Genomic DNA, 51,315 nt, shown 5'->3' with positions numbered 1-51,315 from the left:
CGACGCGGTGAAGCCGCTGGGCCCCGATTATGCAGCGCAATTCAGCAAGGCCAGCGGCGCCCGCTGGATGGATCCGTTCCCGCGCCAGGGCAAAGCCTCGGGCGCTTACATGCAGCCGGGCGCCTTTGACGTGCATCCCTATCTGCTGCTAAACCTCAGCGACAAATATGACGGCCTCACCACTTATGCGCATGAGTGGGGCCATGCGATGCATACGCTGCTGGCCAACGCCGCCCAACCGTTCGACCTGGCCTTCTATCCGACCTTCACCGCCGAAGTGGCGTCGACGGCGCATGAGCTGTTGCTGGCCAACATGATGGTCGAGCGGGCGAAGACAAAGGAGGAAAAGCTCTTCTACCTCGGCCAGATCATGGAGAATTATCGCGGCACCTTCTTCCGCCAGGCGATGTTCGGCGAATTCCAGGTCGCGATCCACGATATCGCCGATCGCGGCGAGGGGCTGTCAGGCGAGAAGATGAGCGCTCTCTATCTCGACCTGTTGAAGCGCTACCATGGTCCGAAATTGATGATCGAGACCAATTATGGCGCCGAATGGGCCTACATCCAGCACTTCTTCTTCGGCTTCTACGTCTACCAATATGCGACCTCGATCACCGCGGCCAATTACTTCGCCCAGAAGGTGATGCACGGCACTCCGGCGGATCGGGACCGCTATCTAGCCGTGCTGCGCGCCGGCGGGTCGGATTACGGCTATGAGCTGCTCAAGCAGGGCGGGCTCGATATGGCGACGCCCGAGCCTTACCGCCTGATCGTCGACAGCTTTACCAAGGTCCTCGACCAGGCGGAGAAGCTGCTGGCCTAGGCCCGGAAGCAAAAAGGGCGGCCCAAACGGGCCGCCCTTCCTACAGGCTAAAACTCGCGAATTAGCGCTTCGAGAACTGGAACGACCTACGCGCCTTGGCCCGGCCGTACTTCTTGCGCTCGACCACGCGGCTGTCGCGGGTCAGGAAGCCTTCGCGCTTGACCGCGGTGCGGAGCGCCGGCTCGTAGCGCGACAGCGCCTGGGCAATGCCGTGCTTGACCGCGCCGGCCTGGCCCGACAGGCCGCCGCCCTTGACGGTGGCTACCACGTCATACTGGCCGACCCGATCGGTCACGCCGAACGGCTGGTTGATGACCAGGCGCAGGGTCGGACGAGCGAAATAGATCGACTGATCGCGGCCATTGATTTCGATCTTGCCCGAGCCCGGCTTCAGCCAGACGCGTGCAACGGCGTCCTTGCGGCGGCCGGTCGCATAAGCGCGGCCGTATTTGTCGAGCTGCTGCTCGCGCAGCGGCGTCTCGACCTGGGTCACGACCGGAGCCGGAGCCTCGACGACTTCGACATCAGCGGTTTCGACAGCAGCGGTTTCGGCCGCCGGGGTTTCGGCGACTGCCGGAGCCTCGGGCTCCTGACCGGTCAGCGCGCCGAGGTCGGAAAGGGACTTCTTGCCAGCCATGTTATGCGCCCACCTTGTTCTTGCGGTTCATCGACGCGACGTCGAGCAGTTCGGGGTTCTGGCCGCCGTGCGGATGCTCGGTGCCGTTGTAGAGGTGCAGGGCGCGCATCTGGTCGCGGCCGAGCGGACCACGCGGGATCATGCGCTCCACGGCCTTTTCCAGCACGCGCTCGGGGAAGCGGCCTTCGAGCAGCTTGCCCGCGGTCACTTCCTTGATGCCGCCGGCATAGCCGGTGTGCTTGTAGTAGATCTTGTTCTGCAGCTTGCGGCCGGTGAAGCGCACCTTGTCGGCATTGATGACGACGACATGGTCGCCGCAATCGACATGCGGAGTGAAGCTCGCCTTGTGCTTGCCGCGCAGGATGTTGGCGATGATCGTCGCGACGCGGCCGACCACCAGATTTTCGGCATCGATCAGATGCCACTTCTTCTCCACCTCATGCGGCTTGGCCGACTTGGTGGTCTTCATCAGCGCCTTCATGGGCTGGACCTCTTCTTTGAAACAGGAAAACGCCACCCAAGGGCAGCGCTTGTGAGCGCGCTAATCGCGATGGCGGGGCAAAAAGTCAAGCAAAAGCGGGCGCTTCTCGACGGGTAAAATATTACCGGGCAGCTCCTGGTTGGTTAATTGATCGCTCTTGGACGTCATAAATGTGCATCGCGATAAATGTGTACTTGCTGCCGTTCCGAACAATGAATCCGCTGCTCACAGCTTTGAAGCCTACCGGTTCCATGACGTCGGCCGACCTCTTGGCTAGATTCGCTAAATCCTCCGGCAGCTCGCTTAACGAGGCCAGGCCCATGTCTATCCCCGGGCACGTTTTAGTCCGGATTTTGGTGCCAATTTCTCCAAAAATGATGCCTTCAAGCGGCTGGTCATTGAGTTGCTGCCCGAGCATCTCACACTCGACTTGAGTGCGTTGCGGATCGCTATTCCGGTCGCAACCTAGCAGTGCGGCCAAGGTGACCAAAACAGTTATCGCTAAAGCCCGTGGCTTCATCCCACATTCCCTTCTACCCAGTCTCCAAAGTCGGCCGGCAGGCGCTCGATCGGCCAGACGACGATCGACGGGACCGAGTAGCTGTGCAGTTCGGTCACCCGGGCGATCAGCGCATCGGCCTGGTCGAGGGTGGTCTTGAACAGGGCCGGGGTCTCGCTCGCGGTCTCGATCGCGCCTTCCCAGCGGTAGATCGAGCGGCAAAGGCCGAGGATATTGACGCAGGCGGCAAGCCGCTCTTCGACGATGGTCATGCCGATGCGCTGGGCCTCGGCCGGGTCGGCGAAGACGGCGTAGACGGTGACGACGCTCATGCGCGGCGTCCGAATGAATTGGCGCCCCAGGTGACCGAGGCGACGACCAGCGCTCCGACCGCCTGGTGGCATACGGCGAGGACGATGGTCATGCCGCTCATCACGGTGGCGATGCCAAGCAGGATCTGGGTGCCGAAAGCGATGTGGATTGCCCTGGCGGCTGGCCGGTCGAGCGCTTTGACCTTGCGAGCGAAGACCACCAGCGCGGCGACCACCACCCAGGCCCACCAGCGGTGAAGGAAGTGAAGCAGATAGGGGTCGTGGGTGAAGGCCCAGCCGGCGCCCAACGCCCAGTCGATGCCGTCGGGGACCAGCTTGCCCTGCATCAGCGGCCAGTCGCTGGCGACATAGCCGGCGTTGAGCCCCGCGACCCAGGCACCAAGCAGCAGCTGAACGAACAGGATTGCGCCGGTGACCAGCGCAGGCCGGGTGAGGCGGGCAGGGCGGTTCTCACCGGTTTTGGCCAGGTGGCGCAGGTCGAGCGCGGTCCATATCAGCGCGGCCATGATGAACAGCGCCAGCAGCAAGTGCGCCGACAGGCGGAAATGGCTGACGTCGGTCCGGTCGACGAGCCCCGACATGACCATGTACCAGCCAAGCAGGCCCTGGCTGCCGCCAAGCAGCAGCAGCGCCACCAGCTTCCAGCCGTAACCCTTGGGGATCGCCCGCCTCACCGCGAACCACAGCAGCGGCAGGGCGAACACCAGGCCGATCAGCCGGCCGATCAGCCGGTGCACCCATTCCCAGAAGAAGATGAACTTGTACTGGGCGAGGTCCATGCCCGCCGGGCCGTTGATCTCGCGATACTCCGGTGTCTGCTTGTACAGGTCGAAGGCATGCTGCCATTGCTCATGGGACAGCGGGGGAATGGCGCCGCTGACCGGGTTCCATTCGGTAATTGAAAGGCCGCTCTCGGTCAGCCGGGTGATGCCGCCGACCACCACCATCAGGAACACCATGCCGGCGACTGCCAGTAGCCAATAGGCAATGGCGAGCGGCCTGTAGGTGGGGGTGAAAACCGAAGCGGGTTGAGCGAGGGCCGAGTCCATATGGCGGCGCGATATGGCCGGATCACAACAGCTTGCCAATAATTTCGAAGAATCGGAGATGTGATATTGTCACGTCGAGAAGGCGACGTTATATCACGCGCCATGTCGCTGCTCGCGATTCCCTCGAACCGACTAGACCGCTACGCCATCGGCCTCAGCGGGCTGTGCCTTGTGCACTGCCTGGCGACGTCGGTCATGCTGGCGTTGGTGTCGGCGGCAGGCGGCATTCTCGGCGCGCCGATCATTCACGAGGTCGGCCTCGGCCTGGCGATGATCATGGGAGCGATCGCGCTCGGCCGGGGCATCCTCGAGCATGGCTATTCGATGCCCAGCGCGGTTGGCGGCCTTGGCCTCGGCGTGATGGCCGGCGCATTGACGATGCCGCACGACGGGACTGAGGCGATCTACACGGTGCTCGGCGTCGGCATTTTGGCCCTTGGCCACCGGCTCAATTTCATCGCTGCGGAATAGGTCAACTTTGCTTGCGGCAAGTGGCCGCGAGTCCTATCTTCCCGCCATGACCGGACATACCCACCAGCTTCACGAAGGGCCTTCGCTGCACGATGCCGCCGCGCGGCGGATGGTCGAGCGCGGCGAGCAGTGGACCGACATGCGCGCGTCGGTGTTCGACGCCCTTGCCGGTTTCGAGCGGCCGGCATCGGCCTATGACATCGCCGAAGCGGTCTCGCAGTCGCGCGGCAAGCGGGTCGCGGCCAACAGTGTTTACCGCATCCTCGACCTGTTCGTCGGCACCAACCTCGCCCGCCGGGTGGAGAGCGCCAACGCCTATGTCGCCAACCAGCACCCCGGGTGCCTGCACGACTGCATCTTCCTGATCTGCGACAGCTGCGGGCAGGCGACCCATATCGACGACGACAGGCTGTCCGAGGGTGTCCGGCAAGCCGCCGAGCATGCCGGTTTCGCCGAAGTCCGGCCGGTGATCGAAGTCCGCGGTCGCTGCGAAGACTGCAGCTAGACGCTCAAACTTCGGATGGGGGGCATCGAAGTCGCAGCGGCGCTGCTAGGCGTCATCAACGTCCTGCTGGTCGTGCGCCGGTCGGTGTGGAACTACCCGTTCGGCATCGTCATGGTGGCGCTCTATTTCTTCGTGTTCTGGCATTCGAAGCTCTATTCCGACTCGCTCCTCCAAATCTTCTTCCTGCTGATCCAGCTTTACGGCTGGTGGGCCTGGCTGCGCGCCGCCCAGGTCGACCATGGCGTGGCCGTGGAGTGGCTCGATCGCGGGGCGAGGATCAAATGGGCCGCCGGCACGATCGCCGCCATCCTCATCTGGGGATCGGGCATGGCCCGCCTTACCGACGCGGCGGCGCCGATGGCCGACGCCACCATCGCCGGACTTAGCGTGTCGGCGCAAATATTGCAGTCGCTGCGCAAGGTCGAAAGCTGGGTGCTGTGGGTCACCGTCGACGCGCTCGCCATCGGGCTGTTCGCCTGGCGCGGCCTGACGGTGACGTCGGGACTCTATGCTTTGTTCTTCGTGCTGGCGGTGATCGGGCTCAACGAATGGCGCAAGAAGGCGGTGACGGCGTGAAGCGCGGATTCATCCTCGGCAAATTCCTGCCGCCGCATGCCGGACACATCTCGCTGATCGAGGCCGGCCGGCGGCTGGTCGACGAGCTGACGATCCTGGTCTGCTCGCTACCCGACGATCCGATCCAAGGCGAGCAGCGCGTCAAATGGATGGAATCGCTGTTCCCCGACTGCCGGGTTCGCTGGCACGGGGCGCCGGCGCCGCAGACTCCAGAGGAAAATCCGCATTTCTGGCCGATCTGGCGGCGGATCGTGCGGCGCGCCCATCCGGAGCCGATCGATTTTCTGTTCGCCGGCGAAAGCTATGGCAACGAGCTGGCGCGCCAGGTCGGCGGCCTGTTCGTCCCGCTTGGCGCCCGCATTCTCCAGGCCGACCAGGCTGCCATCGGCGGTTTGACCGCCACCGCCATTCGCGAACAGCCATGGCGCTATTGGGACTTCCTGCCGGCGCCGGTTCGCGACCATTATGCCTTCACCATCTGCCTCCACGGGGTCGAAAGCGTCGGCAAATCGATGCTCGCCGAGCGGCTGGCGGCGCATTATTCGACCGTGCTGGTGCCTGAATATGGCCGGATCCATTGCGAGACCTATGGCACCGATTGCCGCGAGCAGGATTTGCTGCTGATCGGCCAGTCCCAGCAAGCGATGATCGAAGCAGCCAGGCCATGGTGCAACCGGCTGCTGATCGCCGATACCGATGCATTGATGACCGCCGCATGGTCGCAGATGATGATCGGCTATGCGCCCGACCAGCTGATCTGCCACCGGCAGGCGGACCTCTACCTAATCCTCGGCACCGACGCGCCGTTCGTCGATGACGGCACCCGGGTCTATGGCGAGCCGGGCGAACGGGCCCGGTTCGACCGCGTTGCGCGCGAAGTGCTGACTGTCGCCCGTGCCAAGAGGGTTGAAATCTGGGGCGACTGGGACGAACGGTTCGACGCCGCATGCCGCGCGATCGATGATCTGTGCGGCGCGCGACTTACTTGATCAATTGCCGAAATCGAAGGCAGATTGGTGACAGGCCGCGTTCAACGGGATAGATGCGCCCCAATGTCCGATCGCCCCGAAACCCCGCTGCTCGACCAGGTCCAGTATCCGGCCGACATCCGCAAGCTGGACAAGAGCCAGCTACCGCAGCTGGCCGACGAGTTGCGCGCCGAGATGATCTCGGCGGTGTCGCAGTCGGGCGGGCATCTGGGCTCCGGGCTCGGCGTGGTCGAGCTGACCGTCGCGGTCCATTATGTGTTCGATACGCCTGACGACAAGCTGATTTGGGACGTCGGCCACCAATGCTATCCGCACAAGATCGTAACCGGCCGCCGCGATCGCATCCGCACCATCCGCCAGGGCGGGGGCCTTAGCGGCTTCACCAAGCGGTCCGAGAGCGAATATGACCCGTTCGGCGCCGCACACAGCTCGACCAGCATCTCCGCCGCGCTGGGCTTCGCAATTTCCAACAAGCTGGCCGACAAGCCAGGCCGCGCCATCGCGGTGATCGGCGACGGGGCGATGAGCGCCGGCATGGCCTATGAGGCAATGAACAACGCCCATGAAGCAGGCAACCGGCTGATCGTCATCCTCAACGACAATGACATGTCGATCGCGCCGCCAGTCGGGTCCTTGCGCAACAGCCTGGCCCGGCTGGTCTCGTCGGGCAAATATCTCGGGCCGCGGCGGTTGGCGCAGAAGCTGGCCCGGGCGATGCCGGATCCGCTTCATCGCGCCGCCCGCAAGTTCGAGGAATATACCCGCGGCTGGATCACCGGCGGCACTTTGTTCGAGGAACTGGGCTTCTATTACGTCGGCCCGGTCGACGGCCATGATGTCGAGGCACTGGTCGAGGTGCTGGAGAACGTCCGCGACGCCGAGGAAGGCCCGATCCTGGTCCATGCCGTGACCAAGAAGGGCAAAGGCTATGGCCCGGCCGAGAACGCCGCCGACAAGTATCATGGCGTGGTCAAGTTCGACATCGTCTCGGGCAAGCAGGACAAGGGCCCGGGCGGCGGTCCGCCGGCCTATACGGCGGTGTTTGCCGAGGCATTGAAGGCGGAAATGGCCCGCGACGAGAAGATCGTCGCCATCACCGCGGCAATGCCGTCGGGCACCGGCCTCGACAAGGTCGAGGCGGCATTTCCCGACCGGACGTTCGACGTCGGCATCGCCGAACAGCATGCGGTAACCTTCGCCGGCGGTCTGGCCGCGCAGGGGCACCGGCCGTTCTGCGCCATTTACTCGACCTTCCTGCAGCGCGCTTACGACCAGGTGGTCCACGACATTGCCATCCAGAATTTGCCGGTGCGCTTCGCCATGGACCGCGCCGGCCTCGTCGGTGCGGACGGCTGCACCCATGCGGGGGCGTTCGACCTCGCCTATCTCTGCACCTTGCCCAATTTCGTCGTGATGGCCGCCGCCGACGAGGTCGAGCTTACCCACATGGTCCACACCATGGCGCTGCACGACAGCGGGCCGATCGCGGTCCGCTATCCGCGCGGCAACGGCCGGGGCCTCGTCATGCCGGAGACGCCGCAGACCCTGGAGATCGGCAAGGGCCGCATCATCCGCGAGGGCAAGACGGTGGCGATCCTCTCGCTCGGCACCAGGTTGGAGGAGGCCGAGAAGGCCGCCGACCTGCTTGAAGCCAAGGGCCTGTCGACTACCGTCGCCGACCTGCGCTTCGCCAAGCCGCTCGACGAGGATTTGATCCGCAAGCTGCTCACCACCCATGAGGTGGCGGTGACGGTCGAAGAGGCCTCGATCGGCGGGCTCGGCGCCCGTGTCCTGACGATGGCCAGCGACGAGGGGCTGATCGACGCGGGATTGAAGCTGCGCACGATGCGCCTGCCCGACATGTTCCAGGACCAGGATTCGCCGGCCAGGCAATATGACGAGGCGGGCCTCAACGCGCCGCACATCGTCGAGACGGTGCTGAAGGCGCTCCGCCGCAACGACATCAATGCCGATGCGGGAGCGATCGCCTGACCCTCGATTGGTGGATCGTCGTCGGTTTCACTGGCCTGCTGGTCCTGTTTTTCGTCACCATGCCGATGTCGCGCCGGCGGCACGCCCAGCTGGCGCGGAAGCGCGGCCGGATCGAGGTCGAGCGGTTCGAGCGGGCAATGGCCCGCGCATTCGTTTCGCCGACCACCACCCGCTTCCTGTGGCGCGAGCTCGGGGCTTATTATCACGCCCCTTTGAAGCCGCTGCCCGACGACCGGCTGGAAAGCCAGATCATGATCGACCGGCCGGAAATCGAGGGGCTGATCATCCATTTCTGGCGCTCGATGCGCGGGCAGGACCCGCTGCCCAATTTCTCGCCGATCAACAACGACCCGACCGTTGCCCAATTGGGCCGCCACCTCGATCTGATGGCCGGCTGGACGGTCCAGAACGCGGCATGAGCAGGAGGTTCAACCTGACCGATCGGCTCAACAGCTTCCGCTTCGCCTTGCTTGGGTTGCGTTACCTCGTTGCGTCCGAGCACAACGCGAGGCTGCACCTACTCGCAACAATTGCGGTTATTGCATTAGGACTTCTGTTCGGTGTTTCCGCAGACGAATGGCGATGGCTGATCCTCTCGATCGCACTGGTGTGGCTGGCAGAAGCCTTCAACACCGCCCTAGAACGTCTAGGAAACGCGGTTAGCCTCGACCACGATCCAAATATCGGTCGGGCCAAGGATGTGTCGGCCACCGCGGTTTTGATCGCGTCGATAGCGGCCGCGGCAATCGGTCTGTTGGTCTTTGGGCCGCATTTTGTCGGTTGGCTGACCAAGTGAGCAAGGTCCGGGCCGACCAGTTGCTGGTCGCGCGCGGGCTGGCCGAGAGCCGCACCCGGGCGCAGGCGCCGATCCTGGCCGGCAATGTGTTTGTCGGTGACAAAAGGGTTGCCAAGGCGGGCGATCTGCTGGCCGAGGATGCGGAACTCATGGTCAAGGGCCGCGACCATCCCTGGGTATCGCGCGGCGGGATTAAGCTCGACCATGGCCTCAATCATTTCGGGTTCGACGTGGCTGGAGCGGTTGCGCTCGACATCGGCAGCTCGACCGGCGGCTTCACTGATGTGCTGCTGAGCCGCGGTGCGGCCAAAGTCTATGCGGTCGATGTCGGCACCAATCAATTGGCCTGGAAACTGCGCAGTGACCCGCGCGTCATTGTCCACGAGCGAACCAATGCGCGCGACCTGACGAGCGAGATCATCCCCGAGCCGGTCGACATCGTCGTCTGCGATGCGAGCTTCATCGGCCTCGCCAAGGTGCTCGATCGCGCGCTCGATTTTGCCAGGCCAGGCGCCAGGCTAGTGGCGCTGGTCAAGCCGCAGTTCGAGGCTGGCCGGGAGGAAGTCGGGAAGGGCGGGGTGGTTCGCGACGCGGCGGTTCACCGGCGTGTCTGCGATGAAGCCGCCGAATGGGTCCGCTCGAAGGGCTGGAGCGTAATGGGCGTCGAGCAGAGCCCGATCACTGGGCCCGAAGGCAATGTCGAATTCCTGCTCGGCGCGACAAAGGATGCATGAGTGAGACAAATCCTGAGAACCAGCCTGCTGACCATTCCGGCGACTGTGATTGTCGGGACCCTGATCGGCTATTGGTCAAACAGCGGCTTTTCCAACGCCTGGTACATTCCGTTGCAAAAGCCGTCGTTCCAGCCGCCCGCTTGGTTGTTCGGTGTTGTCTGGACGCTGCTCTACACGTTGCTTGGGATCGCGCTGGTGATCGTCATCAACGCGTCGCCGTCGAAGGAGCGGCGCGATGCCCTATGGCTGTTCGGCGGCCAGCTGGCGCTCAATTTTGCCTGGTCGCCGGTATTCTTCGGGATGCACCTGATCGATGTCGCACTGGTCGTCATCGTCGTCATGCTCGTGCTGGCGCTAACGGCGGCGCGTTACTTTCGCCGCCTCAACAAGGTGGCAGGCTGGCTAATGCTGCCCTATCTTCTGTGGTTGTGTCTGGCGACCGCCCTCAACTATGAGACCGGCAGACTGAACCCTGGCGCCGATGCGGCACTCCTGGGGATCACGGGAGCAAGAAACTAATGCAGTCGCAAAACCGGATTTTCGACGATTTCGTCAAGATGATGAACGGCGTCGCTGGCACCATGGCCGGGGTCGGCCGCGAAGCCGAATCGTCGATGCGCGAAAAAATGCGCGAATGGGTCGGCGGAATGGATTTCGTCGCCCGTGACGAGTTCGACGCGGTGAAGGCCATGGCGGTCGCCGCCCGCGATGAGAATGACGCGCTCAGGAAGCGCATCGAAGCGCTTGAGTTGGCGGCCAAACCGGCGCCCGCTAAAAAACCATCCAAGGCAGCCAAGCCGGGAGCCAAGCCCTGACCGACGAGACCGAAACCGAAGAGCGCGACGACGGCGCGCCGATCGAGATTCTCGAGCAATACTTCGAAGCGCGCGGCTGGGCTTGCGAGCGCGCCGGCGACGGCGAGATCATTGCCTCGGCGACCGGCAGCTGGGCGCAATATGAGCTGCGCGGCGTGTGGCGCCATGAAGACCAGGTGCTGCAGTTCCTGGCCTTTCCCGACATCAAGGTCGGGCCGGAAAAGCGCGCCGCCATCTATGAATCGATCGGCCTCATCAACGAGCAGCTATGGCTCGGCCACTTCGAGCTATGGTCGGGCTCCGGCTTGATCGTGTTCCGCCACGCCGCGCTGGTTGGCGAGGGGGAATCGATGAGCTTCGAGCAGGCCGAGGCGATCAGTGAGGCCGCGATCGAGGAATGCGAGCGCTTCTATCCCGTGTTCCAGTTCGTGCTGTGGGGCGGAAAATCGCCATCCGAGGCCATCTCCGCCGCGTTGATCGATACCGCCGGCGAGGCGTGACGTCATGACGGCAGCCTTCCCGGCGCCGGCCTGGCTGGTCGGTTGCGGCAACATGGCCGGGGCGATGGTCGAGGGCTGGCGGGCCGGAGGCGTCGACTTCGCGGGCGTCACCGTGATTCGGCCGAGCGGAACGCCGGTCGACGGCATCCGCACAGTCACGGAATATCCCGAGGAACAGCCACGCTTTGTGATGCTCGGCTTCAAGCCGCAGAAGCTTGGCGAAATCGCGCCGGGTCTGGCCCCGCATGTCGGTTCCGAGACGATCATCGTTTCGATGTTGGCCGGAGTGACCGCCGCGACTTTGCGCAAACGCTTTCCCGAGGCGCGGGCGATTGTGCGGATCCTGCCCAATTTGCCGGTGGCGCAGGTTCAGGGCGTGACACCAATCTACTCCGCCGATGGCGGAATCGACGATCTGGTCGAGGTGCAGCAATTGATAGCGTCGCTGGGCATGATCGCCTGGTGCGAGACGGAAACGGAATTGGGAGTCATCGGAGCTGTGGCTTCGGCAGGCGTTGCTTATGTCGCGCGCTTTGCTGAAGCGCTTGGTCGTGCCGCGGAGGCGCTAGGGGTTAATCCAACTCGGGCAAGGTCGATCGCCATTCAAACCCTGGTCGGGACCGGTGATCTGGCCAAGGCGACCGGAGAGTCGATGGAAGAGATTGCCCGCCGGGTGGCGAGTCCCAAGGGTACGACCGAGCAGGGCCTGGCTGTGCTCGACGCTCCGGACGGGCTCCAGCAGTTGGTCGATCGCACCATCGCCGCTGCTGTCAGGCGGGGTCAGCAGTTGGCAGAAGAGGCGGCCCGCCGCGATTGACGCCCTAGTGACGCTGGCCTAGGCGCGGCGCCAATTCATCGAGAGGACAATATGGCCGATACGCGCAGCTTCGACGACCGCGACGGGTGGATCTGGTTCGACGGTAAGCTCGTCCCGTGGCGCGAAGCCGAAGTCCATGTCCTGACCCATGCGCTGCATTATGCGTCGTCGGTGTTCGAGGGCGAACGTGCCTATGGCGGTGTCATCTTCAAATTGAGCGAGCATAGCGCCCGGCTTCGCAAGTCGGCCGAACTGCTTGGCTTCGAACTTCCTTATACGGTCGAGGAAATCGACGCTGCCTGCAACGAGGTGGTCAAGGCCAACGGCTTTACCGATGCCTATGTCCGCCCGGTCGCCTGGCGCGGGTCGGAGCAGATGGGGGTCAACCCCCAGGGCACCAAGCCCCATGTCGCGATTGCCGCCTGGGAATGGGGCAAATATTTCGCGCCGGAGATTGCCGCCAAGGGACTTCGCCTCGACATTGCACCGTGGCGGCGCCCGGCGCCTTACACCGCGCCGGTGCATAGCAAGGCGGCGGGGCTCTACATGATCGCCTCGCTGTCGAAGAAGCACGCCGACGACCGTGGCTTTGACGATGCGTTGATGTTCGACTGGCGCGGGCAAGTCGCCGAGGCAACCGGCGCCAACGCATTCTTCGTCAAGAATGGCGCGCTCTACACGCCGACCCCGGATTGCTTCCTCAATGGCATTACCCGCCAGACGGTGATGGACCTTGCCCGGCGCCGCGGCATCGAGGTCCAGGAGCGGGCGATCTGGCCCGACGAGTTGGAGAGCTTCGAGCAGATGTTCATCACCGGTTCGGCCGCCGAAGTGACGTTTATCCAGTCGGCGGGCCCGTGGAATTTCGAAATTGGCGAGCTGTCGAAGCAGCTGGCCCAGGATTATGACGACCTCGTCAATCGCCGCCTCAACTATTGAGTTTCGGGTGATTCACTCTTTCTTCGCAATGTCCCGTTTAAGCCCTGCTTGCCGGATCTTAAGAGGAATGGCGGGCTAGGCACGAGTGGCGGGGGCGTTGGACAGCAAGGTAGACAAATCCCGCGCGCCCTCGCGCGGGCTGAGTTGCCGCGAGCTACTGTCGCTCGACACACCGCGTGACCGCATCGGCCGTGCAGTCCGCCAGGCCCAGATCAATGCCTTGGTGCGGCTAGTGCCGGCGACCGTCGCCGTCCAGGTTCTGACCGCAAGCGTGATGGTCGTCGGGCTGCGCGACACGACCGACAATTTCCAGCTCGGCCTGTGGTTCAGCGGGGCGCTGCTGATCTGCTTCATGCGCGGCGTACGCGCGGTGCGCCTGCGCCACGACCCCGAATATGCCGAGCAGTATCCCGCCCGCACTGGAACCATTTGCCTGCTCGTTGCGACGTTGGCGGCGATGTGGGTCATTCCGCCGATCTTCTGGTTCGATACCGCCGGGCCAGCGCAGAAAATCTTCATGTGCGTGGTCATGGCGGCGCTGGTCAGCGCCGGCAGCATCACGCTGGTCTCGCTGCCCCAGGCGGCGATCCTCTATGTCGGGTTCCTGACGATTGGCTGCGTCACGCTGACCCTGAAGCTTGGCAGCCCGTCGATGTTCGGGCTGGTCATTGTCTATGCGGCTGTGCTGATCGGCAACATTCTCAGTACCGCCCGCCAGTTCATTGCCCATGCCCGGGACCAGTTCGAGCTTCGCGAGCAAGGTGAAATCATCAAGCTGCTGCGCGAGCTGGAAGCAACCGGCTCGGCCGGCCTGTGGGAACTCGATGGAGATCTGCGCGTCGCCAACATGTCGGGCGAACTGCTCTCGGCGATGCGCCTGCGCGAATCCCAGGTCATCGGCCTGCACTACAAGAAGTTCCTCGACCCGCTCGGCCAGATCGCCACCTTGTCGAGCGGCATGCGCAGCCTGTTCGAGGATCTCGACAATGGCACCCCCTTCCGTGATCGCGCTATCCTGGCGGCCGACCGCAACAGCTGGTGGTCGATTTCGGCCAAGCCGATCCATGACGAAAAGGGTCATCTGGTCGGATGGCGCGGTGTCGCATCCGACATCACCGAAGCCCGGCTGTGCGGCGATGACGCGGTGCGCGCGGCGCGCACCGACCCGCTGACCGGCCTCGCCAACCGCCTGCTGGTTCGCGAGCTGCTCGAGGAAGCGGTGCTCCGCCAATGGGCTGACAACAGCGGCTGTTCGCTGATGCTGGTCGACCTCGACCGGTTCAAGCTGGTCAACGACACGCTGGGCCATGCAATCGGCGACCAGTTGCTGGTCGAAGTCGGACGCCGGCTGCGCGAGGCGGTCGGCGAGGAAGGCCAGGTGGGCCGCATCGGCGGTGACGAATTCGCCGTCATCTGGACCGGTTTTGGCGGCCGCGAGAAGCTTGCCACCGCGGCCGAGCGGATCATCATCGAATTGTCGAAGAGCTTCACCATCGGCGCGGCGACGCTGCATGTCGGCGCGACCATCGGCATTGCGGTCTGCCCGCACGACGGCGTGCTGGAAGAGCAGCTGATGCGCGCCGCCGACCTCGCGCTCTACCGGGCCAAGGAGCAGGGCCGCGGCGGCCATGCCTTCTTCGAGCGATTCATGTTCGAAGAAGCCGAGGATAATCGCCTGCTCGAGCAGGATGTGCGGGAGGCGCTGAGCAGCGACGGGCTGACCCTGGCCTATCAGCCGATCGTCGATGCCAATAGCGGCGAAACGGTCGGGCGCGAGGCGCTGCTGCGCTGGCGCCATCCCAAGCGCGGAGACATTCCGCCCGACCAGTTCATCCCGATCATCGAGGACGCCGGCCTGATCCACCAGATCGGCGACTGGGTAATCCGCGAGGCCTGCGCCGAGGCGGCCCGCTGGCCAGGCCAGATGCGCGTCGCGGTCAATATCTCGGCGGCGCAGCTGACCGGCGCGGGTCTTGCCCGCACCGTGCTCGGTGCGCTGGCCGCCAGCCGGCTTGAGCCCAACCGGCTCGAACTGGAAGTGACCGAAAGCGTATTCCTCGGCGACGACGCCGCCACCCTCGCGTCGCTCGAGCGGCTGCGCTCATTGGGTGTCCGCCTGGTGCTCGACGACTTCGGCAAGGGCTACAGCTCGTTCGGCTATCTGAGCCGCGCCCATTTCTCCAAAATCAAGATCGACCAGACCTTCGTCCGCGGCGCGGCGGACGGCGCCCAGGACTGCGTCGCCATCGTACATGCGATCCTCGCCCTGGCCGGCGGCCTTGGCGTTGGGACCACCGCCGAGGGAGTCGAGACCGAGGCCCAGGCGGAGGTCATGCGCCGGCTCGGCTGCACCCAGCTGCAGGGCTTCCACTTCGGCCGGCCGGTGCCCGCCAGCGAACTTGCCGACGATTCCGCACGCGAAGCACGCCGGTCGGCCTAGGCACCTTTGAAAGCCATCCCGGCAAAAGCCGGGATGGAGGGCTTTTCAAGCCGGTCATTGCCACTATAAGCCGCCCCGCGAGCCAGCGCCCCTCTCTCATCCGGGCGCCCATGCTGGGGCGTCGCCAAGTGGTAAGGCACCGGTTTTTGGTACCGGCATTCGCAGGTTCGAATCCTGCCGCCCCAGCCAGTACTTAGCTCAGTTATCCACACCCCGTTCCGCACTCCGTTCCGCACTTTTTCCGTTTTAAAGTGCCTTCCGCTCCAATTTGGCGACCGCTGAATCGCTCAGTGAAGCCGTCATCGACTGATAAATGTCCAGCATCTGGTTCACGTTCGTAAGCTTCCATCCCAACATCGCTGCGATCTCAGAAGGCGTACAACCGGCCTCAGCCAGGAGGGTGCATGTCGTGCCCCTTAGGTCGTGAAAATGAAGGCCATCCAGACCGGCGGCCAACGTGGCAGCCCTCCAGTGATGCTGAAAGTAGGTGGCTTTCGGGGTAGCGCGCCACGGCTTGCCGTTGGGCGCCGTTAGGATCGTCAGTGCGGTACGCCTTGCGTGTCCGTCGTCAGAACATTTGGCGCAATGTGCGACGCTATCAGCGCTAATGCTCGCTTTCCACCCATTCCGGCAATTAGCACCATCCGCCGACGTCGGCGGGCGGCATAAATTGTCGGGCTCTGTTGGCTTAGGACCGACGCCCAACCGGGCTTAGCATGAATCGTAACATCGCTCGGGCTCGAGGAAGTTTTTGATGGAGCAACTTGGCGGCAAGAGTCATTGTAAGCGTGATGAATCGGCTTGAACTGTTCGGCAAGCTATCCCTCACCTTCGTTGTTGTGAGCGCCTTGGCGATGGCTCTCTTCAAGGTGCTAATTGAGATGCACTCACGCTGAATTGGCTGCGACGGCGAAATACCGGCGATCGCGCGCCGAGCAATATCGCTAATACTAGATCAGGGGGATAAGATAGAGGGACTGAGTAGGTTCACGCGCTTGAGGAAGCACCAGGCAATTTGGTCATGGCAGCGGATACATGACCGCATCCTCGGCAAAAAAGGCCACGCATAATGACAGGAGAAGGGGCGACGATTCGGGTCGGGCCTCTTCAAAGCGCGACCGCCTTCACGAGGTTGGTCTGGACTAGGGTCACACTGTTCGCCGAGGATGGACGACAGAGCGAAGTGAAAGTGGAGAGACCCGCTGTGACCAGCGCAGTGGGCCTCTCCGGTTCGGCACGCCTGTGTGGGGACCGGCGTGTTCAGGCTTCTATATGATCCGAACGCTACCGGACCGTTGTAACTTGGTCCGTTATGGTGGCGAGTGCGCGCATTGGCTGACGCTGCGGAATTGCGAACGATATGCGACGGCATGTCTGGTCGTGGCTAAATGCTGTAATTGCAGTCGCCATTTGAGGCGCGGTTCCCGCTACGTCGCGCATTACTTCCAGCGGCAAGTAGCTACGGCCAAAATGGCGCAAATTGCAGGGATAAAATCGCGCTGCAAATCGTTCTCGTAACTGGAGAGAAGCCATGGGAAAGCATACGGGCGACCCATTTCTACTTCGGGTACAGAAGAAAGATTCAAGAGTCCTGGAGCGGATGAGCGACAGAACCATGGTTCGTCAGGTCCGGCACAGAGGTTCATTTCGCGATCCGGAGCTCAATGAAATGATCCAGCACCAGCCCAGTAAGGGGACACCAGCGGAAAATTAGCTGATTGATCCGTAGCGCCGGTCCAATTGTTGAGCAAATCCATTTTGGACCATTTTGTGGACTGACATTGGTCCAGAACTGAGCGATAACCACCGGTGCTCGGATCCTTCATCACGAAAGTGAGGAGTGTCATGAGCGTACATGCCCTTCCATCCGATCGCCAAATCGATGCGTCCGAGCGCCTGCAGCTTCTTTCAGATGAGGTGGGCCGAATTGCTGCCAAACTCGCCCATATGTCGTCCGACTCAGAGCTTGCGCCTGAGCAAGTGGCTCTTCCTGCTGGTCACGCGCCATCTGCAAGCCTGATTAGGGGAGTGATAAAGGCCCGGCGGCTTCGGGACCGCTTCCTAGACGGTGAGTTCTTTGCGGATCCAGCATGGGATATTCTACTCGAACTGCTCCTGGCCGAAGCTTGCCAGTACCGCGTGTCGGTGACATCCCTAACCACCGCGGCTCATGTTCCGGCGACAACGGCGCTGCGCTACATATCGTCGATGACCGATTCAGGCTTGCTACGCCGGCGACCGGATCCAACCGACGGACGGCGAATGTTTGTGGAGCTGACACCTCAGGCGAGCGATGCGCTTCAACGCTATTTCGCTGCGGTGAAGGGCATGCAAGTCATCTAACCAACAGCCAGCCCGCTTGGTTGGCAAGCATAGACTCGTCATGAGATTCTTGCGGGCCTTGCTCCGCGTTCTATAAAAAAAGCTGGGGCTTAGCCCCAGCCTTCGCGATCTCATTGGTTTCGGCACGCGACCCTTGCACGTTAGCGTCTTTGGCATATTCGTCAAGCGAAGCAAGCCAGGACCATCCGAGAACCAGTTTGCAGGTCGGCTAGATGTCGGTATGGAGCCATAACGATTCTCGATGGGGTGGGATAGCTCTGTGTCGACGCGCGATACCAACACAGCGCCGCTGGTTACCGATGCAGCAGCCAACACAAGGGCGACGGCTACGTCACTGATGTCCGAAGCATTGGCTCTGATTGACGCCGACCCAACAATCTCTGGAATTGTCGGAGCGCAGCTTCAGATGGCAATAGACAGCCTCTGGAAGGGATCGCTGCCACCCTCGCGGGACCTAAATTAGAAGCCTTTTTTTGTCCAGGCGGTTCATTCGGAATCCAGCGGACGTGCTAGGTGCTGCCGCCAGGTCGCTTGGCGGCCCAAGTTCTTGCTTGAACTCAATCTCTAGCCGCGGACCGGGCCAGCTTGATGATAATGCGATCAATCCGCTGAATCGAAATATCAAGTATTTGTATCTCTGGGTGCATTGCAACCATAATCAGATCGTCAACTAGACTGGTCCCAAGCTCGGATAGTTCGGCACGAAGTGCGAACAACTCTTCTACAGTCGATCGTGATCCTGAGGCCAATTGGTCATCGTCAGCACTGTCGGCGCCAGCACCGCTGCATGACCTAAAATCATTTACCGCCCGATCGATGCGCTGCTGATGTGCTGCTGGTGGACGGGACATCCAGTCCGTCACAAAAGTCTCGTTCTCGAATGCAATGCCGCCTTTGCCGTCCAGGCTCCAGGCAATCTGACCGGACGCCTGGAGGCTTCCTCGTTTGAGGACCGCCCTGGCCCCGGGTTCGGGTATTTCGGCACATTCGATGAGCGCGCCAGAAGGCGACATGTTTCGCACCCGCACGGGCACGGACCCCGCCTCTGAATACAGGGTTGCCGTCACGAACAGGTGGGTTCGCTGCTGTTTGCGACCATCGTTATGCGACGGGATTACGGGTGCGACGTTAATCACCAGCTGAATATGGTGGTCAAAAGTGAATAACTGTCGGCTTTACAATCCAAAATGGACGAGGTTGTCGTCGGGCGAGAGCGGCGGGCGTCATGCCATGCCACCTGCGACAAGGCTCCGTCCCGGATATCCCCATGTTAAAGCGGAGAGATATTTTCATTAATAATTGCAATAGGATATGGAACTCAATTATTTTTTCTCCGCAGGATACGCCCGTTTTGGATGTTATGTTGAGCGGGTCATAACGAGTGATGGTGCAATTGGGCGCGATGAATCCTCGCCTTTTGCTCGTGGCTTTCCTCACCGCAGTCGCTTATTTTGCCAGCGCGGCCGCTGCGATTGCCTATACTCGGTTCCAGGGCGGCTTCGCTCATTTGTGGCTGGCCACCGGAGTGCTGACTGCCGCCCTTGCGGCGACCCCAAGGCGCCATTGGTGGGTGGTGTTGCTCCCGAGCATGGCGGCGAGCGTTGCCGCGACCAGCCTGTTTGGCATGGGACCCAAATTGGCCGCGCCATTGGCCGCGATCAACTTGGTCGAGGCTGGAATTGGCGCGCGGCTGCTCCGCCGCAGGCATACCACTCCCAATACGTTGGACAGTCTTGCTTCCATTGGCCACTTCATGTTGTCCGTTGGGTTTATCGCTCCCGCAATTGGCGGCGCACTCGCTGCCATTATGATGCTTGAATTCGACCACACGCGCATCGACCGTAATTGGCTGGTCTGGTTTTCGGGCCATTCGCTGGGAAGCATCACCTGCACTCCGCTGATCTTGCTGCTGTTAAAGGGTGAGTGGGGCAAATGGGCGAAGCGCGTTACGCCTGACCGTCGCCGTGAGGCAGTCATTCTCTATGCGCTGTTTACTGCGACCACCATGTACAGCTTCTACCAGCAGCTGCTTCCGCTGCTATTCTTGCCGCTTGGCCCGCTGACCCTCATCTGCTTTCGTCATGACAGGGTGTTGCCCGCCCTGTCGGTGCTCACGCTCGCCATGATCAGCGCCGCGTTCACCGCCGTAGACCGTGGCCCACTGACACTGATCGCCGGTAGCACTTTGGCCCGGCTCCAGTTCCTGCAATTCTACCTGGCGTCTGTCATCGTCACGATCCTACCGGTCACTGCGGACCTAAACGAGCGACGGCGGTTATTCAGGGCGCTGCGCAGCAACAAGGCGCGCTACAGAATGCTGCTTGAAAACACGACCGACATTTTGATCCATTTGAAGCCGGACGGAACGATTTTGTACGCCTCGCCTTCTGTCACTCGATTGGGCGGACACCAGGCCAACAAGCTCATCAACACCAATGCTTTGGAGTTGGTGGCGGACGAATGGCGAAGCCATGTCGCCCAATGCCATGCCAGCGTACTGGATAGTCAGCGGTCTATTATCCGATTTGATTATCAAGCTCCGTGCCATGATGGCAGTTTGCGCTGGTTCGAAACGCAGTCGAAGGCGGTGCGCAATGAACGAGGTGAAATTGAAAGCGTGGTCAGCGTTATCTGTGACATTGACGACCGGAAGCGACAGGAGCTGGATCTGGCGGTAGCTGCAGGAGTGGATCCCTTGACCGGTCTGCCAAACAGGCGCGCGTTCGCGTTTGAGTTCGGCCAGCGAGGCATTGGACCATGCAGCATGGCGCTCATCGATATCGACCTCTTCAAGCTCATCAATGATCATTATGGCCATGCGGCCGGCGACGCAGCATTAAGGCGGTTTGCCATTGTGGCCCGCAACGCACTTCGCAAGGATGACTTTCTCGCCCGGATCGGCGGCGAAGAGTTCGCTGTCCTTTTTCGAGGTCTCACAGCCTATGACGCGCAGGACATCTGCGAGCGGGTAAGGGCAGAAGTCGCTCGAGCAGTCACATTTCATGATGGCCAAGCCATCCGATTCACTATTAGTGCGGGTGTTACAGACGTTGGGCGCGATCTGGACTCCAGGCTGGCTGTCGCCGACGGCGCCCTTTATCAGGCCAAGCGCGCCGGTCGCGATCGGCTGAAGCTGGCAGCTTAGCTCCGAGCATAGGTCTTGTTTATTGGCCGCAAGCCTCTGTTTGGCCCGACCACATTCCTAAAATTTCAGTGTCGACCAGCCGTCAGCTGACCTGACCCGATATGCGCCGCTCGTGGGCAATGGCAGTCGCTGCGTCCAAGACGCACCGGCATAAAGGCGCTTGGCCGGTAAGGCTTGGCAATTTTTGCCGGCTGCATCGCACTGATTCCCTTCAGCGAGTTCGACACTGGCATTGCCATTGTTGGTGATGGTCAGATTGGGCCCGCTACGGTCGGACCGAACCGAATTCCGGATAACCGGAGGGCGAACCATCACCAATAGATCATATCCGATCAAAAGCTTGAGCCCGCTCTCGCTTCCCGCCACATCTCCGGTCACCGGCTCGACGGTCACCCGATAGACGCGTTCCTCTCCGGCCGGCGTACCGAGCGCAGCGATGCGCAGCGTCCGGTGTTGCCCCGGTTCCAGGATGAAGCGCGACGGCGATGCCAAAAGCCCGAGCTTGGTCGGATCGGGTGTCGCCACGCGCTCCTCATTTGGCATTCCCGGATGGAGGAGTTCGCGCGGCTCAACCACCACATAGCTCCGCTCCTCGCCATTGTTCGTGACCTCAATGTCCGCTGCTCTCGGTGCTTCGGCTTTGAATTCGACGATCAGCTGGCTCACCACCAATTCCGCTGCCGCTGGCTCGGAAGCGATGAGGCCCAGCGTGCAAATTCCCAGGGCAAATACGCTTCGGCGGACGGCCCGGCGCGTCACCAGCATAGCTCCAAATCCTATCGGCACTTTATATCCCCCGCAGAAACCAGTTCCCCGGCCGTTCGCTCCGGCGCAATAGTCAATGCGCAAACCGCGCCGCTTGCTTGGGTCAAGCGCAGCTGATCGTCCCGGTTCGCCTCAATCTGGAAAAAGCCATCGCCATCGGTCCGGCCAATGCCATGCGGGCCGGTAATATCGGCGTTCCCGATCGGTTTTCCATTTTCCGTCACTGCACGGCCGAACAGGATGAAGAGCGGTGTCACGTTCCAGTCGACCTCGGACACATTGCCGGGGTAAAGCGTCACCGACTTGGAATTCGCATCAAAGCTCGAGATCCCATCGCCGCGCGGCCGCAGGCGCACCTCGTATGTCTTGTAAGGCTCAAGGAAAAGCGTCAGCTTGTTTCCGCCCGAAATGGTTCCGCGCGGCACCTCGTCGACAAGCACGTCGAACGCGCGGCGGTCGTCACTATTGCGGACTTTCACAACTAGCGCCGTGTCGTTCATTTCCTTGCCGGCGATATTGATTCCGGCCTTGCTTAGCGCGAGTCCGCTATCAAGAGTGGCGGCATATTGGGTTGTGCGATGGACCCCAAATTGCTGCAACAGATCAGCGCGGGCGTTCAGAAGAGGCGTTCGCGCATAGGCTGACGCCCGGGCATAGGCGCCATCCACATCGCGTCCCGCTGCGACCTCACCCGCGAGCTGGCTATGATCGGCGAGATCCCGGTACCAGGCAGCCTGGACCTCGCCGACCGGCTGGTCGTTAGCCCCGGGCGCGCCTGATTGATGCCTGAGCCCGCCGGACCCCGAGATTGCGACGTTTCCCTTATTGAAGAGGAAGCGGGCGCCGACGAATGCTGCGAAATCCCTCTCAGTGCGGCGAGCATCAGCCTGCAGAACGACGTCGAAGCGGCCGGTGCGAACCACCGGCGCGTCCATTGCGGCTCCAACACTATAATTTGCCTTATCCGAGCCGTTCCGTCGGTAAATCCCCGTCAGGCGAAAGTTCGCCTGGCCGAAGCGATAACCCAATATGGAGAGTGCCTGGGTGTAACTTCCTCGATCGGCAAATCCGCTTTCCGGATCCTCGCTAAATGTGCCCTTTGAAGCGGTAACTGGCAGCAAGGGGCCACCCCTGCCACTGACAACCTTGCGCAGGTCGAAGCTGAACCAAAATGGGCTCTTGCCGACCGAGTTTATCCGTAGGACCGCGCCATAGTCGGCCGTAGTTGAAACCAACGCCCCAAGTCGAACTTGCGCTCGAGCAAAATGATAGTTGGCGCCGCCTTCGAGGATCGCCTTGTCCTGCGTGCCGAGTATGGCGGCATCCACGCCAAATGCCGGCGACAGCCGGTAAGCGGCAGTCGCCTCGTAGAAGAACGTGTCGCCATCAAGCGACAATCCTCGGCTGGTTGAAGGGAGGATGCCGGCAAAGGCGGAAAACAGCGGCCGGCCGATCGGCGCCATTGCTGCGCCCTTGCTAAAGAAGCGTTGTTCCTGCCTGGGAGGCCGGCCGTCTTCTTGGATTCGGACGACAAGGTCATAGGAACCGTTGGGGAGAGCCGTGGTATTGATGAGGCAGTTACCGGCTGGATAGATGCGCGACGAGACGATCCTTCCGTCGACGAGGAGATCGACCTTCGCCGGTTGCTGGAGGAAAATGGAAATGGGCGTTCCCAACAGCGCCTCCTTGTTCTGGAGCGTATCGAGCTGGGTCATGAGCCCAAGCCCAAACATCTTGCGCCGTCCGATGAGTTCGCTGCCTGGCGCCCAGAAAAGTCCCCCGGAATATCGCCAGCCCCCGTGGTCGGCCTCGAGCGTCAGATTGTCAAAGGTCAGGCCTGTATCAGTTGAAACCGAGCTGTCGCTGCGAATCCGCACAGCTCCGAGCGAGGCGATCGATCGGTTTTGCACATGGAGCGTTTCGCCACCCCTGTCCGAACCCGACGCGGTAACGCCGAACAGGCTGACGAGCGATGGCTCGCCTTGCGGAGCAGGAAGAAACAACACGGCATTGGGGTCGGGTTTGGTGAGAAGGTCCGGGCTAACGAAGATGTCGAGGCGAAAGCGGTCTTCATCGAGGACAACGCCATATTGACCGGCAGGAAGGAGTCCGCAGCCTTCCAAGCCGGACCTGCCGCACGCTAGCGCGGAATTGGAGGAAAGGGGGCCGCTTAGGAAAGTTGCGAGCTCGGTTGTGCTGGCCGCGTCCGGAATGAGCCTGGCAACCGCTTGCGGATCCTCGATGCGAACCAGGCCGGGGCTGATCCTTGCCCGAACTTCGCCCCGCTTACGCCCACCATAATAGGCATCGAGCACCACTTCCCGCTCGGCGCTCAATGCCTCAAAGCCGCCGGGCGCTGATGATTCAAAGCCGCTCTTGACGGCAGCATTCGCCACCCCCGAATTTATGAACGCCGCGCTAACCGTAATTGCGAGGAGGGCGCACAAAGTGGAGCGGGCAGGGAAGCGCATGTCTTCCTCTCACTCCGCCGCGACAACGAGTGTTAGCGATCCGCTGTAATTTCCCGCACGCGCCTGGGTCAGCGACGAGGAACGCAGGATGACGATCAGGCTCGCGGAGGTTGCCGGGCCGTTGCTGCAGGTCTGCTGCGTGGCGGCACTGACACGGCCGGTTGCGGCAACGGCGGGAACGAGGCTGGTTCCACTTGTCTGACCCGACTGGTCGCTCCACTCGACCTCATAAGCGAGCGAGTTGGTGCCATCGGTCAGTGCGAATGATGATCCTGATCCCGAACCTGTGGCGGTAATGCTATAAAGGCTGCCTGTGCTTTGACTAAATACGCAGACGTTCTGCGATCGGCGGGCATCGGTTTGCAGATTGGCGATCAGGCCAAAATTGACGTCGGATAGGTTGGTGATGCGGGCTTTCTGCGCCGCCGCAGGCTGCGGCGAGGACAGCGCGGCAAGGCAAAAGGCGGTGGTGAGCGCAAGGCGCGGGGCGCCCTCGAGCATTCCCCGCGCCTTGCCGCCCTTATGCCGAGCCTCAGGCGATGGTGGCACTGGCTCCACCGATCATCGCCTGTTATTCGGGAGCGACGACGAGCGTCAGCGTACCATTATAGGTAGCGCCAGCGGTCATGCTCTGCAGGGTTGCCGAGCTGATACCCACAACCAGGCTGGCGGAAGATGCAGGCCCAGCCGAACAATCCTGATTGGTCGCGCTCGAAGTCTGCCCGACAAACGCGGTCCCGGTAGTGAGGCTGGTGCCACTGGTTTGGCCCGAGGTTGACGCCCATTGGACCGTGTATGGCACGACCGGCAGCGCTCCACTCGCCAGCGTGAAGGCATTGGCCGTGCCGCTACCCGTCGCGGTGATGTTGTACCCCCGCGTGCTGGTGTTGCTCCACACGCAGACATTCTGCGCGTTGCTGGCCGCGACAGATGGATCAACGTTGGAGAAGGTAACGTCGCTAAGGCCGCTGATGCGGACCCGGCCTGGTACCGAAGCATTGATTGTCACAGAGCCAGTCGAGGTTGAGCCGAATGAGCCCTGGGTCGATGCCAGTGCTGGGTCGGCAATGAGCACCGAGGCTGCGAGGGCGGCCAGTGATGCCGAGTAAAAGCGGTTATTCATGTCCAGATTCCCCACGAAAATTCACGCCAAAATGGATTTATTGTGAGTGGCTTAAACAGCATAACCCTTTAATTTTGAGTTAAATTGGGTATTCGTTGCGAGGGGATATCGGCGAATTTCCTGACTCAATGGGGCAGGCAGTAAAGCATCCGGATCGGAGGATCGTGTAACTAGAGCTTTGGAGGCGAAGGATAATTACGACGCTGATGGCGCAGATCAGCTTCACCCAAGGGGAATTCGCTCTTACACGCGAATTTACCATTCCCAGCAAATGTCGGGCGCTTCCAACGCCGGCATGGCTGAGCAACGCGGCGGCAATCCTCATACTCTTGGCACTGAGCGCGCCAGCCGCGGGCCAACCGCAAATGGGCCCGACTTCATCGGTAAGTGTCAGCATTTCTCTTTCGGTTTCTGCCAGATATGAACTTAGAGCCAGTGATGCGGCGATCCAAAACTTCGAGCATGGAGCTATCGGCTTCTGCATGAAGACAAACGGCCAGCCAATGGACCTGCCGGTCAGACTAGTCCGCCGCGCTGCAGATGGGGCGATGGCCGGGCAATTGCTTAACGAAGAGGCCGTCCAGCTTCACTGGTGCGCTGGCGAAAGCTGGGCGATCGATCCGCTCCGTCGAGGAGGTCCAGGCGAGGCGGCCCCGCTTATGATTGTACACCCCGAATAGCGCTTATTCGAATTCGGTCAGCCTTAAACGTAGCTCAAGGCCATCATGATCCTTCCGGATGACTTCCCGCTGACCTCGTCGCAATTTCGGATTCCAGCTTTGAGATGATGCGCGATAGCCGGTCAATATGATGATACTCGCGCGGGCGCGCTGTCGCACTTCCACAAGGGGCGTGCCGGCGGCGGCGGCGAGAGCCAATAGGACGACCATGCTGGCATCTTCACAGAGCGACCCTTCAAGTAGCTTATACTTTAGTTCATTTTGAATGGTTTAGCGCAAAGAGTTCCGTATTTATAGCAATTCGGATGCAACCTTGTGTAAAGGGTTTATCGGGTCGTCTGGTGTGCGGCGATCCCAATCGTCGGGCATCTTGTCGCGGCAAGCCCCGGCCGGCCGCAGTTGGCCGTGGGCGGGGACTTTGTATTGAACAGGAGGTTTCGATGACCCGCCGGGTCGATTGTTGCTGTCCTAGGGTCCACCCACGCTGACAGGCTCGCCCGCCGGAAACACAAGGTAGTCTAACAGCGGCAAATCGAGCTCGGCAGACAAGCTTCGTAGCTTCCTTACCGACGAAATTGTCAGAGGGTCAGGTCGGTGGGTCTCGCCCGCGTCGCTGCGGGCCAGGATAAAGCCAGCCGCGCCAATGGCCTCACCGTGCCGCAGAATATATCCGGTTTCATGGGCCAGCTTTGGTGCGCTTTCTTCACACCACCGCATTGCACCAATTAGATCCAGCGCGCCGTTCAGATAGAGGACACACTGTTGGCCCAGGCAGTTGCCGTCAATTCTCTCAATATATCGGCGGATAGCGGTGCGATTTCTCAATTTCTCGCGAGAGGCAGGCAGTTGAGACCAGCTAGAGTCGATTTTCGAATGCGAATCGTTTCTCGAGATCATTTGAGTGGCTTATGCGCCATTTCGGCAGCCTGTCCACGATGCCGCCGGCATGCGGGCGGGCAAGAGTTCCGAGGGCCTGACCCCGTTAAATCCTTCCGTGGATGCATATGGAGCCATTGTGCCGTAGGTTGGGTTAGGACCATTGCTTTGATCTCAGCGAAGCTGGCGCATATTGCTCTTAGCCCATTTAAAGAATGGAGACGGGATGACTAAAGGCGGACGCGTAGTCACAGCCAACCTGCCGCTCGACCTTGTGTCGCGGATGGACGAGATTGCGGCTCGTATCGATCGAAGCAAAAGCTGGATCGTGCATCAGGCAGTAGGCGAATGGGTGGCGGAGGAGCAACGGCGCTACGAGCTGACCCTCGAGGCGCTCAAATCCGTCGATGAAGGACGAACGATCCCTCATGAAGAAATAGTTGCCATGATGCAGCAACGGAGGCGGGATCGCCGCAAGAAGGGCGCCCAATCAGCGGAATGAGATAAGCATTTGCTTCTTCTTCGGACTCGTGGCGTCCTCACCAAGCAACCACCATTCATGAGCAATGCCAAGCGTTCCGCGATAATGCTCTAAGTCATTGATTTTGTGTTGTGGATAAATGGTACGTTCCGCAATTTTCTTGGCTGATAAGCGGGGTTCCGGTCGGCTTTTGGTACCGGCATTCGCAGGTTCGAATCCTGCCGCCCCAGCCAATTTCGAAACAATGACCCGATCGAACCTGCCGATTTTCGGCATGCGGCCGTCCGGCCGCGGGGGGTTCGAATCCTGCCGCCCCAGCCAGTCTCTATCCGTTATTACACCTACTTGATTCCGGCGCGCGATTGCGCCTAGGCCGAGTCAATCTCAGCGACGACAGGCAACAGGGGTCGTCAATGGCAAGACGGTCGAGGGCCAAGCTTCGAAATCGGGTCAGCAAGACTGGCTTGCTTGCGCTGTCAGCTCTCGTGCTCGCCGGGTGCGACCGCGGCATCCTCGATCCGGTCGGTCCGGTCGGCGCGGCCGAAAAGACCATCCTCATCAATTCCACCGCGATCATGCTGGCGATCATCATTCCGACGATCGTCGCGACGGTCGGGTTCGCGTGGTGGTTCCGGCGCGGCAATACCAAGGCTGAATATCGGCCCGACTGGGAATATTCGGGCGCGATCGAGATGGTCGTCTGGTCGATCCCGGCGCTGACCATCTTGCTGCTGGGTGGCATCACCTGGATCAGCAGCCACGATCTGGAGCCCAGCGCCCCCCTCAAATCGTCGGTCAAGCCGGTCACGGTCGAGGTCGTCTCGCTCGACTGGAAATGGCTGTTCATCTATCCCGAACAAGGCATCGCCACCGTCAACCAGCTGGTCGTTCCGGCGGGTACTCCGGTAAACTACCAGCTGACCTCCGCCACGGTCTGGAACGTGTTCTTCGTCCCGCAATTCGGGACCATGATCTACACCATGCCGCGGATGACCACCCGGCTGAACCTGCAGGCGGACCGGCTAGGCGCCTATGATGGCCTGTCGGCCCATTTCAGCGGCGATGGCTTCCCCGGAATGGAGTTCAAGGCGCACGTCGTTCCGCCGGAGCAATTCGCCAGCTGGGCCAGCGAAGCGCGCGGCAAGGGGCAGGCGCTGGATAGCCGGACCTATACCGACCTCGCCAAGCCGAGCAGCTATGTGAAGCCGATCACCTATGGGGCGGTCGATCCGGGCCTGTTCAACGCAATCGTCACAAAGGGCGGCCCGCCGCCAGCGCCGGCGACGCCGCCGGCAACCGGGCAGGGGGGTTAGGCATGTTCGGCAAACTGACCTGGGACGCCATTCCCCTGCACGAACCGATTCCGCTGATCACCTCGGCCGTCGTCCTCGTCGGCGTGCTCGCGGTTGCCTTGGTGGTGTGGCGCAAGGGCTGGTTCCCGGCCCTCTGGCACGGCTACATCACCTCCACCGATCACAAGAAGATCGGCATCATGTACATCGTGCTGGCGCTGATCATGCTGGTCCGCGGCTTTGCCGACGCGATCATGATGCGGGCTCAGCAGTCGCTGGCGATCGGTGCGAGCCAAGGCTACCTCCCGCCCGAGCACTACAACCAGATTTTCTCCGCCCACGGCACGATCATGATCTTCTTCGTGGCGATGCCGTTCGTCATCGGCTTTATGAATTTCGTCGTGCCGCTGCAGCTTGGGGTGCGCGACGTCGCCTTTCCGACAATGAACAATGTCAGCTTCTGGCTGACCGCGTCCGGCGCGCTGCTGATCAACCTCAGCCTGTTTGTCGGCGAGTTCGCGCGCACCGGCTGGCTCGCCTTCCCGCCCCTCAGCGAGCTGGAGTTCTCGCCCGGCGTCGGGGTCGATTATTACCTGGTGGCGCTGCAGATATCCGGCGTCGGAACCTTGCTCACCGGCGTCAATTTCGTGACCACGATCCTCAAGACGCGCGCGCCGGGCATGAGCTATCTCAGGATGCCGGTGTTCTGCTGGACGTCGCTGGCCTCAAATCTGCTGATCATCGCCGCCTTCCCGGTCCTAACCGTGACCTTGGCGCTGCTGATGCTCGACCGCTACCTCGGCTTCCATTTCTTCACCAGCGATGGTGGCGGAAATTCGATGCTCTACATGAACCTGATTTGGATCTGGGGGCATCCCGAAGTCTACATCCTGGTCCTTCCCGCATTCGGCATCTTCTCAGAGGTCGCGGCGACCTTCTCCGGCAAACCCCTGTTCGGTTACCGCTCGATGGTCTTCGCCACGATGACGATCTGCATCATCTCTTTCTGCGTCTGGCTCCACCATTTCTTCACCATGGGCGCGGGCGCCAACATCAACGCCATCTTCGGCATCGCCAGCATGATTATCGGCGTCCCGACCGGCGTGAAGATCTACAATTGGCTGTTCACCATGTACGGCGGCCGCGTCCGCTTCACCGTGCCGATGTATTATCTGATCGGCTTCATGCTGACCTTCGTGTTCGGCGGCCTGACGGGCGTGCTGCTGGCCATCCCGGCGGTCGATTTCGTGGTCCACAACAGCCTGTTCCTGGTCGCCCACTTCCATCACGTGATCATTGGCGGCGTCGTCTTCGGCTTGATGGCCGGCTACACCTACTGGTTCCCCAAGGCGTTCGGCTTCATGCTGGACGAGCGCCTCGGCAAGGCGATCTTCTGGTGCTGGTTCATCGGCTTCCATCTGGCCTTCATGCCGCTCTACGTGCTTGGCTTCTGGGGCGCGACGCGGCGGATGCAGCACATCAGCGATCCCAGCTGGGCACCGATGTTGAACATCGCCTTTGTCGGCGCGGCGATCATTGGCCTCGGGATCCTGCTGACCGTCGTCCAGCTATTCTATTCGATCAAAACCCGCGACCAGCGGCGCGACGTCACCGGCGACCCATGGGACGGCCGGACCCTGGAATGGCTGACGCTGTCGCCGCCGCCGCATTATAATTTCGCGGTGCTGCCCGACGTCCATGGCGAGGAAGCCTATTGGATCCGCAAGCAGACCGCGATCAAGGAAGACCGGCTGATCGACGAGCCGGATTACAAGCCGATCGAGATGCCGATCGACACGCCGACCGGCGTGATCTGCGCCTTCTTCGCCTCGGTCTGCGGCTTTGCCGTCATCTGGCACATCTGGTGGTTGGCGATCCTCGGCCTGGTCGGCGCCTGCGCCGTCTTCGTCTGGTACGCTTGGCAGGACGAGCATGAACATATCATCCCGGTCGACGAGGTCCGGGAAAATGCCCGCGAGCGCCGCCGGATCCGCATGGAACACCTTCACGAATTGAGCCAATCGACATGAGCACGTCGGAAGCACCAGCGGTCGGCCTGACCCACGTCGGCTCGGAAGACACCGGCCTCGGCCATCGCGGGCCGGAGTCGAAGAGCATCGTCGTTCCTTACGGCTTCTGGCTGTTCGTCTTGTCCGACATGGTGCTGTTTTCGGCGCTGTTCGCGACCTACGCGTCGCTGGCCCATGCCACCGACGGCGGGCCGACGTCGGGCCAGCTGTTCGACCGCAATCTGGTTGCGATCGAGACAATGGCGCTGCTGCTGTCGAGCTTCACCTGCGGCCTGGCGATGATCGTCGCCAAGCGCGGCAACATGTTCTGGACGCAGCTGTGGCTGGTCGTGACCGGCCTGCTCGGTGCGGTGTTCCTGTCGATCGAGCTCTACGAGTTCGCGCATATGATCGGCGAAGGGGCCGGGCCGCAGCGCAGCGCCTTCCTGTCGTCCTTCTTCACCTTGGTCGGCTGCCACGGCGCCCACGTCACCGCCGGCTTGCTGTGGCTCGGGACGATGATGGCGCAAATCGGGACCAAGGGGTTCAAGGAGCACATCATGCGCCGGCTGTTGTGCTACAGCGTCTTCTGGCACGCGCTCGACATCATCTGGGTGGCCATCTTCACCATCGTCTACCTGATCGGGACGCTGCCATGACCGAACATGATCCCGAAAAGCTGAACGTCGCGCCCGGAACCCCGCACAGCAATATCGTCAGCGAGACGGTCGCCTATGTGATTGGCCTGGCGCTGGCGCTGGTGTTGACCGGCGTGTCCTTCTGGGTTGCGTCGACCGGCGTGCTATGGGGCCCGGGGGTCGCGGTCGGGCTGGTGGTGCTGGCGATTGCCCAGATGGGCGTGCACCTGGTCTTCTTCCTCCACATCACCAGCGGCCCGGACAATACCAACAATGTGCTGGCGCTGGCCTTCGGCGTGCTGATCGTCTTCCTGGTGATGATCGGGACGATCTGGATCATGGGCCATATGGACACCAACATGATGCCGGACCCGGCACTCATGAACCTGCAGATGCAGCGCTAGCCGCGGCTTTAGTCGACCAGCGACGGCTCGCTGAACTGGCCGTGACGGGCGTAGCGCGTCAATTGCGCGAATGCTCCCTGGTCCATGTGGACCAGCGACCGATGGTCTCCGGCCTCGAAGTAGACGTCGGGCTGCTTGCCGAGCGAGTCATCGATGATCGTGGTGACGCCATATCCGACCGGTGGCACCGCGCCGAAGTCGCAATCGGTGAAGACTTGCCTGAGCTGGCTTTCGCCGACCAGGCGCGGCTTGTGGCCCAATTCGCTGCGAAGCTCGCTGAGCTCGACCTTGCGGTCGGACGGCAGCACCGCCAGCAACGGGCCATCGTCGGTGTCGAGCAGGATCGACTTGGCCAGCCGGTCGGCCGGCACATGGCAGCTCTTGGCCGTTTCCAGCGATGATTTGGTCGGCTTGTGCTCGACCACATCATAGTCGGCCTTGGCCTCGTCGAGGAATAACTGGAGCTTGGGGGCAATTGACATGGGGTCCTCCTTTGCTGCGCATGGGCAGCGGGAAAATCCCGTCGTCGTCAAAGGCGCGGAGAATCCCGCCGCTTGGTTGCCTGAACGCCCTTAAACCTTTGCCGTTCCGCACTCCAGCGCCTCTTGCGGCTTGGCGACAGGCCGCTAAGCGGGACGCATGGCAGGCCCTCTAACCGGACTGAAAATCGTCGAGATGGCGGGTCTTGGGCCGGGTCCGTTCGCGGCGATGATGCTGGCCGACCATGGCGCGGAAGTAATCCGCGTCGAGCGAGCCGGGATGATTGGCGTGCCCAACGACCCGCTGCTCCGCAATCGCCGATCGATTTCGCTCGATCTGAAACGCGAGCAATGCCGCGACGTCGTTCGGCGACTGGCAGCCAAGGCCGATGGGCTGATCGAGGGCTATCGGCCTGGCGTGATGGAGCGGCTGGGGTTGGGGCCGGAGGATCTACTCAGGGACAATCCGAAGCTGGTTTACGGCCGGGTGACCGGCTGGGGGCAGGAGGGGCCGCTCGCCCAGGAGGCCGGGCATGACATCAATTACATCGCCATCACCGGCCTGCTGCATGGCATCGGGCCGAAGGACCGGCCGGCCGTGCCGATCAACTATCTCGGCGATTATGCCGGCGGCGGGCTGATGCTGGCGTTCGCCATGGTCTCGGCACTGCTGGCGGTCCAGCGAGGCTGCGAGGGCCAGGTGATCGACGCGGCGATGAGCGACGGCGCGGCGCTGGTCGGCGCGCTGACCTATGGCCTGCGGGCGGCCGGCCATTGGCGCGACGAACGCGAAGCCAATCTGCTCGACGGCGGCGAACCGACCTACGGCATCTATCGCTGCCACGACGGCAAATTCCTCAGCGTCGGGGCGATCGAACCGCAGTTCCGCGAGGCGCTGTTCAAGGGATTGGCGCTGGCGCCCGGCGCGAGCCATGACGACATCGCGGCGGTGATCGCCTCCCGCTCACGCGACCAATGGGTGGCGCATTTCGCCGGCACCGACGCCTGTATCGCGCCGGTGCTCGACCTCGACGAAGCGCCGGCCCATCCGCATAATATCGCGCGAAGGACGTTCATTGACCTCAAGGGCGTCTACCAGCCGGCGCCGGCGCCGCATTATTCCGGGACGATCCTCGAACGCCCCGAACCGCCGCGGAGGGAAGGGCAGGATGGGGAGGCGATTCTTGCCGAACTTGGCTATGGCGCCGCCGAGATAGAAGCGATTCTGACCCGCGAAGAGGCTTGATGAACCCGCTGTACGAACAAATGAAGACCAGCGTGTTCGAGCGCATGTCGCTCGCTGCCGCCGGGCATGGCGCGATCAATCTGGGCCAGGGCTTCCCGGATTTCGGCTGGCCGCCCGAGATTTTGGAGGCGGCGGCCAGGGCGGTGGTCGATGGGTCCAATCAATATGCCCCGTCGCGTGGCTTGCCAGCGCTACGTGAAGCAGTTGCATCCCATTACAATCGACATCAGGGCCTGAACCTAAGCGCCGAAAATATCTGCATTACTTCCGGTGCGACCGAGGCGCTGGCGGCGGCAATCCTGGCCACTGTTGAACCTGGCGACGAGGCCATCATCTTCACGCCGGCCTATGACGCCTATGTGCCGCTGATCCGCCGCGGAGGCGGCATCCCGGTCGAGGTCGCGCTGGCGCCGCCCGGCTGGCGTATTGAACGGGCGGCGCTGGAGGCAGCGATCTCGCCAAGGACCCGCGCGATCATCTTCAACAATCCGCACAATCCAACGGGCCGGCTCTACGACCAGGACGAGCTGGCCACGCTCGCCGAGATTGCCGTTGCCCACGACCTTATCGTGATCTCAGATGAAGTCTGGGAACATATCCTGCTCGACGGGCAGCAATTTACGCCGATCGCCTCGCTGGCGGGAATGGCCGGGCGTACACTGAAATGCGGTTCTGCCGGCAAGACCTTCTCGCTGACCGGGTGGAAAATCGGCTGGCTGGCAGCCTCGGCTGAACTGGCGACGCTGGCAGCGCGCGCCCATCAGTTCCTGACTTTCGCCTCCGCGCCCAACCTCCAGGCGGCGGTGGCTTTTGGCATGAATGACGGCGACGCATGGCTGCAGCCGATGCGCGACCGCTTCTCCCGCGCCCGCGATCGCATGACGCAGGGCCTGGAAGCCGCCGCCTTTGCCGTGCTGCCGAGCGCATCGACCTATTTCCTGTGCGTCGACCTCGCCGCGTCGGGAATTGCCCTGGATGACGAGAGTTTCGCCCAGCGCGCCGTCGCCGAGGCAGGGGTGGCGGTGGTGCCGCTGTCCGCCTTCGCCGAGCAGGACGCACCCCATCACATGATCCGCCTATGCTTCGCCAAGCGCGATGAGACCATCGACGCGGGGGTCGAAGCCATGGCCAAAGCCAGGAAGTTGATGACATGAGCCCCGCCGACGAAGCCCGCGAACTGCTTGCCCGGCTGGGCGTGACGAGTAGCGGAACATTGGCCAGCCATTCCCCGATCGACGGTCAGCCCATCGGTACTGTGCCCGAGGCCACGGCAGCCGATGTCACGGCCGCCTGTGAGCGGGCGCAGCGGGCGTTTCTTGCCTGGCGCACCGTTCCCGCGCCCCGGCGCGGCGAGCTGGTCCGGCTGATCGGCGAGGAATTGCGCGCCGCCAAGGAACCGCTAGCCCGGCTGGTGACGCTCGAAGCCGGCAAGATCGTCCAGGAGGGCCTCGGCGAGGTCCAGGAGATGATCGACATCTGCGATTATGCCGTCGGCCTGTCGCGTCAACTCTATGGCCTGACCATCGCCAGCGAGCGGCCCAGCCACAAGATGATCGAGCAATGGCATCCGCTCGGGCCGGTCGGCGTCATTACCGCCTTCAACTTCCCGGTGGCGGTGTGGGCGTGGAACGCCGCCCTGGCACTGGTCTGCGGCGATCCGGTGATCTGGAAGCCGAGCGAGAAGACGCCGCTGTGCGCCGCGGCGGTGATGGCGCTCGCCAAGCGGGCGCTGGCTCGCTTCGGGGATGCGCCTGAGGGCCTCCTCCAATGCGTCCAGGGCGGCCGCGAGGTCGGCGAGGCTTTGGTCGACAATCCGCGTATCGCGCTGCTCTCGGCGACCGGCTCGACCGCAATGGGCAGGGCAGTGGGCCCGCGCGTTGCCCAGCGGTTCGGTCGCTCGCTGCTCGAACTTGGCGGCAACAATGCGATGATCGTCGCTCCCACGGCCGACCTGAAGCTGGCCGAGCGGGCGATCCTGTTCGCCGCGGCCGGCACCGCGGGCCAGCGCTGCACCACGCTTCGCCGCCTGATCATCCATGAATCGATCGCCGACGGGCTGGTCGCAAGGCTCCGCGAACTATTTGGCCGGGTGAAAATCGGCGATCCGCGCGACGCTGGCACTTTGGTTGGCCCGCTAATCGACGAAGCCGCGTTCGAGGGCATGCGCCGCGCCTTCTCTGACGTGGAGCGCGTCGACGCGGTTCCGGGCGGTTATTATGTCCGTCCGGCAATCGTCGAGGTCGACCGGCAGGAGGGGATGGTCCTCCAGGAGACGTTCGCGCCGATCCTCTATGTCCTGCGCTACCGCGACATCGTCGAAGCGATCGCCTTGAATAACGATGTTGTGCAGGGACTTAGCTCGGCGATCTTTACGAATGACCTTAAGGAGGCGGAGCTGTTCCAATCGGCTGCCGGGTCCGACTGCGGCATCGCCAATGTCAACATCGGCACCTCGGGCGCGGAAATCGGCGGCGCGTTCGGCGGCGAGAAGGAGACCGGCGGCGGCCGCGAGAGCGGCTCGGACAGCTGGCGCGCCTATATGCGCCGCTCGACCAACACCATCAATTACGGCAACGACCTGCCCCTGGCACAGGGGATCGAGTTTACCGCCTAGCCCATATAGCGCCGAGGCACTTTGAAAGGCAGCTGCGGTTCGGAGCGGATCAGCTGGTGCCAGCGCTCCTCGAACTGGTCGAGCCACGGCATCAGCTGGTCGGGCGACAGCGGCTCGGCGATGAAAAAGCCCTGGGCTACGTCGCAGCCGAGGTCGCGGAGCAGCAACAGCTGCGGCTCGGTCTCGACACCTTCCGCGGTCACCGTCAGCCCAAGGCCGTGGGCCAGGTCGATGATGCTCTTGACGATCAACGCGCTGTCTTTCGAGCTCGGCGCATCGTCGACGAAGAAACGGTCGATCTTGAGCTCGGTGAACGGCAGCTGCCTGAGCTGCATCAGCGTCGAATAGCCGACGCCAAAGTCGTCGATGGCGAGGCCGATGCCCTTGATCCGGAAGCGGGTCAGCGTGTCCATCAGCTTGACCAGCGGCTGCGTCGCGCCTTCGGTGAGCTCGAGCACCAGCCGGTCGGTCGGCACTTCCAGCGCCCGGCACATGCGCTCGACCAGGTCGGGAAAATCGAGCTGATCGAGGCTCAATGCGCTAATGTTGAAGGCGAGGCAGGTGTCGAGGCCCTGCTCGCGCCAGCTAAGCCATTGGCGGAGCGTGGTCCTGAGGCCCCATTGGGTCAGCTCGTCGATCAGCCCGTGCCGTTCGGCCAGCGGCACGAAGCGGGCAGGGGAAATGGCGCCCAGTTCCGGGTCGTCCCAGCGAACCAGCGCCTCGACCCGCCGCAGCCTGCCATCTGAAAGCGAAATCTTGGGCTGATAGGCCATGCGCAGCCGGCCATTGATCAGCGCCCGCTCCAGCCCGTCGAGCATGCCGAGGTCGGCTTGCGAAATCATGGCACCAGCGAGGGCCGCACCTGGTTGAGGATATCCTCAAGCTCTTCGAGCCGGGCCGGCTTTTCCAGCGGCCCGACCATTTGCAGCCCAAGGGCGGAGCCGAGGCGGAATGCGCTGTCGAGCACCCGCCGGTCGAAGCCCGAAATGATCAGCACCGGCTCCTCGAACCCCTCCGCAGCCAGGAACCGCAGCAATTCGACCCCGTCCATGCCGGGCATGCCGAGGTCGAGCACGACCATTTGCGGCCGCTGCTGGTGGAAATTCTCGCGAAATTGGCTGTCATGGTCGGCAATGGCGGGTTCGAAGCCGCACAGGTCAGCCGCCTTGGCCACGAACGCGGCCAGCGCCGGCTCGTCATCAATCAGCAGCAACCTCGGCAAAGCCATGCCAGACGATCTCCCAACTCTTTCGCCCCCGAGGAGGAAGAACCACATCAGCTTTCTCGACAGGCGTCAAACGCGTGAAACGGGATTTTAACCTCAATACACCTAATGTCCCGGTTTGACGCGATTTTCCTTCGCTTTGGGAGACGCCACCACATGTTTGGTTCACTCATCCGGCGCAAGCAGACCCAGCGGCCGCTGGGCGAAGACGATGCCGCCTTCGAGTCGACCACTTTCTCGCTGAGCACGACCGTTCCGAGGCCGTCGGAACGCCGTACGGACGAGCGGTTGATCGCCATGCTGCGGGTGGCCAAGCTGACCGATGGTGCGGAGCGCGAGCAGCTGATCCGCGTCCGCAATGTTTCGGCAGGCGGGCTGATGGCCGAAGTCGGTCACATGGTGACGGTCGGCGAAGCGGTTTCGATTGAGCTTTCATCGCAAAAGATCATGTCGACCGTGGTCTGGATCCGCGACGGAACCGCCGGCTTCAAGTTCGACCAGAATATCGATCTCGGCGAGCTGCTGGCCGGCCGCAAGCCGCGCCACGGCTTTCGGCCGCGCCCGCCACGGCTCGAGGTCAATTGCAAGGCCAACGTCAAGCTCGAGAACAGCTATTACACGGTCGACGTCCATGACATTTCGCTCGGCGGAATGAAGGTCGAGCCGATTGAGGAATATTGCCTCGGCAAGAAGGTGGTCGTGGTGGTGGAAAGCCTGCGCCCGGTGCGCGGCGAGATCCGCTGGTTCTCCGACCGCAAGGCCGGCATCGTGTTCGACCAGCCGCTCAAGTTCGAGGAGCTGGCGGAATGGATCGGCAAGCGCCTCGAAATGGCGACGCTCAAGGCTTCAGTCAGAGACAGCTGACCCGTCGTTGCCGATCCGGCATCGGTCCAATTCGTGATCGGCATTGGTTGAAGCAGCCGCGTCCGCTGCATATCTCCTGCTCTCATCCTCAAATGGAGCGCGGGCAATGGCCGAGCAAATTGCAATACTGGCGGGCGGATGTTTCTGGTGCACCGAAGCGGTGTTCCTTGACGTCGTCGGCGTGAACAAGGTCGAAAGCGGCTATACCGGCGGCCACACTAGCAATCCGACCTACAAGCAGGTGTGCGGCGGCGACACCGGCCATGCCGAGGCGATCCGCATCACCTTCGATGCCGACCAGCTAAACTATGGCGATTTGCTCGACATCTTTTTCGCGATTCACGACCCGACCCAGCTCAACCGCCAGGGCAACGACGTCGGCACCCAATATCGTTCGGCGATTTTCCCGCAGAGCAACGATCAGGATCGCCAGGCGCGGGAAGCGGTCGCGCGAGCGAATGAAAGCTACGGCGGCAAGGTGGTGACAACCATCGAGCCAATGGGCGATTGGTATCCGGCCGAGGAATACCACCAGGACTATTGGGCCGGCGAGGGGCAGAGCAACGCTTATTGCATCGCCGTCATCCCGCCCAAGCTCGCCAAGCTCAGGAAGAGCTTTCAGGCGCGCGTTAAGTCGGAGCAAACGGCAGCCGGCTAAGTCTACAACGGCTTGTAGAGTAGATTGCCTATCCCCTACTAGATCCTGCCGAATCGTTCGGGATTAGAGGGGGATCAAGTGAAAAACTTTATTGTTGGCGCGGCTATCGCCGCGTCGCTGACGAGTAGTGCTTTCGCACAAGCAACCGCGACGTTTACGGCACCAGTGCCGGCCGCGTCGCCGGTACCTGCTCCAGCAACGACCAACGCCATGTTGCGCGTCGGCACGGAAGTGCCTTTGCGGCTGCTTGAAGAGCTGACTACCCAAGGCAAGAAGCTGCGCGTTGGGCAACGATTCAGAATGGAAACTTCCGAAGCTGTGATTGTGCAAGGTGTGACCGTCATTCCCGTCGGCAGCCCCGAAGTTGGCGAAATCACCGATGTCCGTAACAAGGGGATGTGGGGCAAGTCGGGCCATCTCGGAGCACGGATTCTGTATGTCACGGTCAACGGACGTCAGATTCGACTTACTGGCGCATTCGATGACAAGGGTGTTGCCGGAGGGGTCGGCGCTGTCGCCGTCTCCGCAATTGTGTTTCTGCCAGCCGGCTTCTTCATGACCGGCACGAGCGCCAAAATACCGGTTGGCTCGGCTGTTAAGGGGTTTGTTGATGAGGACGTTCAGCTAGCGCTGCAGTCAGCTACCCCGCCGCCAATGGTCGTAGCTTCGCCAGTCCCGGTTCCTCAACCAGCTCCAGTTGCACCTGCCAAGTAGGTCTCAGTTTGGTGGCGTCAATTCCAGGTTGGAGGTGAGCTAGACTCGCGGCGCCGCGGCCCTTTTGAGCCGGTCGCGGATGGCGGCGGCAATGCCGTCGCCGGGGATCGGGGCGATGGCGATGCGCGCCGCGGGCGCGCCATCGGCCTGATGCAGCAAATCGAACAGGCGCGCGGCGGCCTCGACCGGGTCGCCGCGCTCGCTGAGCGAGACGTCGCCCCGCACCGGGCCAAATCCGATCAGATATTCCCCGGGCTCGGCCGCGGTCGCGTCGAGCCGTAGCGGCTTCATCGGTGCGTAGTGGCTGGCCAACTGACCTGGGGCCTCGATGGCCTTCGAGGCCAGCTGCTTCGCCGCTTCAATCTCGATCGGACCGCGCCGCAGCAGGCGCAGCGAACCGTCGGTCGCGGCGACGATGGTCGATTCAATCCCGCGCTGGGTGGCGCCGCCATCGATGATCAATGGAATGCGCCCGCCGAGCGAGGCCAGCACATGGCTGGCGCGGGTCGGGCTGATCTGGCCGCTGGCATTGGCCGACGGCGCCGCAAGCGGACGTCCGCATGCTTTGAGCAGCGCCTGCATCGCCGCGTGGGCCGGGACGCGCAGGGCAATGGTCTCAAGTCCTGCGGTGACAATCGAAGCAATGCCATGGCGCTGCTCGCCTGTCCCCCGGACAGGCTTCGCCCCGCCATCCTCGCGCAGCGGCACGACCAATGTGAGCGGGCCAGGCCAATATTGCAGCGCCAGGTCACGGGCCTGGGCGTCAAAGCGGCCGATCCTCTCCGCGGCCTCGAGATTGGGCACATGGACAATCAACGGGTTGAAGCTGGGGCGGCCCTTGGCGGCATAGATCCGCGCCACTGCCTCGGCATTGGTGGCGTCGGCGGCGAGGCCGTAGACCGTCTCGGTCGGTACCGCGACCGGCTCGCCGGCAAGCACCAGCAGGGTGGCCTCGGCGATGGCCTCGTCATCGAGCGGCATTATGCGGGTGGTCTGGACCATTGCGCTGCCGCTATAGCGCCAGGGCGTCATCATCAAGGGAGCCGCCATGTCCTACCGAGCACCGGTATCCAATCAGCGCCTCATCCTGAGCGCGGTTGTCGCCATTGACGAGCTCGACGGCGGGCCGGATGCCGAGATTGTCGACGCGGTGCTGGAAGGCGCCGCGGCGCTGGCCGAAGGCGAGTTCGCGCCGCTATTGACGGTCGGCGACACGGTCGGGGCGCGCTGGGACAATGGCTGTGTGTCCATGCCGGCGGGATTCCGGCAGGCCTGGACCAGTTTCGTCGAAGGCGGTTGGATGAGCCTCGCGGCGCCCGAGGAACATGGCGGGCAGGGTCTGCCGTTCGTGCTGTCGGCGGCGCTGATGGACGATTTGCAGGCCGCCAACACCGGCTTCGCAATGCTACCGGTGCTATCGATGGGCGCAATTGAAGCGCTCGACCGCCATGGCTCTGACGAGCTCAAGCGCGACTATCTGCCGAAGATCGTGTCAGGCGAGTGGCCGGGGACGATGAACCTGACCGAGCCGCAGGCCGGCAGCGACGTCGGCGCGCTCAAGACCCGCGCCGAGCCTAATGATGATGGCAGCTGGCGGATCAAGGGCACCAAAATCTTCATCACTTATGGCGAGCATGACCTAGCCGACAACATCGTCCACCTCGTCCTCGCGCGCACACCCGGCGCGCCGGAGGGCACGCGGGGCATATCGCTGTTCCTGGTGCCCAAGCTGCTGCCCGACGGCAGCGCCAACGACCTGCGCTGCGTGTCGATCGAGCACAAGATGGGCATCCACGCCTCGCCGACCTGCGTGATGAGCTATGGCGACCATGACGGCGCGATCGGCTGGCTGGTTGGGCCGGAGAATGGCGGAATGGCGGCGATGTTCACGATGATGAACAATGCGCGCTTGAATGTCGGCCTGCAGGGTGTCGGCATTGCCGAGCGAGCCACCCAGCGCGCGGTGGCCTATGCGATCGAGCGCAAGCAGGGACAGCGCAACCGCCTGCCGGTGCCGATCGCCGATCACCCCGACGTCCGGCGGATGCTGATGCGGATGCGGGCGCTGACCATGGGCGCGCGGGCGCTAGCCTACTATGCCTTCGGCCAGGTCGACCGGGCGGCGCGCGGCGATGCCGGTGCCGGGCTTCGAGCCGAGGTGCTGACGCCGCTGGTCAAGGCATGGTGCACCGATATCGGGATCGAAGTCGCCAGCCTCGGCATCCAGGTCCATGGCGGCATGGGCTATATCGAGGAGACCGGCGCCGCCCAGCATCTCAGGGATGCGCGGATTGCCTCGATCTATGAGGGGACCAATGGCATCCAGGCCGCGGACCTGGTTGGCCGCAAGCTGGGACTCGACGGCGGCCTGGCGCTCGACGGGTTGATTGCCGACATCGAAGCGGAAACTCAGGATTTGCGCCTGGTCGCGCTGACTGACGCGGTCGAGGTGGCGGCGGCGACGCTGCGGGCTTCGCCGCCCGTTGACCGGCTGGCGGGAAGCTATCCGTTCCTGACCATGGTTTCGGTGATGACGGTCGGTTGGCTGCTCGAGCGCCTGGCGCGCAGTGAAGGCGCCGACGACCAGGTGACAGCCGCAGCCAGCTACTTTCTGGCGAGCGTGGTGCCCGAAGCGATGGGATTGGCCGCCGCCGCCGAATCCGGTGCGGCACTGCTTTATTCGGTCGAGGCGGAGGCGCTCGCTTAGGCTTGAGCGACCAAATCGCTCATGTCGATGCCGAGCCGCGCCATGCGGTCGCGGATCACCGGCCACTCATGCTTGACGAAATCGTCGCGCTGGGCGCTGCGCAGCCGGGCGGCCGCGCCGGGTGCCACGAACATGCCGACTCCGCGCTTCACGACAATGAAGCCTTCGTCCTGGAAACCCTGGTAGGCCTTGGCGACCGTCAGCGGGTTGGCGCCCTGTTCGGCGGCCAGCGCGCGGACCGAGGGGAGGGGGTCGCCGTCGCTGTACCGGCCGGCAAGGATCGCATCGGCGATCACTTCCCGGAGGCGAACGTAAACCGGCTTTTCATGTGTGGATCGAAGCGTCATGCTGTTACAATACAGCAAAGCGGATTTAGTTCAACCCTTTGGCGGCGTCCACTCGCGGACCAAGGTAGCAAGGTCGGGCCTTGGGCGTTCCTCCAGCGGGTTGGCCGGCGTGCCGAGGAAAATGAAACCGGCGATGCGCTCGCCATCCTCGCAGAACGCCTTGCGCACCTGCTCCGAATAGGCCCGCCAGCCGGTGATCCAGCCGCCGACATAGCCGAGCGCGGTCGCGGCATGCAGCAGGTTCATTCCCACCGCGCCGCAGCTCAATTGCTGTTCCCACACCGGGATCTTGTGATCCGGAACCGGCGCCGAGATCAGCGCGATGAGCACCGGCGCCTGGTGGGCAAACTCCAGCTCCTTGGCGAAATGGGCATCGGCTGCCTCAGGATCATATTCGGGCAGGGCCTTGTGCAGCAATTCGGCGAGCGCTGCCCGCTGGTTGGGGCCGACAATCACGAACCGCCATGGAGCCAGCTTGCCATGGTCGGGCGCGCGCACCGCGATGCTGAGGATTTCCCGCAGTTCCTCCTGCGACGGACCCGGCGCGACCAGGTCACGCGGCTTTCCCGAGCGGCGGGTCTGGAGAAGCGAGAGGGCGGAGGAACGGTCGTTGAGAATCATGTCGTGCGTCTAACGGCGCAACCCGTTGGCAACAATCGACTTCACATGTGCGTTTTCGCCGCTAGGGTGCCGCTCAAATCCAACCGGCCGCGATCGACGGCCTGCAATGTTTCTTGGGGAGAGTTACAAGATGGTGGACACGCCGACCGCGGATAATCCGCGCGAGCCGGATATCAGCCACAGCAATCCAGCCAGCCGGGAGCAATGGTTCGGCCATCCGCGGCAGCTGGCACGGTTGTTTACCACCGAGATGTGGGAGCGCTTCGGCTATTACGGCATGCGTGCCCTGCTGACGCTCTACCTCACCAAGCATTTCCTCTTTTCCGACAATACCACCAACGGGCTCTACGGCGGCTTTACCGCTTTGGTGTACCTGACACCGTTGATCGGCGGCCTGATCGCCGACCGCTACCTTGGCTCCAAGCGCTCGGTGAAGTTCGGCGCGATCATGATGAGCCTCGGCTATTTCATCCTCTGCTTCGGCGGCGACACCGCCAAGCCGCACGCCACGATTGATGGCCAGCGCTATGAAGTGGTGGTCGAAAATGCGGTCGATCGCCCGACCTCGACCGGCGATGAGGTCCGCTACGTCATTTCCGGCCAAGACCGGCTCAAGGTCCAGGGCAATGACGATGGGTCGGTGACCCTGCTGAAAGCAGACGGAACTACCGCTCAGACGCTCGCCAAGGGTGCCTTCCAGGCCGACGCCGATCGCTCGCCCCTGTTCGTGATGATCATGCTGATCGGCCTGTCGATGATCTGCATCGGCAACGGCTTCTTCAAGCCCAACATCTCGACCATGGTCGGCGCGCTGTACGATCAGGGCGACCGGCGGCGAGACGCCGGCTTCACCATTTTCTACATGGGCATCAACCTGGGCTCGCTGTTCTCGCAGCTGCTCTGTCCGTTCCTTGCCGACGCGGTCGGCTGGTGGGCGGGCTTCGGCTTGGCCGCGGTAGGCATGCTTTTCTCGTGGAGCCTGATCCAGTTCGATGGCGGCCGCCTGTCGGGCTATGGCGAGCGCCCGGAAGGGGCCGACAGCTCCAAGGATTTGTTCATTTATGTTGGCGCCGCGGTGGCGGTGCCGATCGCCTATTTCCTGTTCACCAACCTGATGAATTCGTCGGCTTCGGCGTCGGAAGCGCATAGCATCGGCGAGTATCTGCTCGGCCTTTCCGTCATGGGCAAGTTCCTGTTCGGCACCTTCGCCCTGTCGGTTCCAGGGATCCTCATCTGGTCCTTCTTCAACGGCAATCGCAGCGAGTTTCAGATGATGATCGCGGCGATGGTGTTGATCGTGTTCAACGTCGTCTTCTGGACGCTGTTCGAGCAGGCCGGTTCGTCGCTGACCCTGTTCGCCGATCGCAACACCGATCTCCACGTCACCAGCGGGTTCTCGATCTCGGCGGGCCAGACGCAGTTCTTCAATGCGATCTTTATCGTTTTGCTGGCGCCCCTGTTCTCGATCCTGTGGAATGCGCTGGCAAAGCGCGGGCTGGAGCCGCCGATCCCGATCAAGTTCGGACTGGCGCTGATGGGCGTTGGCGCCGGTTTCCTGTTCCTGGTGTGGGGCACGCAGTTCGCCGGGCCCGACTTCAAGGTCGCACTGTGGTGGCTGGCGGGTCTCTACCTGATTCATTCGGTCGCCGAGCTGTGCATCTCGCCGGTCGGCCTTTCGATGATCACCAAGCTGTCGATCGCCCGGATCGTCGGCATGATGATGGGCGTCTGGTTCCTGTCGATCTCGATTGCGCAATATGTCGCCGGAATCGTCGCCCAGGTCGCATCGGTCGAGACGGTCGGCGGGCAGGTCACCAACCTGCAGGTCAGCCTCAACACCTATGCCGGCGTGTTCACGACCATCGGTTGGGCGTCAGTCGTCTTTGGCGGCGTCCTGCTGTTGTTAGCATGGCCGCTCAAATATCTGATGCACGGGGTGAAATAGGCGATGCGGGGGGCGCTCGCCAGGGCGTTGGCATTTGGCCTCGCCCTTGGTTTGGCGGGGTGCGTGACGGTCGCCCCGCCGCCCGCCAAGACCAAGCCCGGTGAAATCCGGATCAACGAAAATCCCTACCCGTCGACCTACCAGCCCTATGGCAGCGTCCCGACGCTGATCCGCAACGCCACCGTCCTCGACGGCGAGGGCGGGCGGATCGACGGCGGATCGGTGCTGCTGGTCGCCGGCAAGGTCCAGGCGGTCGGCGGCGCGGACCTCGCCGCACCCGAAGGCGCGACCGTGATCGACGCGCAGGGCAAGTACGTCACTCCCGGCATCATCGACATCCACAGCCACCTTGGCGACTATCCCTCACCCGGCGTCCAGTCGCTGAGCGACGGCAATGAGGCGACCTCGCCGGCGCGGCCCGAGGTGTGGGCCGAGCATAGCGTCCGGCCGCAGGACCCCGGCTTCTCCCGCGCGCTGGCCAATGGAGGCATCACCTCGCTGCAGATCCTGCCCGGATCTGCCAATTTGTTCGGTGGCCGCTCGGTGGTGCTGAAGAATGTCCCGGCTCGGACCATGCAGGGCATGAAATTTCCCAACGCGCCCTACGGCCTGAAGATGGCCTGCGGCGAAAACCCCAAACGGGTCTACGGCTCCAAGAGCCAGATGCCCCAGACGCGGATGGGCAACATCGCCTACGTCCGGCAGACTTGGGCAAGGGCCAAGGAATATGACCGCAAGTGGACCAAGTACGAGAAGTCCGGCGGCGACATTCCCGCCCAGGACCTGGCGATGGATACGCTGCGCGGCGTGCTCCAGGGCAAGATCCTGGTCCAGAACCATTGCTACCGCGCCGACGAGATGGCGATCATGATCGATGTCGCCAAGGAGTTCGGCTACAAAATTGGCGCCTTCCACCATGCCGTGGAGAGCTACAAGATCGCCGACCTCTTGAAGGAAAACGGCATTTGTTCGGCGATGTGGGCCGACTGGTACGGCTTCAAGATGGAAAGTTATGACGCGATCAACGAGAATATCGCGTTCGTCCATAACGCGGGTGCCTGCGCGATCGTCCATTCGGACGATCCCAACGGCATCCAGCGGCTGAACCAGGAGGCGGCCAAGGCCATTGCCGCCGGCAAGCGCGCCGGGATCGATATCAGCGAGGCGACCGCATGGACCTGGCTTTCGGCCAACCCGGCCAAGGCGCTCGGCATCTTCGACCAGACCGGGAGCCTCAAGGTCGGCAAGATGGCCGATGTTGTGCTGTGGAACGGCGATCCGTTCAGCGCCTACACCAGGCCCGACAAGGTGTGGATCGACGGCGCGCTGCTCTACGACGCCGAAAATCCCAAGCTCAGGCCGGTAAGCGACTTCGAGCTTGGCCAGCCGGGCGAGGGGGACGTGAAATGAGGGCGCTCATTGCCGCCGCTCTGCTGGCAACTGCCTCGCCGGTGTCGGCTGAAACGCTGGCCATTTCCGGCGGCACGGTCGTGCTGGGCGACGGGTCGAACCCGATTCCCAATGGCATGGTGGTGATCCGCGACGGCCGGATCGTCGCCGCTGGCAATGTACGGATGAAGCTGCCCGCGGGGACGCAGGTGATCGACGCCACCGGCAAATATGTGACGCCCGGTATCGTCGCCGGCTTCTCGCGGCTTGGCCTGGCTGAGGTCGACCTCGGCGCGGACGGGTCGGATGACACCGACAGCGGCAATGGCGTGTTCAATGCTGCGATCGACGTCACGCCGGCGATCAATCCCAAGGCCTCGACGATCGCTGTTGGTCGCGCGGACGGGGTGACGCGGGCGGTGGTGGTTCCGGTCGCCGGCAAGAATATCTTCGCCGGCCAGGGCGCCGTGATCGACACCGGCGCCGACATGGACGCGGTATTGCGCGCCAAGGCGTTCCAGTTCGTCGAGCTGGGCGAAGGCGGGGCCGGGATCGCCGGCGGATCGCGGGCGACCGCCTTCGTGCTGTTCCATAATGCGCTCAGGGAAGCACGCGACCTTAAAGGACGTGTTGACGGCGCGCGCCGCGACGATGTGCTGTTGACCCGGTTCGACGCCGCCGCGCTGGTGCCGGTGGTCCAGGGCAAGCAATTGCTGCTGGTCCATGTCGAGCGGGCAAAGGATATTTTGAACGTGCTCGAGCTCCGCCAGGAATTTCCGGGGCTCAAGATCGCACTGGTCGGCGCAACCGAGGGCTGGACGGTGGCCGACAAGATTGCCGCCTCCGGCGTGTGGGTCATCGCTTCGGCCCTCAACGATCTCCCCGCCAGCTTCGAAATGCTGGCCGCGACCCAATCCAACATCGGCCGGATGCGCGCTGCGGGGGTCAAGGTCGCGATCGGGATGATCGACGACAATGACACGCGCTTTCAGCGCAACCAGCGGCAATATGCCGGCAATCTGGTGGCGCTCGGCAAGCTGCCGGGAGCGGCCGGAGTTAGCTGGAATGAAGCCTTCGCGATGATCAGCTCGCGCCCGGCCGAAGCGGTCGGGCTGGGGCAGGAGATTGGCAGCCTCGCGTCGGGGCGACGCGGCGATGTGGTGATTTGGTCGGGCGACCCGCTCGAACTCAACAGCGCACCCGAAGCGGTGTGGATCGACGGGGTCCGCCAGCCGCTCGACAACCACCAGACTAAATTGCGCGACCGTTATCGCTCGCTGAAACGCGAAGCATTGCCGGAGGCCTATCGAAAATGACCGGAATGACCATGCTGATCACCGCCTCGGTGGCGTTTGTCGGGACCCATTTCCTGATGTCGCACCCGCTGCGGGCAGGTCTGGTCAAAGCGCTTGGCGAGGCGGGTTTCACGATCGCCTATACGATCGTTTCGCTGCTGACCTTCGGCTGGATGATCTGGGCCTATCCGGCGGCTTCGGCCGAAGCGCCGATGCCGCTATGGGATGAGGGCGAGGCGGGATGGATCGTCGCTACCCTGCTGATGTGGCTGGGATCGGTGCTGTTCATGGGTTCGCTGCGGCGCAACCCGGCCTTCCCGCGCCCCGGCAAGAAAATCGACAAGATCGACGAGCCCAACGGGGTCTACGCCATCACCCGCCACCCGATGATGTGGGGCTTCACGCTGTGGGCATTGGTTCACGCCATCGTCAATCCGACCGAGGCCAGCCTGGTGCTGGGCTTCGCGCTCGCCTTTCTGGCTTTGGTCGGCGCTGCCCAGCAGGACAAAAAGAAGGAAATGCTGCTCGGCGACCTGTGGGCCGGGTGGAAGGCCAAAACCAGCTTTGTGCCCTACGGCAAGGGTCTGAAGTCGGCCGACGCCTTCGCGCTGGTGCTGGGCACGCTAGTCTGGTTGGGAGCGACCTGGGTCCATAATCCGCCGGTCGGCGTCTGGGCCTTTTTCGGCTAGAGGGGCCCGACAAAAACGCGCTACAGCGCGGTCATGGGACGGAAATATTTCGGCACCGACGGGATTCGCGGGCGGACCAACGTCAGCCCGATGACCGCCGACATCGCGATGAAGGTCGGCCAGGCGGCGGGCGCCTACTTCCTGCGCGGCGACCATCGCCACCGGGTGGTGATCGGCAAGGACACGCGGCTGTCCGGCTACATGATGGAATCGGCGATGGTTGCTGGCTTCACCTCGGTGGGGATGGACGTGGTCCTGCTGGGGCCGATGCCGACCCCGGCGGTGGCGATGCTGACCAAGGAGTTGCGCGCCGATTTGGGCGTAATGATCTCCGCCAGCCACAATCCGTTTGCCGACAATGGCATCAAGCTGTTCGGACCGGACGGTTACAAGCTCAGCGACAAGGCCGAGCTCGAGATCGAGCGGCTGATGGAAAAAGAGGCGACGCTGATCGACGCGCCCAACATCGGCCGGGCCAAGCGGATCGACGATGCGCGCGGCCGCTACATCCATTTCGCCAAGTCGACCTTTCCGGATGATTTGCGGCTCGACGGGCTGAAGGTGGTGGTCGATTGCGCCAATGGCGCCGCCTACCAGGTCGCTCCCGACGCGCTGTGGGAATTGGGCGCGGAGGTGATTGCGCTCGGAACGTCGCCCAACGGCCTCAATATCAATGACGGCTGCGGCCCGGCCTCGCCGGACGTGCTGTGCGAGACGGTGGTGGCCGCAGGCGCCGACCTCGGCCTGGCGCTGGATGGTGACGCCGACCGGTTGATCGTGGTCGACGAGCGGGGCCAGAAGGTCGATGGCGACCAGCTGATGGCGCTGATCGCTTTGTCGCAGCAGCAACGCGGGGCGCTGCGCGGCGGAGGGATCGTCGCGACGGTGATGTCCAACCTCGGGCTGGAGCGGAAACTGGGCGAACATGGCCTCGACATGCACCGCACAGCCGTCGGCGACCGCTATGTGCTGGAAGCGATGCGCGACATGGGCCGCAATGTCGGCGGCGAGCAATCGGGCCACATCATCCTGAGCGATCACGCCACCACCGGCGACGGGCTGGTCGCCGGGCTACAAATCTTGGCGGCGATCGTCGAGCAGGGCCGGCCGGCAAGCGAGTTGCTGCACGTGTTCGAACCGGTGCCGCAGCTTTTGAAGAACGTGCGTTTCAACGGCGGTGCGCCGCTCGATCAGGATAGCGTCAAATCGGTCATTGCCGGTGCGGAAAGCGAGCTCGGCGGGCGCGGAAGGCTGGTCATCCGCAAGTCCGGGACCGAGCCGCTGATCCGCGTCATGGCCGAGGGCGACGATCCGGCGATGGTCGAACGGCTGGTCGACCGCATCTGCGAGGCGGTTGCTGCTGCTTAACGAATTGAGCCTATTGGCCGAATCATGACGCCCAAAACACCGCGAATCCTGATTATCGCCGGTTCCGACTCCGGCGGCGGAGCGGGGATTCAGGCCGATATCAAGACCGTCACCATGCTCGGCGGCCATGCGATGACCGCGGTCACCGCCGTCACCGCCCAGAATACGCAGGGCGTTACCGCGGTTCACACGATACCGACCGAAATCGTGCTGTCGCAAATCGACGCGGTGATCGACGATATCGGAGTCGACGCGGTCAAGATCGGCATGATCGGATCGCCCTTCACTGCAATGCACATCGCCGAACGGCTGGAGAAGCTCGGCGGCGTGCCGGTGGTGTTCGATCCGGTCATGGTCGCGACCAGCGGCGCGACATTGGCCGATGACGCGACCGTCGCTGCCTTCGGCAAGCTGATGGACGTTGCCACCATCACCACGCCCAACCTGCCCGAGCTTCGCCGCTTGACCGGACAGGATGACGAGGTTGCGGCGGCGCTCGACCTGGTGTCGCGCCATCGCTCGGCGGTGCTGATCAAGGGTGGCCATGAGGAAGGCGACGCACTCGCGGATGCGCTGATCGAAGAAGACAATATGACCAGCTGGCAGGGAACGCGGATCGAGACGACCTCGACCCATGGCACCGGCTGCACGCTGGCCAGCGCGATTGCCTTCTACCTCGGTGCCGGTCTCGGCCTGGTCCAGTCGGTCGAGCGTGGGCGGCTGTTCGTCCGCATGGCACTGCACGAGGCGCCCGGGCTGGGGAAGGGGCATGGCCCGCTTGGTCACCAGGCGGTGCGGCTCGACACAGGGCTGGGCCTCCGGCTCAACCAGGTCACCGTGACCGGCAAAGACTATGACAAGATGGTCGATTTCTACCGCCGGCTCGGCCTCAAGCAGATCGTCGACAGCCCCGAGAACAACTACGCGCGGTTTGAGGCTGGCGCGGCGACCTTCTCGGTCCAGTGCGATCCCGAGGCCGAGATTGGCGAAACGGTCGCGGTCTATTTCGAATGCGATGATCTCGACGAACGGGTCGAGCGGCTGGCGCGCTCGGGCATCCCGTTCGAGCATGGTCCGCGCAACCAGCCCTGGGACTGGCGCGAGGCGCGCCTCCGCGATCCATCGGGCAACACCATCTTCCTCTACCGCGCCGGTGAGGCCCGCCGCTTCCCGCCCTGGCGGATGGAAAGTTCCTCCCCGGAACGGGGAGGTGGCAGCACGTAGGGCTGACGGAGGGGTCGGCAATGCGTCTTGGCCCCTCCACCATGCTTCGCATGGTCCCCCTCCCCGTTCCGGGGAGGATCGATCCACAGAAATTTCCTTTGGCCACTTCCGGTTAGTCATCGCGCCCAATATCGTCGGCAGCCGTGAAACGTCCCTGTTTCAAGCTCGAACTTCCCTTTCCGCAGCCGCTGGCCGGCGTTGACGAGGCTGGGTGCGCGCCGCTCGCGGGACCGGTGGTCGCCGCCGCCGTCGTGCTCGACCGCGACAAATTCCCGCGCGGAATCGACGATTCAAAAAAGCTCGATCTC

At 62.9% G+C, this 51,315-nt stretch carries 53 protein-coding genes, 2 tRNA genes and 1 pseudogene; 39 read left to right on the top strand and 17 right to left on the bottom strand.

Annotation, left to right across the window (positions count from 1 at the left end):
* On the top strand, nt 1–823 hold an 823-nt coding region (locus tag Q0C64_RS01985; protein WP_294120431.1), incomplete at its 5' end, for a M3 family metallopeptidase.
* Nucleotides 824–884: 61 nt separating this feature from the next.
* Here the strand turns inward: Q0C64_RS01985 and rpsI are convergent.
* The 5 genes from rpsI to Q0C64_RS01960 form a co-directional block, all read right to left on the bottom strand.
* A complete protein-coding gene (rpsI, locus tag Q0C64_RS01980) occupies nt 885–1,460 on the bottom strand; it encodes a 30S ribosomal protein S9 (protein WP_294120430.1) in 576 nt (191 codons plus the stop codon).
* A gap of 1 nt (nt 1,461) precedes the next feature.
* Complete coding sequence (gene rplM, locus Q0C64_RS01975; RefSeq protein ID WP_294120429.1) at nt 1,462–1,941, bottom strand: 50S ribosomal protein L13; 480 nt, start codon at nt 1,939–1,941, stop codon at nt 1,462–1,464.
* A 121-nt stretch (nt 1,942–2,062) separates the two neighbouring features.
* Nucleotides 2,063–2,461 carry a hypothetical protein gene (locus tag Q0C64_RS01970; protein WP_294120427.1) on the bottom strand — a complete coding sequence of 133 codons (399 nt, stop codon included), beginning with the start codon at nt 2,459–2,461 and terminating at the stop codon, nt 2,063–2,065.
* Nucleotides 2,458–2,772 carry a divalent-cation tolerance protein CutA gene (cutA, locus tag Q0C64_RS01965; RefSeq protein WP_294120426.1) on the bottom strand — a complete coding sequence of 105 codons (315 nt, stop codon included), beginning with the start codon at nt 2,770–2,772 and terminating at the stop codon, nt 2,458–2,460. Before cutA ends, Q0C64_RS01970 begins: the two co-directional genes overlap by 4 nt.
* Nucleotides 2,769–3,821, bottom strand: coding sequence for a COX15/CtaA family protein (locus Q0C64_RS01960; RefSeq protein WP_294120425.1), 1,053 nt, complete (start codon nt 3,819–3,821; stop codon nt 2,769–2,771). Before Q0C64_RS01960 ends, cutA begins: the two co-directional genes overlap by 4 nt.
* Before the next feature lie 102 nt (nt 3,822–3,923).
* On the opposite strand from Q0C64_RS01960, the gene Q0C64_RS01955 reads away from it, so the two are divergent.
* From Q0C64_RS01955 to Q0C64_RS01885, 15 genes are all read left to right on the top strand, one after another.
* Nucleotides 3,924–4,292, top strand: coding sequence for a MerC domain-containing protein (locus tag Q0C64_RS01955; protein WP_294120424.1), 369 nt, complete (start codon nt 3,924–3,926; stop codon nt 4,290–4,292).
* A gap of 46 nt (nt 4,293–4,338) precedes the next feature.
* Entirely contained in the window at nt 4,339–4,797 is a 459-nt protein-coding gene (locus Q0C64_RS01950) for a transcriptional repressor (RefSeq protein ID WP_294120423.1), read from the top strand.
* A 15-nt stretch (nt 4,798–4,812) separates the two neighbouring features.
* Nucleotides 4,813–5,373, top strand: a complete 561-nt coding sequence (gene pnuC / locus Q0C64_RS01945; protein ID WP_294120421.1) for a nicotinamide riboside transporter PnuC — start codon at nt 4,813–4,815, stop codon at nt 5,371–5,373.
* The gene (locus tag Q0C64_RS01940) at nt 5,346–6,362 is read left to right on the top strand and encodes an AAA family ATPase (protein ID WP_294120420.1); all 1,017 of its coding nucleotides are present in this window, start codon (nt 5,346–5,348) and stop codon (nt 6,360–6,362) included. The genes pnuC and Q0C64_RS01940 overlap by 28 nt, the downstream gene beginning before the upstream one ends.
* A gap of 63 nt (nt 6,363–6,425) precedes the next feature.
* The gene (dxs, locus tag Q0C64_RS01935) at nt 6,426–8,354 is read left to right on the top strand and encodes a 1-deoxy-D-xylulose-5-phosphate synthase (RefSeq protein ID WP_294120419.1); all 1,929 of its coding nucleotides are present in this window, start codon (nt 6,426–6,428) and stop codon (nt 8,352–8,354) included.
* Nucleotides 8,355–8,413: 59 nt separating this feature from the next.
* The gene (locus Q0C64_RS01930; protein ID WP_294120418.1) at nt 8,414–8,773 is read left to right on the top strand and encodes a hypothetical protein; all 360 of its coding nucleotides are present in this window, start codon (nt 8,414–8,416) and stop codon (nt 8,771–8,773) included.
* Nucleotides 8,770–9,150, top strand: a complete 381-nt coding sequence (locus tag Q0C64_RS01925) for a diacylglycerol kinase family protein (RefSeq protein WP_294120417.1) — start codon at nt 8,770–8,772, stop codon at nt 9,148–9,150. The genes Q0C64_RS01930 and Q0C64_RS01925 overlap by 4 nt, the downstream gene beginning before the upstream one ends.
* Nucleotides 9,147–9,884, top strand: a complete 738-nt coding sequence (locus Q0C64_RS01920) for a TlyA family RNA methyltransferase (protein ID WP_294120416.1) — start codon at nt 9,147–9,149, stop codon at nt 9,882–9,884. Before Q0C64_RS01925 ends, Q0C64_RS01920 begins: the two co-directional genes overlap by 4 nt.
* Entirely contained in the window at nt 9,885–10,403 is a 519-nt protein-coding gene (locus Q0C64_RS01915; protein ID WP_294120415.1) for a TspO/MBR family protein, read from the top strand. It abuts the gene before it with no gap.
* Entirely contained in the window at nt 10,403–10,699 is a 297-nt protein-coding gene (locus Q0C64_RS01910; RefSeq protein WP_294120414.1) for an accessory factor UbiK family protein, read from the top strand. The genes Q0C64_RS01915 and Q0C64_RS01910 overlap by 1 nt, the downstream gene beginning before the upstream one ends.
* Complete coding sequence (locus tag Q0C64_RS01905; RefSeq protein WP_294120433.1) at nt 10,696–11,199, top strand: YbjN domain-containing protein; 504 nt, start codon at nt 10,696–10,698, stop codon at nt 11,197–11,199. The genes Q0C64_RS01910 and Q0C64_RS01905 overlap by 4 nt, the downstream gene beginning before the upstream one ends.
* 4 nt (nt 11,200–11,203) lie before the next feature.
* A complete protein-coding gene (locus tag Q0C64_RS01900; RefSeq protein ID WP_294120413.1) occupies nt 11,204–12,016 on the top strand; it encodes a pyrroline-5-carboxylate reductase dimerization domain-containing protein in 813 nt (270 codons plus the stop codon).
* A 51-nt stretch (nt 12,017–12,067) separates the two neighbouring features.
* Entirely contained in the window at nt 12,068–12,955 is an 888-nt protein-coding gene (locus Q0C64_RS01895) for a branched-chain amino acid aminotransferase (RefSeq protein WP_294120411.1), read from the top strand.
* Between the two features lie 85 nt (nt 12,956–13,040).
* Entirely contained in the window at nt 13,041–15,395 is a 2,355-nt protein-coding gene (locus Q0C64_RS01890) for an EAL domain-containing protein (RefSeq protein WP_294120410.1), read from the top strand.
* A 114-nt stretch (nt 15,396–15,509) separates the two neighbouring features.
* A tRNA-Gln gene (locus Q0C64_RS01885) sits at nt 15,510–15,584 on the top strand.
* A 57-nt stretch (nt 15,585–15,641) separates the two neighbouring features.
* Here Q0C64_RS01885 and Q0C64_RS13395 read toward each other — a convergent pair.
* Nucleotides 15,642–16,100: a tyrosine-type recombinase/integrase gene (locus tag Q0C64_RS13395; RefSeq protein WP_366004117.1), complete on the bottom strand. Its 459-nt coding sequence runs from the start codon at nt 16,098–16,100 to the stop codon at nt 15,642–15,644.
* 1,140 nt (nt 16,101–17,240) lie between these two features.
* Between Q0C64_RS13395 and Q0C64_RS01880 the strand changes: the two genes are divergently transcribed.
* Nucleotides 17,241–17,738, top strand: a complete 498-nt coding sequence (locus tag Q0C64_RS01880) for a winged helix DNA-binding protein (protein WP_294120409.1) — start codon at nt 17,241–17,243, stop codon at nt 17,736–17,738.
* Between the two features lie 557 nt (nt 17,739–18,295).
* Here the strand turns inward: Q0C64_RS01880 and Q0C64_RS01875 are convergent.
* Nucleotides 18,296–18,874 (bottom strand): PilZ domain-containing protein, encoded by a 579-nt coding sequence (locus Q0C64_RS01875; protein WP_294120407.1) that lies wholly within the window; start codon nt 18,872–18,874, stop codon nt 18,296–18,298.
* 248 nt (nt 18,875–19,122) lie between these two features.
* Here Q0C64_RS01875 and Q0C64_RS01870 point away from each other — a divergent pair, with 248 nt between their 5' ends.
* On the top strand, nt 19,123–20,883 hold the full coding sequence (locus Q0C64_RS01870) for a sensor domain-containing diguanylate cyclase (RefSeq protein WP_294120406.1): 1,761 nt from the start codon (nt 19,123–19,125) through the stop codon (nt 20,881–20,883).
* A gap of 57 nt (nt 20,884–20,940) precedes the next feature.
* On the opposite strand, the gene Q0C64_RS01865 is transcribed toward Q0C64_RS01870, so the two are convergent.
* The 4 genes from Q0C64_RS01865 to Q0C64_RS01850 form a co-directional block, all read right to left on the bottom strand.
* Complete coding sequence (locus Q0C64_RS01865) at nt 20,941–21,642, bottom strand: fimbria/pilus periplasmic chaperone (protein ID WP_294120405.1); 702 nt, start codon at nt 21,640–21,642, stop codon at nt 20,941–20,943.
* A gap of 17 nt (nt 21,643–21,659) precedes the next feature.
* Nucleotides 21,660–24,044, bottom strand: a complete 2,385-nt coding sequence (locus Q0C64_RS01860) for a CS1-pili formation C-terminal domain-containing protein (RefSeq protein ID WP_294120404.1) — start codon at nt 24,042–24,044, stop codon at nt 21,660–21,662.
* An 84-nt stretch (nt 24,045–24,128) separates the two neighbouring features.
* Nucleotides 24,129–24,620: a hypothetical protein gene (locus tag Q0C64_RS01855; RefSeq protein WP_294120403.1), complete on the bottom strand. Its 492-nt coding sequence runs from the start codon at nt 24,618–24,620 to the stop codon at nt 24,129–24,131.
* Nucleotides 24,621–24,690: 70 nt separating this feature from the next.
* The gene (locus Q0C64_RS01850) at nt 24,691–25,242 is read right to left on the bottom strand and encodes a hypothetical protein (RefSeq protein ID WP_294120402.1); all 552 of its coding nucleotides are present in this window, start codon (nt 25,240–25,242) and stop codon (nt 24,691–24,693) included.
* 206 nt (nt 25,243–25,448) lie between these two features.
* Here Q0C64_RS01850 and Q0C64_RS01845 point away from each other — a divergent pair, with 206 nt between their 5' ends.
* From Q0C64_RS01845 to cyoD, 7 genes are all read left to right on the top strand, one after another.
* Nucleotides 25,449–25,922, top strand: coding sequence for a hypothetical protein (locus Q0C64_RS01845; RefSeq protein WP_294120401.1), 474 nt, complete (start codon nt 25,449–25,451; stop codon nt 25,920–25,922).
* A 1,102-nt stretch (nt 25,923–27,024) separates the two neighbouring features.
* Nucleotides 27,025–27,300 (top strand): ribbon-helix-helix domain-containing protein, encoded by a 276-nt coding sequence (locus tag Q0C64_RS01840; protein ID WP_294120400.1) that lies wholly within the window; start codon nt 27,025–27,027, stop codon nt 27,298–27,300.
* Nucleotides 27,301–27,419: 119 nt separating this feature from the next.
* Nucleotides 27,420–27,512, top strand: a tRNA-OTHER gene (locus Q0C64_RS01835).
* A gap of 180 nt (nt 27,513–27,692) precedes the next feature.
* Nucleotides 27,693–28,592: a ubiquinol oxidase subunit II gene (gene cyoA, locus Q0C64_RS01830; protein ID WP_294120399.1), complete on the top strand. Its 900-nt coding sequence runs from the start codon at nt 27,693–27,695 to the stop codon at nt 28,590–28,592.
* Nucleotides 28,593–28,594: 2 nt separating this feature from the next.
* Nucleotides 28,595–30,601 carry a cytochrome o ubiquinol oxidase subunit I gene (gene cyoB, locus Q0C64_RS01825; RefSeq protein WP_294120398.1) on the top strand — a complete coding sequence of 669 codons (2,007 nt, stop codon included), beginning with the start codon at nt 28,595–28,597 and terminating at the stop codon, nt 30,599–30,601.
* The gene (gene cyoC, locus Q0C64_RS01820) at nt 30,598–31,239 is read left to right on the top strand and encodes a cytochrome o ubiquinol oxidase subunit III (protein ID WP_294120396.1); all 642 of its coding nucleotides are present in this window, start codon (nt 30,598–30,600) and stop codon (nt 31,237–31,239) included. The genes cyoB and cyoC overlap by 4 nt, the downstream gene beginning before the upstream one ends.
* Nucleotides 31,236–31,622: a cytochrome o ubiquinol oxidase subunit IV gene (gene cyoD / locus Q0C64_RS01815; protein ID WP_294120394.1), complete on the top strand. Its 387-nt coding sequence runs from the start codon at nt 31,236–31,238 to the stop codon at nt 31,620–31,622. The genes cyoC and cyoD overlap by 4 nt, the downstream gene beginning before the upstream one ends.
* An 8-nt stretch (nt 31,623–31,630) precedes the next feature.
* Here cyoD and Q0C64_RS01810 read toward each other — a convergent pair whose 3' ends face one another.
* The gene (locus tag Q0C64_RS01810) at nt 31,631–32,104 is read right to left on the bottom strand and encodes a YbaK/EbsC family protein (RefSeq protein ID WP_294120393.1); all 474 of its coding nucleotides are present in this window, start codon (nt 32,102–32,104) and stop codon (nt 31,631–31,633) included.
* Nucleotides 32,105–32,261: 157 nt separating this feature from the next.
* On the opposite strand from Q0C64_RS01810, the gene Q0C64_RS01805 reads away from it, so the two are divergent.
* From Q0C64_RS01805 to Q0C64_RS01795, 3 genes are read left to right on the top strand one after another with little or no spacing between them, the layout of a single operon-like run.
* On the top strand, nt 32,262–33,347 hold the full coding sequence (locus Q0C64_RS01805) for a CaiB/BaiF CoA-transferase family protein (protein WP_294120392.1): 1,086 nt from the start codon (nt 32,262–32,264) through the stop codon (nt 33,345–33,347).
* Entirely contained in the window at nt 33,347–34,501 is a 1,155-nt protein-coding gene (locus tag Q0C64_RS01800) for an aminotransferase (RefSeq protein WP_294120391.1), read from the top strand. Before Q0C64_RS01805 ends, Q0C64_RS01800 begins: the two co-directional genes overlap by 1 nt.
* Nucleotides 34,498–35,961, top strand: a complete 1,464-nt coding sequence (locus tag Q0C64_RS01795; protein ID WP_294120390.1) for an aldehyde dehydrogenase family protein — start codon at nt 34,498–34,500, stop codon at nt 35,959–35,961. Before Q0C64_RS01800 ends, Q0C64_RS01795 begins: the two co-directional genes overlap by 4 nt.
* Here Q0C64_RS01795 and Q0C64_RS01790 read toward each other — a convergent pair.
* Nucleotides 35,958–36,803 carry an EAL domain-containing protein gene (locus Q0C64_RS01790; protein WP_294120389.1) on the bottom strand — a complete coding sequence of 282 codons (846 nt, stop codon included), beginning with the start codon at nt 36,801–36,803 and terminating at the stop codon, nt 35,958–35,960. The two genes, Q0C64_RS01795 and Q0C64_RS01790, sit on opposite strands and share 4 nt — an antisense overlap.
* On the bottom strand, nt 36,800–37,189 hold the full coding sequence (locus Q0C64_RS01785) for a response regulator (protein ID WP_294120388.1): 390 nt from the start codon (nt 37,187–37,189) through the stop codon (nt 36,800–36,802). Before Q0C64_RS01785 ends, Q0C64_RS01790 begins: the two co-directional genes overlap by 4 nt.
* Nucleotides 37,190–37,342: 153 nt before the next feature.
* On the opposite strand from Q0C64_RS01785, the gene Q0C64_RS01780 reads away from it, so the two are divergent.
* The 3 genes from Q0C64_RS01780 (at nt 37,343) to Q0C64_RS01770 (ending at nt 39,422) form a co-directional block, all read left to right on the top strand.
* Nucleotides 37,343–38,050 (top strand): PilZ domain-containing protein, encoded by a 708-nt coding sequence (locus Q0C64_RS01780; protein WP_294120387.1) that lies wholly within the window; start codon nt 37,343–37,345, stop codon nt 38,048–38,050.
* 106 nt (nt 38,051–38,156) lie between these two features.
* The gene (gene msrA, locus Q0C64_RS01775) at nt 38,157–38,708 is read left to right on the top strand and encodes a peptide-methionine (S)-S-oxide reductase MsrA (protein ID WP_294120386.1); all 552 of its coding nucleotides are present in this window, start codon (nt 38,157–38,159) and stop codon (nt 38,706–38,708) included.
* 78 nt (nt 38,709–38,786) lie between these two features.
* Complete coding sequence (locus Q0C64_RS01770; protein ID WP_294120385.1) at nt 38,787–39,422, top strand: hypothetical protein; 636 nt, start codon at nt 38,787–38,789, stop codon at nt 39,420–39,422.
* Between the two features lie 39 nt (nt 39,423–39,461).
* On the opposite strand, the gene Q0C64_RS01765 is transcribed toward Q0C64_RS01770, so the two are convergent.
* Nucleotides 39,462–40,457 carry an L-threonylcarbamoyladenylate synthase gene (locus Q0C64_RS01765; protein WP_294120384.1) on the bottom strand — a complete coding sequence of 332 codons (996 nt, stop codon included), beginning with the start codon at nt 40,455–40,457 and terminating at the stop codon, nt 39,462–39,464.
* A gap of 13 nt (nt 40,458–40,470) precedes the next feature.
* Between Q0C64_RS01765 and Q0C64_RS01760 the strand changes: the two genes are divergently transcribed.
* Nucleotides 40,471–42,129, top strand: a complete 1,659-nt coding sequence (locus Q0C64_RS01760) for an acyl-CoA dehydrogenase family protein (protein WP_294120382.1) — start codon at nt 40,471–40,473, stop codon at nt 42,127–42,129.
* Here the strand turns inward: Q0C64_RS01760 and Q0C64_RS01755 are convergent.
* Together Q0C64_RS01755 and Q0C64_RS01750 are read right to left on the bottom strand one after the other, a co-directional pair.
* The gene (locus Q0C64_RS01755) at nt 42,126–42,476 is read right to left on the bottom strand and encodes a GntR family transcriptional regulator (RefSeq protein ID WP_294120381.1); all 351 of its coding nucleotides are present in this window, start codon (nt 42,474–42,476) and stop codon (nt 42,126–42,128) included. The two genes, Q0C64_RS01760 and Q0C64_RS01755, sit on opposite strands and share 4 nt — an antisense overlap.
* 30 nt (nt 42,477–42,506) lie before the next feature.
* On the bottom strand, nt 42,507–43,097 hold the full coding sequence (locus Q0C64_RS01750) for a nitroreductase (protein ID WP_294120380.1): 591 nt from the start codon (nt 43,095–43,097) through the stop codon (nt 42,507–42,509).
* 130 nt (nt 43,098–43,227) lie between these two features.
* On the opposite strand from Q0C64_RS01750, the gene Q0C64_RS01745 reads away from it, so the two are divergent.
* The 7 genes and pseudogenes from Q0C64_RS01745 to Q0C64_RS01715 all read left to right on the top strand — a co-directional run.
* Nucleotides 43,228–45,042, top strand: coding sequence for a peptide MFS transporter (locus tag Q0C64_RS01745; RefSeq protein ID WP_294120379.1), 1,815 nt, complete (start codon nt 43,228–43,230; stop codon nt 45,040–45,042).
* Between the two features lie 3 nt (nt 45,043–45,045).
* Nucleotides 45,046–46,452: an amidohydrolase gene (locus tag Q0C64_RS01740; RefSeq protein WP_294120378.1), complete on the top strand. Its 1,407-nt coding sequence runs from the start codon at nt 45,046–45,048 to the stop codon at nt 46,450–46,452.
* A complete protein-coding gene (locus Q0C64_RS01735; protein ID WP_294120377.1) occupies nt 46,449–47,747 on the top strand; it encodes an amidohydrolase family protein in 1,299 nt (432 codons plus the stop codon). Before Q0C64_RS01740 ends, Q0C64_RS01735 begins: the two co-directional genes overlap by 4 nt.
* Nucleotides 47,744–48,415: an NnrU family protein gene (locus tag Q0C64_RS01730; RefSeq protein WP_294120376.1), complete on the top strand. Its 672-nt coding sequence runs from the start codon at nt 47,744–47,746 to the stop codon at nt 48,413–48,415. The genes Q0C64_RS01735 and Q0C64_RS01730 overlap by 4 nt, the downstream gene beginning before the upstream one ends.
* A 33-nt stretch (nt 48,416–48,448) precedes the next feature.
* Complete coding sequence (gene glmM / locus Q0C64_RS01725) at nt 48,449–49,783, top strand: phosphoglucosamine mutase (protein ID WP_294120375.1); 1,335 nt, start codon at nt 48,449–48,451, stop codon at nt 49,781–49,783.
* 24 nt (nt 49,784–49,807) lie between these two features.
* Complete coding sequence (gene thiD / locus Q0C64_RS01720) at nt 49,808–51,007, top strand: bifunctional hydroxymethylpyrimidine kinase/phosphomethylpyrimidine kinase (RefSeq protein ID WP_294120374.1); 1,200 nt, start codon at nt 49,808–49,810, stop codon at nt 51,005–51,007.
* A 143-nt stretch (nt 51,008–51,150) separates the two neighbouring features.
* Nucleotides 51,151–51,315 (top strand): annotated as a pseudogene (locus Q0C64_RS01715) (ribonuclease HII); the annotation flags it as partial.

Origin of the sequence: Sphingomonas sp., from assembly GCF_023266535.1 — a bacterium.
Taxonomy (GTDB): domain Bacteria; phylum Pseudomonadota; class Alphaproteobacteria; order Sphingomonadales; family Sphingomonadaceae; genus Sphingomicrobium.
The sequence above is the reverse complement of the archived record's forward strand: the minus strand, read 5'-3'. Positions and strand labels throughout refer to the sequence as shown.

What these genes read in the sequence shown, in the direction of transcription:
- rpsI (WP_294120430.1), bottom strand. Translation starts at nt 1,460, where the DNA reads ATGGCTGGCAAGAAGTCCCTTTCCGACCTCGGCGCGCTGACCGGTCAG.
- rplM (WP_294120429.1), bottom strand. Translation starts at nt 1,941, where the DNA reads ATGAAGGCGCTGATGAAGACCACCAAGTCGGCCAAGCCGCATGAGGTG.
- Q0C64_RS01970 (WP_294120427.1), bottom strand. Translation starts at nt 2,461, where the DNA reads ATGAAGCCACGGGCTTTAGCGATAACTGTTTTGGTCACCTTGGCCGCA.
- cutA (WP_294120426.1), bottom strand. Translation starts at nt 2,772, where the DNA reads ATGAGCGTCGTCACCGTCTACGCCGTCTTCGCCGACCCGGCCGAGGCC.
- Q0C64_RS01960 (WP_294120425.1), bottom strand. Translation starts at nt 3,821, where the DNA reads ATGGACTCGGCCCTCGCTCAACCCGCTTCGGTTTTCACCCCCACCTAC.
- Q0C64_RS01955 (WP_294120424.1), top strand. Translation starts at nt 3,924, where the DNA reads ATGTCGCTGCTCGCGATTCCCTCGAACCGACTAGACCGCTACGCCATC.
- Q0C64_RS01950 (WP_294120423.1), top strand. Translation starts at nt 4,339, where the DNA reads ATGACCGGACATACCCACCAGCTTCACGAAGGGCCTTCGCTGCACGAT.
- pnuC (WP_294120421.1), top strand. Translation starts at nt 4,813, where the DNA reads ATGGGGGGCATCGAAGTCGCAGCGGCGCTGCTAGGCGTCATCAACGTC.
- Q0C64_RS01940 (WP_294120420.1), top strand. Translation starts at nt 5,346, where the DNA reads ATGGCGCAAGAAGGCGGTGACGGCGTGAAGCGCGGATTCATCCTCGGC.
- dxs (WP_294120419.1), top strand. Translation starts at nt 6,426, where the DNA reads ATGTCCGATCGCCCCGAAACCCCGCTGCTCGACCAGGTCCAGTATCCG.
- Q0C64_RS01930 (WP_294120418.1), top strand. Translation starts at nt 8,414, where the DNA reads ATGCCGATGTCGCGCCGGCGGCACGCCCAGCTGGCGCGGAAGCGCGGC.
- Q0C64_RS01925 (WP_294120417.1), top strand. Translation starts at nt 8,770, where the DNA reads ATGAGCAGGAGGTTCAACCTGACCGATCGGCTCAACAGCTTCCGCTTC.
- Q0C64_RS01910 (WP_294120414.1), top strand. Translation starts at nt 10,403, where the DNA reads ATGCAGTCGCAAAACCGGATTTTCGACGATTTCGTCAAGATGATGAAC.
- Q0C64_RS01900 (WP_294120413.1), top strand. Translation starts at nt 11,204, where the DNA reads ATGACGGCAGCCTTCCCGGCGCCGGCCTGGCTGGTCGGTTGCGGCAAC.
- Q0C64_RS01895 (WP_294120411.1), top strand. Translation starts at nt 12,068, where the DNA reads ATGGCCGATACGCGCAGCTTCGACGACCGCGACGGGTGGATCTGGTTC.
- Q0C64_RS01880 (WP_294120409.1), top strand. Translation starts at nt 17,241, where the DNA reads ATGAGCGTACATGCCCTTCCATCCGATCGCCAAATCGATGCGTCCGAG.
- Q0C64_RS01870 (WP_294120406.1), top strand. Translation starts at nt 19,123, where the DNA reads ATGGTGCAATTGGGCGCGATGAATCCTCGCCTTTTGCTCGTGGCTTTC.
- Q0C64_RS01855 (WP_294120403.1), bottom strand. Translation starts at nt 24,620, where the DNA reads ATGCTCGAGGGCGCCCCGCGCCTTGCGCTCACCACCGCCTTTTGCCTT.
- Q0C64_RS01850 (WP_294120402.1), bottom strand. Translation starts at nt 25,242, where the DNA reads ATGAATAACCGCTTTTACTCGGCATCACTGGCCGCCCTCGCAGCCTCG.
- Q0C64_RS01845 (WP_294120401.1), top strand. Translation starts at nt 25,449, where the DNA reads ATGGCGCAGATCAGCTTCACCCAAGGGGAATTCGCTCTTACACGCGAA.
- Q0C64_RS01840 (WP_294120400.1), top strand. Translation starts at nt 27,025, where the DNA reads ATGACTAAAGGCGGACGCGTAGTCACAGCCAACCTGCCGCTCGACCTT.
- cyoA (WP_294120399.1), top strand. Translation starts at nt 27,693, where the DNA reads ATGGCAAGACGGTCGAGGGCCAAGCTTCGAAATCGGGTCAGCAAGACT.
- cyoB (WP_294120398.1), top strand. Translation starts at nt 28,595, where the DNA reads ATGTTCGGCAAACTGACCTGGGACGCCATTCCCCTGCACGAACCGATT.
- cyoC (WP_294120396.1), top strand. Translation starts at nt 30,598, where the DNA reads ATGAGCACGTCGGAAGCACCAGCGGTCGGCCTGACCCACGTCGGCTCG.
- cyoD (WP_294120394.1), top strand. Translation starts at nt 31,236, where the DNA reads ATGACCGAACATGATCCCGAAAAGCTGAACGTCGCGCCCGGAACCCCG.
- Q0C64_RS01810 (WP_294120393.1), bottom strand. Translation starts at nt 32,104, where the DNA reads ATGTCAATTGCCCCCAAGCTCCAGTTATTCCTCGACGAGGCCAAGGCC.
- Q0C64_RS01805 (WP_294120392.1), top strand. Translation starts at nt 32,262, where the DNA reads ATGGCAGGCCCTCTAACCGGACTGAAAATCGTCGAGATGGCGGGTCTT.
- Q0C64_RS01800 (WP_294120391.1), top strand. Translation starts at nt 33,347, where the DNA reads ATGAACCCGCTGTACGAACAAATGAAGACCAGCGTGTTCGAGCGCATG.
- Q0C64_RS01795 (WP_294120390.1), top strand. Translation starts at nt 34,498, where the DNA reads ATGAGCCCCGCCGACGAAGCCCGCGAACTGCTTGCCCGGCTGGGCGTG.
- Q0C64_RS01790 (WP_294120389.1), bottom strand. Translation starts at nt 36,803, where the DNA reads ATGATTTCGCAAGCCGACCTCGGCATGCTCGACGGGCTGGAGCGGGCG.
- Q0C64_RS01785 (WP_294120388.1), bottom strand. Translation starts at nt 37,189, where the DNA reads ATGGCTTTGCCGAGGTTGCTGCTGATTGATGACGAGCCGGCGCTGGCC.
- Q0C64_RS01780 (WP_294120387.1), top strand. Translation starts at nt 37,343, where the DNA reads ATGTTTGGTTCACTCATCCGGCGCAAGCAGACCCAGCGGCCGCTGGGC.
- msrA (WP_294120386.1), top strand. Translation starts at nt 38,157, where the DNA reads ATGGCCGAGCAAATTGCAATACTGGCGGGCGGATGTTTCTGGTGCACC.
- Q0C64_RS01765 (WP_294120384.1), bottom strand. Translation starts at nt 40,457, where the DNA reads ATGATGACGCCCTGGCGCTATAGCGGCAGCGCAATGGTCCAGACCACC.
- Q0C64_RS01760 (WP_294120382.1), top strand. Translation starts at nt 40,471, where the DNA reads ATGTCCTACCGAGCACCGGTATCCAATCAGCGCCTCATCCTGAGCGCG.
- Q0C64_RS01755 (WP_294120381.1), bottom strand. Translation starts at nt 42,476, where the DNA reads ATGACGCTTCGATCCACACATGAAAAGCCGGTTTACGTTCGCCTCCGG.
- Q0C64_RS01750 (WP_294120380.1), bottom strand. Translation starts at nt 43,097, where the DNA reads ATGATTCTCAACGACCGTTCCTCCGCCCTCTCGCTTCTCCAGACCCGC.
- Q0C64_RS01745 (WP_294120379.1), top strand. Translation starts at nt 43,228, where the DNA reads ATGGTGGACACGCCGACCGCGGATAATCCGCGCGAGCCGGATATCAGC.
- Q0C64_RS01740 (WP_294120378.1), top strand. Translation starts at nt 45,046, where the DNA reads ATGCGGGGGGCGCTCGCCAGGGCGTTGGCATTTGGCCTCGCCCTTGGT.
- Q0C64_RS01735 (WP_294120377.1), top strand. Translation starts at nt 46,449, where the DNA reads ATGAGGGCGCTCATTGCCGCCGCTCTGCTGGCAACTGCCTCGCCGGTG.
- Q0C64_RS01730 (WP_294120376.1), top strand. Translation starts at nt 47,744, where the DNA reads ATGACCGGAATGACCATGCTGATCACCGCCTCGGTGGCGTTTGTCGGG.
- glmM (WP_294120375.1), top strand. Translation starts at nt 48,449, where the DNA reads ATGGGACGGAAATATTTCGGCACCGACGGGATTCGCGGGCGGACCAAC.
- thiD (WP_294120374.1), top strand. Translation starts at nt 49,808, where the DNA reads ATGACGCCCAAAACACCGCGAATCCTGATTATCGCCGGTTCCGACTCC.